The sequence below is a fragment of the Psychrobacter sp. CCUG 69069 genome (assembly GCF_021023115.1).
In the GTDB taxonomy this organism is placed as follows: Bacteria; Pseudomonadota; Gammaproteobacteria; order Pseudomonadales; family Moraxellaceae; genus Psychrobacter; species Psychrobacter namhaensis.
In genome coordinates, this window is the sequence record NZ_QQAI01000017.1 from 1 (window position 1) to 51,125 (window position 51,125).

The window sequence follows — 51,125 nt, forward strand, 5'->3', positions numbered from 1 at the left end:
ATAGTCGCCCAACGCTTCTATCAGCATGCGAACGGCGCGTTCTTTAATCTCAGGAGTGTAGGTTTGTTTTTTCATTGTCGTATTCTCTCAGAATGTTGAGTCTCCGACAATCCCGGGGCGGTTCAGTCATTTCTGAAGACACTTTCCTAACTAAAGATAAGCAAGAGTTAAGTAGCGATTATGATGCAGAATCGGTTGGCTCATCGACATACGATAATGAAGATGTGCCAGCTGAGACTATTACACCCAAACAAGAAGTTAATACATTACAGCCATTTTATCCTGAAGGAAGCAATGGAAAACAAGCTAAGGAAACAGCCGATACTAATACAGAAAATTACGCTAAGTTATGACTTAATACAGGGATATATTTTTCTGGTTTTCTGAGCCTAAGCCGATAAATTCTATATGCAGCTCAACTGATTGTAATGCAAAGTTTATTGAGTCTAGTAAAGTTCATATTGATAGACGGCTTTAATAGCTTCTCGTAATAGTTAAATACATCAGTTATTCTCAATGTAGACTTGCAGCTCATCAGCTGTGATACCTTGCTCTAATAGCGCTTTGAGCAGATCTTGTTTATCAGCGTTTTGTAATGTGTTTGGTTGCTTACTTGCCAGTGACTGCTCAATTTGCTGCCTTGCTGTCTGAAAGTCCACGACCTCGCCTGTGTCTCTCAATAGGTCTAAAAAGTCTGCCCAGACCTGCATGATTTTACGACGCTCCTCTAAATGCTGCGCGTGGTTATAAACCGCGCGAATGCTGCTCTTTTTATCATGAGCCATCTGCTTTTCAATCGCGTCGCCCATATAGCCAAGCTCGTTTAGATTGGTAGAGGCTATGTGACGAAAGCCGTGACCTGTTTGTTTGCCAGCATAACCTAAGATATCAAGCGCATTATTAATGAACTCTTCACTATATGGCTGATGCATGCCTGTATGATAAAATACGTACTCATATTGCCCCGTGATGGCTTTCATTTCCTCTAGCACTTTGAGCATTTGATCTGACAGTGGTACGACATGCTTACGTGCAATTTTAAGGTTATCAATATCAACACGCCATAACCGATTGGCAAAGTCTATATGCGCCCATTTCATCATACGCAGCTCGATAGTACGACAAAATGAGTAGGCTAAAAACTTCATACCTAATCGGGTTTGGTCGTGACCATGATAGCCCTCGATAGCTTGGAGTAGGGCAGGTAGCTCATGGATATCCACATGCTTCATGTGCTGGCTTTTGGCTTTTGGGTAGAGCTCCTTTAGATCATCGATTGGGTTTTGCTCAATGATGCGTTCACGTTTGGCACGTTTTAAAACATTAGCAACCAGATCAATAGTGCGTCTGGTTACCTCGCGTGGCGGCTCACCGTCTTTGTTCACACGCTTTTCGATCTCATCTGCCATCGATCGACAATCCTCAAAGCTTACATCTTTTAGTGCAATACCTTCAAAGTGTGGCAACACATCTTTATGCATACGGTTATAGTCTTGCTGATAGGTGCGCGGTTTGACATTACGCTTACGCTCAACCAGCCAGTCTAAGGCGTAGTCATTAAATTTTTGCGCGTGAATATTGGCAAGCTTATCTTGACGCTTTTTATTTTTTGGATCGATACCATCAGCAAGTAGCGCTTTAATCTCAGTATTGGCTTGTCTGGCTTCAGCAAGCGACATGATGGGGTAAGTACCAAGTGTGAGCCGTGTCTGCTTACCATCGAAGCGATAGGCGCTTATCCATGTCTTTGTGCCAGTATTGCGTACTAATAGCTGTAAGCCTTGCTGATCACTGTATTTGTCAGGACGTGAAGGTGTGCATTTCTCACTAGGTTTAAGCTTGCGTATCTTACTATCGCTTAACATGTTGGTCTATTCCCTATGGCTACAAGCTATATGAATCAAGAAATACAACAAGTACGTTGGTCTAATGCTGAATCATAAAGCCTAAATGTTGGTCTTTTTGAGGTCTAATGAAATAATAGACCAACGAATAGACCAACACAAGCCATGGGATAGGTGGGTTATGTTCGGATAGATTAGGAAAACGTTAGACATAAAAAAAACGCTAGAAGCGTTATTTATAAAGGGTTTAAGATGTATATAGGATAGTTTAGGACAAGCTAGGAAAACTAGTATTTAATAAGATTGGCGGTGAAGGAGGGATTCGAACCCTCGATACGCTATGAACGTATACACACTTTCCAGGCGTGCGGTTTCAGCCACTCACCCACTTCACCGTTTTTTGAACGCCTAAGTATAGCGGATACCATTTAAAATGTCACGACCTAAGCCTTATCTTTCTTTATTTGTAGGCGCCTGCTAGGATAGCGTATACGTAATTACAAGTATAAATGGTTGAAAGTTGCATGATAAGTCTTGGCAGGCTCAAACACAATTTGAAAAAAAGCATAATAATGGCCGTAATGACGGTTGTAGTAAGCATAAACTCAGCGCATGCTGATGACTTTACCCAGTGTAGCCAATCTTTTTATGGTGGTATTTATCCTGAATTCATCAATACCAAGTTAAGTAACAAAACACAGTCGCTATGCATGGATGGTTTTGCAGTGATGTATTCAGGTGTGGCCCGTACACCGCTGTGGTCGGCTGAGTATCTGGATCGTACACGTCTGCAACAAGCCAAGCAAATAGACCGTGAAGACAGCTTTCATGAAGAAAGTCGTCTGCCAAAATCAGTGCGCGCCTCGTTGTCTGACTATTCAGGATCTGGTTATGATCGCGGGCATTTAGCGCCCAATGCTGATATGGCAACGCGCAGTCAACAGTATGATAGCTTTAGTCTGGCCAATATAGCCCCGCAATCACCACGTAATAACCGCTATATTTGGCGCAATATTGAATCGGCGACCCGTTACTTGACGCAGCAATATGGTGAGGTTTACACGGTAACAGGCGTGGCCTTTACGGACAAAAAAACCAAGCAGCTTGCTGGTCGGGTGCTCGTACCCAGTCATTTTTTCAAAGCAGTCTATATTCCAGCGATCAATCAAGCAGGGGTTTATTATGCGCCCAATGATGAATCAGAACGCATAGAGATCCTCAGTGTGGATGAATTAGCGACCAAGATTGGCATCGATGTCTTACCCGTCTTGGACAGTAAAACCAAAGCGCATGCATTTGATCTGCCGTTAAAAGCAGGTGAGGGCTCAGATATTCCCGAGACGTCAACAGAAGCGCCTGATTGGCTGCTGTTTGTTTGGGCAATTTTTGAGTGGCTATTGGCACAATTACAGGCATAAAGCCTTTTATGTGAGTAAAACCGCCCAATTTAGGAAAGCGAACAAGCTGCTGTTAATAAAAAGGATAATCAGATGATTGAGCCATTTGCTAATAACCACCAAAGCATGCAGATTGGTGAGCTCGTAATCGAAAATCAAGTAGATAAAATCATTATATATGGTGATATTGAACTGACTTTAGACGCCACTGGCTATCAGCAAGCCCAGCAGTTACATGAGCTGACCGCTAAAATTGTGCAGGCTTTTGAGACCCCTGACATTTATAGTAATAATGCGGAAAAGTCAAAAGAAAATGATGACCAGTCGGGTATAAATATCGACAACCCTTTCCTGTAACTCTTTGATATGGTTTTGTTTTTATGGCAAGAATAAAGCATAAAAAAATTACTAGGCAAACCATAAAAATTGCTTATAATGAGTCAAGACATCGCTTATGTCGCGCAAGTCTTTGAAAAAACGTATAAGTAAGGGCGGTTAATGAGCTGTTCAACAGGGTAAAGCCGCGATACTTGTAGTAAAGATTCTAGCAAAGGATAAGCATAGAACACCAGAAACATAACGTTTCGCATAATCATTGTACGAAGGGAGTCAATCTATGAAGTTATTTACAAAAACCACGTTAGCAGTTGCAGGTATCAGTTTAGCCAGCATGGCATTCGCCGCTGACCCATTAGCCAATACCACTTGGCAGACATATGATGAAGGCAAGCCAAAAGGTACCGTAAAGATTACTGAGTCAAACGGTGTACTAACAGGTACTCTTATTGCTACTAACTCAGCCAAAGGTAAAAAGCACATTGGCACAACTATTATTAGAGGTCTAAAAGCTGATGGTGGTGGGAAGTACAGTGGTGGTACGATTACTGATCCTGAGAAGGGCAAAGACTATCGTATGACAGCAAATTTAAGCGGAAATACCTTAAAGCTAAGAGGTTACATTGGTCCATTCTCACGCAGTCAAGAGTGGAAAAAGAAATAAGCTAATTTTTCATTTTTAAAGTCTAGTATAAATCTGATCAAAAAATCCCGCATTACCGAAAGGTATTGCGGGATTTTTAGTGCGTGTCGGTTAATCGACCTTCAACACCTTTATCTTACAAACTCTGGATAAGCTTCCATACCACATTCAGCTATATCTGCCCCTTCATACTCATCTTCTTCAGAGATACGTAGACCGATGACAGCCTTGATGATGGCCCAAACGATTAAGCTGGCAACGAATACCCAAACAAAAATAGTAGCGGCCCCAGCAATCTGACCCAAGAGCGTCGCTGCTGGATTGGTAATCGGTACGATAAGTAGACCAAATAGGCCAACCACACCATGAACGGAGATCGCCCCCACAGGGTCGTCTATCTTTATTTTATCTAGTGCTAGAATAGAGAGCACAACAATCACACCAGCGATGAGACCAAAAAGGGTCGCTTGCAACGCAGATGGGGTGGAAGGCTCTGCAGTGATTGCGACCAACCCTGCAAGTGCACCATTTAAGAGCATCGTCAAATCAGCTTTACCAAAGATGAGGCGTGCTACTAATAAAGCACCAACGGCACCACCAGCAGCTGCTGCATTGGTATTCAAAAAGACCATCGCAACTGAGTTGGCGCTAGCAATGTCGCCAAGCTTTAGCACAGAACCACCGTTAAAGCCAAACCAGCCCATCCACAATATAAGAGTACCAAGCGCTGCTAATGGTAGGTTAGCACCTTGAATTGCGCGTATCTCACCATTAGGCCCATACTTACCTTTACGTGCACCTAATAGTAAGACGCCTGCCAAGGCCGCGGCTGCCCCTGCCATATGGACGATACCCGAACCTGCAAAATCAGAAAAACCCATGTCGCCGAGGTTAAATAGACCAAAGACGTCTTTGCCACCCCACGTCCAGCTGCCTTCTAATGGATAAATCACGCCAGTCATCACCACGGCGAATAATAAAAACGACCACAGCTTCATGCGTTCAGCCACAGCCCCTGATACGATAGACATACAGGTCGCGACAAACACCACTTGGAAGAAAAAATCAGACGCAGCAGAGTAAACAGAATCACCGCCAAAACCATTTTCAGCTGATGCGGTTAGCGCATCTTCTACTAATGTCGCATTGCCTGCAATGCCACTCAAAAATAGCTCACCACCATACATAATGGCGTAGCCGCATATCATGTACATGATAGAAGCGGTCGCAAAGAGCGCGATGTTTTTGGTTAGAATCTCAACCGTATTTTTTGAACGAACAAGACCGGCTTCTAACATGGTGAAGCCCGCTGCCATCCACATGACTAGCGCCCCACATATCAAAAAGTAAAAGGTGTCAAGTGCGTACTGGAGCTCAAAGATTTGATTTTGCATATTAATTCCCCCTTGAATTGATGCAATACAGCTATCGGTGTGTGCTATAAGTCTGTGTCTATAGGTTGGCCTTAGGCTTTAGATCGCGTCAGGGCCTGTCTCGCCGGTACGTATACGAATGACTTGCTCAAGCGCAGTAACGAAAATTTTACCGTCACCAATTTTGCCTGTGCTAGCGATACGAGTAATGGCTTCAATAGCAGGTTCAACCATCTCGTCGATGACCGCCACTTCGACTTTTACTTTAGGCAAGAAGTCCACCACGTACTCTGCGCCGCGATAGAGTTCTGTGTGACCTTTTTGGCGACCGAAACCTTTGACTTCAGTAACTGTGACACCTTTAACACCGATGTCAGAAAGCGCTTCACGTACATCATCGAGCTTAAACGGTTTTAAGATCGCAGTGATTAGCTTCATAAAAAATTCCTTATTTGTGTGATGCCGCAGGTTGATAGAGGCACTGTATGCATCGTATCGCTGCCATGCTTACCATAAGTCATTCAAGAACTGTGCCAATTTACTCAAGGGGGAGAGGTAGGATTGGATTTATTTGCTCAAAAATAACCACAGCAGTGGCAAGTGATACCGTCTATGTGGTCATGACATCAGTTGCCATAATAAGCACAGACAATGTCAATCAACCGTTGGCGTTGAATCAACGAAAACTTTATTATAACCAACTTTTTAGGTACTTGGGGAGGCGATCCATCTATTTCATGTGACGATTTGCTAACTTGGTTTGAGGAGTTGATAGGATGGATAGAGGTAAACGTACTGCTGAGAGGGAAAGGGTGAAACAAAGACAAGCCGCAGAGCACGATATTGACGTTCATGCTCTGCGTGCAAATAAGCAAATAAAAAGGCGTGAAGGTATAAGTAGCTTAACGCTAAGCTTTAGGGAACAGGAGGTAGGGGGTTTTGGTGCTGCCCAGCAGTTTTTTAGTGTCACTGCCTTTTACAAGTTCGCGCAGACGAGAGTGACCAAAGGCGCCCGTCATCAATAAGCCTATATTATTCTCGTTTTGATAGTAAGTTAAGGCAGCTGTGACGTCACGGCTGTCTAGTAGTGCTTTTTTAGACTTAATGCCCGCTTGCTTGAGCCGCGCATAGGCTTCACGCAGCGCATCGCAGTTTTCAGAGTTCTCTTTACCCACCATGACCACGTGCACGGTCAACGCTCGCACGAGTGACGTTTTGCACAGCCAGTTGAGTAGCTTATGGCAAGTTGGGCTGTTATCAAAAGCAAATAAGGCAGTGGTAGGGGGCAAAAATGGTGCATGCGTCACCAAAATGGGGCAGTGGCTCACTCTGATGAGTTGGCTTAAGGGAGACTTGCAGGTGACATTGTGGCCTATGACGATCAATTGTGCTTTGTCATCGACATAGTCAATACTTTCGTTAAGTTTCTCGTGCCGATGCAACGTATAAGTCTTAAGTTTGTGATGTTGCTGTTCACAGTAGGACGTGGCTTGATGTAGCAACAGCTTACCTTGGGCTTTTAGCTCGCAGTTACTTAAATGCTCTTTGGTCGTGAACTGCTCGAGCAGCGTGTGCTCATCATCGATATTAAGACAGCCTGAATAGTTCACCGCTGCTTTTTGCTGCAAGCTTGGCACAGAGTGCAACAGGCCAACAGGGGATTGCAGGCGCGTAGAGGCCCACATGCTCGCCTCTAACACGGCTTGCACATGATCAGGACAGTCTAAGCACGCAATCACACTATCTGGTTTCAAGTTACTCATAAGACGACCACAACGTTAATAATAATAAAAATCAGCCAATCAGTAGAGGACTAGGACGTAACGAACCAACCCAGCCTTTTTAATCAACGTGATCCTCTATTAAACTTTAGTTTTATAAAACACTGACGAATGTCAGCATGATAAAGCGGACGCAGACTGGCTTAATCCAATAAGCCAATATCGCGGCGATCGTGGATAGAGAAGCGATCAATCAATGTTCGGCTTGCATTGTTGAGTCCCACCACTTTGACATCAATGCCTTCACGTTGCAAGCGCATGACCAGCTTGTCCAAAGTGTCAACGGCGCTGACGTCCCAAAAATGCGCTTGGCTGACATCAATTTGAATGCTGTCCAAGGCTTCTTTGGTATCAAAGCTACTTAAGAACTGCGTCGTAGACGCAAAGAAAACCTGTCCCTGAACGTAATAATAGCGTGTGTTACTGCTGTCATCATACTCGCTAAACACGGTTAAAAACTGACCAATCTTATTGGCAAATGCCAGCGCAGAGAGCAATACGCCGACACCGACGCCATAGGCTAAGTTGTGTGTAAAGACCGTGGTCAAAACGGTGGCTAGCATAACAATGTTAAATGACACGGGGTGCGTTTTAAACTCGCGAATAGATTGCCAATTAAAGGTGCCGATCGATACCATAATCATCACAGCGACCAGCGCGGCCATTGGAATTTGGCTGACCCACTCACTTAAAAACACCACCATAATGAGGAGTACCACCCCTGCTATCAAAGTAGACAGACGCGTACGTCCGCCAGACTTGACGTTGATCATTGATTGACCAATCATTGCACAACCCGCCATACCGCCAAAAAATCCTGACACTACGTTCGCCATACCCTGACCACGACACTCGCGGTTTTTATCACTTGGCGTATCGGTCAATTCATCAACGATCGTGGCTGTCATCATAGATTCTAACAAGCCAACGATGGCAAGCGCGATAGAATAAGGCGCGATGATCAGCAATGTAGTTACATTCAATGGAATGTCAGGCAACAAAAACATGGGTAAAGAATCGGGCAAATCCCCCATACTGCCAACGTTACGAATATCAAGATTCATATACATCGCGACCGCCGTCAATCCAACAATACAGATAAGCGGTGACGGAATCACGCGACCGATTTTAGGAATAAGCGGGAACAAGTAGATAATCGCCAAACCCGCTGCCGTCATGATATAAACGGTCATACCAACGCGTTCGGTCATTGGGTTCAGCTCGGGTAGCTGGGCTGCAAATATCAATATTGCCAGCGCATTGACGAAGCCAATGACCACTGAGCGGGAAACAAAGCGCATCAAGTTACCGAGCTTTAGAATTCCCATGACGATCTGGATTGCACCGCATAATAAAGTAGCGGCTAGCAGATACTGTAAGCCATGCTCGGCGACCAAATCCACCATCACCAGCGCCATCGCCCCAGTCGCAGCCGAAATCATCGCTGGACGGCCACCGACAAAACTAATCACCACGGCGATACAAAATGAGGCATACAAGCCGACCTTTGGGTCAACGCCTGCGATGATAGAAAAAGCAATGGCTTCTGGAATCAGGGCCAATGCGACGACCAAACCTGATAAAACATCACCGCGAACATTGGAAAACCACTCGTCACGCAAGGTATCAATAAAAGATGTCATAAGTAAACTGTATAGGGTTAGAGGCAAAAAAAGTAATCATTGCGCAGTAATAAAATGATCGCGTCGCTATCAAAATAGCTATTCATCTTGGCTTGCGGCAACACGCACGGCGTCATGTTGGGGCATTGAATTATTAACGGTCAGTCATAAATATATCTACTGATTTATTTACTGGTATCACTAATACGTTCACCCATAATAAATCTAGGAGATTATCTAAAAAAAATAGTGTTTACAACAGGTTGCTTAAAGTAAGGTATTCGAAAATAGCACCGACAACAACGGATAGCGTCAGCAATAATTTGCTGCGGTAGAGGGTGATAAGTAATCTGCGAAATGAAAGCGGCAGTCTGACACAGCACGACCACAACATCTATCGTCGCTAAAGAGATGTGACAATAGCGCGTTAAATGTGGCAACATGCTAAACTGAAACGCTTGGGGTGATACTCACTCATATACAGATTAGGGCAGCTATTATAACACTAGCCGCCTCATATAAAAACAGGCGCATAATAGCACAAAGTCATAAAAAACCAGTACCGAAATTTGAATGATACCGTTATGATACTTTTTATCTTAAGGGTATCATTCAGCTTCTTAATAGTAGGTTTGTTTGACGCCACTTTGCTCGACCAATAGAAGGAATAGATATGACCACCAATACTGCAACTGACGGCTTACTTCATAAAGGCAGTGGTCTACAAGTCGTGGTCGGTTTGGGACAATCTGGGCTATCAGTAGCGCGCTATTTGGCTCATCAAGGCTATCAGGTAGCAGTTACTGATGCTCAGGCGACGCCCAGATTAGCTGATCAATTGCCAGCCGAGATTGATATTTGCCAATTTGGCGCAATCGACGCCGAGCTGTTGCAGCAAGCGGCACGTATTATTATCAGCCCTGGTATCTCCCTTGATACCGAAGCCGTAGCTGCCGCCCGTCAAGCGAATATTCCAGTAGTCAGCGATATTCAGCTGTTTTGTGACGCTTGTACGGTACCGATAGTAGCGATTACGGGGTCTAATGCCAAAAGCACTGTTACCACGTTAGTGGGACAAATGGCGGCGGATGCTGGTGTCAATGTCGGCGTTGGTGGCAATATTGGCGTACCAGCACTCACTTTATTGGATAATACCGATATGGAATTGGCCGTGCTTGAGCTGTCTAGCTTTCAGTTAGAAACAGTGACTAACTTGGGGGCACAGGTTGCGACGGTTCTGAATATGTCGCCCGATCATTTAGATCGCCATGGTGACATGCTCGGTTATCATCAAGCCAAACACCGTATCTTTCAAGGGGCCAAGTCGGTGGTCATTAATCGTGAAGATGCACTGACAAGGCCGTTGGTTGCCGACAATTTACCCAGAATCAGTACGGGTATTCATGCGCCGGATAAAGGTCAATATGGTCTTATCACCGATCCTGAAGGCCAGATTTATCTTGCTCACGGTACAGAAAGGCTACTATCGGCAGACAAACTGTTGATTAAAGGTCGTCATAATCTGCTCAATGCGCAAGCAGCACTAGCGCTTGGTGAGCTTGCAGGCTTACCACTTGATAGTATGCTAGATACTTTACAGCAGTTCACAGGTCTTGCGCACCGCTGCCAGTATGTGGCAACTGCTGCTGACATTGATTACTTTAATGACTCAAAAGGCACCAACATCGGCTCGACCATGGCTGCCATCGAAGGGCTGGGCGCGGTCTATGCACCAAAAGATGGGAAGCTGTTGTTGATTTTGGGTGGACAGGGTAAAGGCCAGCAATTTGGCGAGCTGACCCCTTTTATCAACCAATATGTGAGTCAAGTGCTGTTTATCGGTGAGGACGCCCAGCAGATTGAGCAGCATCTACGGGCAGCCAACATAAGCGATGACGTTGCCTTACATCAGTGTCAGACGTTAGAAAACGCTTTTGCGACTATTCAACAAGTGACAGCAAGCAGCCTATCACAAGTGCAGGCTGTGCTCCTGTCACCCGCTTGTGCCAGCTTTGACCAATACAGTGGCTATGCTGATCGCGGTGACCATTTCAGTCAGCTGGTTGATCAATTGAGTCTGCCCAGTCAAGCAGTCTAATGATCGATTAAATGCGTTGGTGTGGCAGGCAGGTCAGTAGTCCTTGGGTGAGAGGAATATAGGCGGGCATTTTATTTATAAATGATTGTTTTGCTTATAAATTACTGCTACTGTCCATAATAACTGGTCAAACAAGCCGGCTGCTATGCTCTTTACTTGATTGTCTGTTCAGTCGTCATATGTATATGGGTAGCTGAGCATTTGATAATACTTACTTTATATTTTTTAAACGGTGGCGTTTAATAGACGCCGTGTTTTTCGTTCGTTAGTGTATATAAAATTATGGCGCTCTCTTCTTTTTTTCGTTCCTCGTCGCAGCCCAAGCAAGCCTCTGGTTCAGACGGTATACTGTCTATGCCGTCAGCTCGCGCAATTTTACTATCGAGTGTCGGCTGTATGCTGGTACTCAGTTTATTGATGGTGGCTTCTGCGTCTATTCCTTTTGCCCTCAGCCGCGGTATGACAGAGCTATACTTTTTCAATAACCAGCTGCTGTACATGATGATTGGTCTTATTATCGCCGCCATCCCTTATTATGGTGTGTCGTTGCGAACGTTATATAAGACCGAAACCCAGTTTATTTTATTGGGTATTACCGGCATATTGCTCGTAGCAACGCTGTTTAGTACGCCTATTAATGGTTCTAAGCGTTGGTTGAACTTAGGACTGTTTAATTTTCAGGTAGCAGAACTGGCCAAATTAGTCATGATTGTCTTCGTGTCTGATTTTGTGGTGCGCCGCTCTTTTGAGGTGCGTAATGGCTTAGATGGTTTCTTACGAATTATGCTGGTGGTGGCGCTAATAACCATCCTACTGTTATCGCAACCAGATTTTGGCTCTTTTGTCGTTATTTTGGGTACCATTTTTGCGATTTTTTACATCGCTGGTGCCCCTTACAAGCATTTCTTAGCCTTAGGTGCAGCCGCTATTGGTGGGGCTGTCTTAATGGTGACGACGGCGCAGTACCGATTGGTGCGTGTGATGTCATTTATGGATCCGTTTGACGATGTGCAAGATACGGATTATCAACTAGCCCGCAGCTTGATCGCCTTTGGTCGCGGACAGTTTACGGGTGTGGGCTACGGTGAGAGCGTGCAAAAACTGTCGCATCTACCAGAAGCTCATACCGACTTTTTATTGGCGATTACGGGTGAAGAGCTGGGTTTTGTTGGCGTGACGATGGTGTTGGTGCTCGAAGCGCTGATTATCGGTAGTGCGATGCGTATCAGTTACAATGCGCTAAAGCGTCGGCAGATGCGTATGAGCTACACCGCCTTTGGTATTGGTGTGGTGTTTATCGCGCAGACGATTATTAACGCCGCGATGAATATGGGCGCGATTCCAACGAAAGGTTTGACCATGCCGTTCTTTAGCTACGGCGGTTCTTCAATGTTGATCAGTCTAGTCATGGTAGCGCTATTGCTAAAAATCTACAAAGAAAGTCCTGAGATCGAAAAAAGCCAGTGCCGATATTATTAATAGATTTTAGGTTCTTAACAGATTTATTGATAACGTCTGCCCTCATTTAAACAAAAAGCGTCGCTACTGGTGGCGCTTTTTGCTTTTTGATGAGATTCAATGAGGCGCGTTCAGTTGTTGCTTACCTTGTAGTGGTGTGTTGTCCCATTGAGCAATCGCTTGCTTGAGCATATTGGTGGGGGTATCTTGATCGACGGCGGGTTGTTGTAAGAGTTGTAAAGCAGTAGCGATGAGCTGGCTTGGATCCCGCGTGTCAATCGGCTGAGCGAGATTCTGTTTAGAAAGCTTTTGTCCATCAGGATGACATATTAATGGCAAGTGATACCAATGATCGATAGGTGGCAGATGAACCGCCCGCATGATACTGATTTGCGCTGTGGTCATAGGTAGGATATCCAGACCGCGCATGACATGGGTGACTTGCTGCAGACCGTCATCGAGGCTGGCGGCCAAAATATAGTTGATCATACCATCTTGGCGGCGCGCCACCATATCACCTAACGTTTGCTGAGGGTTATCCCATTGTATCCCTTGGATACCGTCGTTAAAGCCAATTCTATAGTCTGGCAGCTGTATGCGTAGTTTATGCTCTTGTCTATTAAGGCCAGCTTTGATACAGCAGCGCGGATAACGCTTCCTATTAGGTGAGCCTTGGCTGGTATCATTGACAAGCCCGTTTTGTTCTTCTTGCGCCCAATACTGCTCCAAATCTTTGCGTGAGCACTGGCAACCATAAGTCAGTGGGCGTAGGGCTGACGACAAGTAGTCATTGTAGATATCAATACGCTCAGATTGATAAATGATATCACCGTCCCAGTGTAAGCCCAGTGTCTCTAAATCGATCAGAATCTGCTCAGTAAACTGTCGATCACAGCGTTCTGTATCGGTATCTTCGATACGTAGCAGCCACTGTCCATTTAGTGACTTTATGTGGCAAAAACTGGCAAGGGCAGTGGTTAGTGAACCAAGGTGCAACTCTCCAGTGGGTGAGGGTGCAAAGCGGCCAATAGGCTGTGGTGCGAGGGCTTGATTGTGCATAAGGATCTGGCTAGTTTTTAAAGTAGCGGATTATCAGTAAAAGTGATGGATAGAATAATAAAGATACATGTAAAAAGATATTGCTTAAATAAGCTTGTTTTGTGAGTCGGCGCAGTCTCAAAAGGTATGATTGGTTGGGTCAGCTTTACTTGCTGTACTGTGAGTTTGTGACATGGAATGGGTCATTAGCCAAAAAACGCCTCAAACAAAACGCGACGAGCGACCAATCGTGTGGCCGCTCGTGCTGGTACTTATATTTTGGTAATTACGTCAATGACAGATCGTTTACGCCCCTTGGTTTTGACGCTCTTTAATCTCAGACAATGTTTTACAGTCAATACATTGAGTGGCTGTGGGACGCGCTTCTAAACGGCGCAGACCAATCTCCACACCGCAGGTTTCACAAAAACCATAGTCATCGTTTTCGATTTCCACCATAGATTTATCGATTTTGCGAATGAGTTTACGTTCACGGTCACGTGTACGCAAAGCCAACGCAAATTCTTCTTCTTGAGTGGCACGATCGTTGATGTCCGGCATAGCGCTTGACTCATCTTGGATGTAGTTCTTAGTACGATCCGCTTCGCCAATCAACTGGCTTTTCCAGTCTAATAAAATAGCCTTAAAATGCTCTAGCTGGGCATCAGACATATACTCTTCGTCTGGGGCTGGCACATAAGGCGTAAACTTAACTTCACTTGGATTTGGGGTCAGGGTGCTCATATGGGTATCCTACTTTTTCAAATTAATTCAATAAAACGACGTATCAAAAGATAAGACGTTATTAATGTACAAACGCTATCATTTATTCCTTTATCAAACGTTTTACTACGTGGTGATACAAGTAACACAGCTGATCTAATAGTACGTTATTTTGGTATGCTCACATCGACATGCAATAGTCAGGTATATTGTTATAGATATTTTTAATGAAATGGCATTGTCTAAAGACTACGACCAATCACTGACTATGAAGATTTAGCTTGGGGTCGACGTAGCCATCCTAGCTATTATCATTCGGCCTATATCAAATATTAGACAGTCCTCGTTGCATTTTACAAGTTGTATCATTGTTTCTAATAATAATGAAGTTATTTTTTACGTTGAAGTCAGATTTTCTATTAACAGCCCTTGTATATCCGGTTAAGTAATAGCCCTTAAAAGCATAAGCTATAAGGGCTGGCACTATTATTGATGCCATTAAATCTGGCCATCAAGTATCCAGTCTTTCAACCCAGCTTGCAACCTTTCCATTGTTGGCTAATTGCAACCAGCGGTAACCAGGTCGTCCGCCTTTATCATGGGCAAAATCATCCTCATAGGGCATGAACTGATAGCAGGTAGACGGTGTGCTATAAACGGTGACACCTTGACGCTGGCGGACCTGCTCTTGGTGAGTATGTCCACTGATAATCACTTGTAGATGCTCAAACGGGGCCATATGCTGCCAAAAACTTTCGGTGTTTTTTGCCATATGGGTGTCAATCCAATTCGAATCTACGGGAATGAGGTGATGGTGTAAAGCAATTAGCGCAGGTTTATGACAGGTACTAAGCCTATTACATAACCAGTCAATATCAGCGGAGGTGACTTCGCCCGCCACTTCACCAGTGACGGAGGAGTCCAGTAATAGCAGCTGCCAGTGCTCCGCCTCAATGACATGCCGGCTAAGCAGACGTGAATCCGCAGGTCGGGCAACCAGCTCACGTTGAAAGAAAGGCAGATCTTTCCCGTTCTCATCAGTCACGTCGTGATTGCCAGCAATACAAGCAAAAGGAATGTGGGTCGCCTGCAAGACTTGAAAGATATAATCATAAATAGTGGACTCTACCTGATTGACTAAATCACCAGTCACGATGATCAAATCGCAGCGCATATCTTCACTCAGTGCTTGCTGTAGTACTTTCTCAAAGCTACGCTGACAACTGGCCGCCTCGTCACAATGGCTGTGACTATCAGTACTGGCAGCGACAGGCGTGGATAAATGTAAATCACTGAGCTGTAAAACATTTATTTGATCATCTGGCGTGCTGATTTTATTGACAGGATAGCTTAGCATTGGGTCAGTCCCTCATCGAAACAAAACAATTGATGTTGCTAGAATGAATAGGCATAAACGGGCTATTAGCAGTTTTTTCATCGCTCACTACTGCTATGAGTGTGAAGATTAACTCACACCATGATGATAATAGCTAATCAGCACCAACCGTATTAAGGCAAGTTTACCTCATTAAGCAAATGAAAGCTTTAGTAATATTAATGAAATAAAGTTGGATAAGACAGTTAAGGAAAACAGTTGAGCAGCATGGGCCATGACACGATTAATGGCGAGTTGACCAAAATTTTGCTGCGATAATTTTTGAAAAAATCAGCGCCATAAAAAATAAAATTGCTAAAATCAATACGATAGACAGCCCAGTCTGGATATCCAGCCAGATGCTGCCCCACACCCCCAAGGTCACGCCAAGTTGGGCGATAAGTAACGACACAATGACCATTTGTTTTGGCGATTTTGACCATAAACGTGCTGTTAGCGCTGGCAACACCAATAAACCACTGATTAATAAACTCCCAACAGCTTGCAGGGCAATCGCACAAAATCCTGCCAACAGTCCCATAAAAAACAGGCGCTGGCGTGTGGGGTTAACACCCTGTATGCGTGCCAATGCTTCATGAGTGGCAAGTTTGATTTGCGCAGGCCATATATAAATGAGTAGACACAAGCCAACCAGTACGCTACCAGCGATTAAGGGCAAGTCGGCCCAGTCAAGCTCCAGTAAGTTACCAAATAAAAACCCCAAAACATTGGCTTGCTGGTCGGTCAGCTGAGTTAAGGTTAATAACCCTAAACACAACAATGACACGGCAACGACTGCCAATACTGCATCAGCTGGCAGGCGCTCATCATCAATGAACACCAGTCCCAACACGACCACCGCGCTGACTAACGCAATACCAATACCCATCGGCAATTGCCACAGTACAGCCAATGCAACACCCAGTAAGGTGCCGTGTGCTAATGCATCGGCAAAAAATGCCATGCGCCGCCACAGAACCAAACATCCTAAGGGAGCAGACAATAGCGCTAAAATGCTGCCAGCGATCCAAGCGGGGGCAATGATGGCTAACCAAGCAGTCATAATAAATATCCGTAAAGTTGCTGATAAAGGCTAAAAGCGATATTTGTATTTAATACATTTAGCGTTAGAGGTTTGAGGTACATTATTACCCTTAAAGCTCGCTTGGGGCATGATGCTCGCACGCATGAGGCTGATGCACATATGGCTGCTCATAATGGTGACCAAATAGCTTCTGGAACTCCGTGCTAATCGCAAGCTCACTTGGCCGCCCTTCACAACAAATATGCTTATTAAGGCAGATCACGCGGCGACTGCCGCGCATTACCCAATGTAAGTCATGCGACACCACCAGCATGGCACAGCGCAAAAAGTCTGGCAGCTCATCAATGAATTGATACAACCAAACTTCAGTATCAGGATCAAGACCTTGCATTGGCTCATCTAAAATTAATAAATTGGGCTTATCTAATAACGCACGTGCCAGCAATACCCGCTGGGTCTCACCACCGGATAGATGTAGCATTTGCCGCGACAACAAGTGGGTCAAGGACAGATTATCAAAGATAAACTGCCGCTGTTTGGCTGTTAAACGTTTCTTATTTGCCTGGCCCAATAAATCGCTTACGCGTAACGGCAGTATCGGTGGTATGGCAAAGCGCTGCGGTACATAGCCAAGTTGTAACGGCTCATGCGCTTTGATACTACCTTTAGTTGGTTCAACCAGACCTAAAATGAGTTTGACCAATGTCGATTTACCAGCGCCATTGGGCCCAATAAGACTGACAGTCTCATTCACAGCAATATCGATATCAATATGTGAGAGTAAGCGCTGCTGTCCAATGTGATAGCTTACATTATGTAAACTTAACAGTGGCCTCTTAATATCGGTACTGGCGGCTGATGGTTGGTTTGAGGGTGATTTAGAAGCATTCATAAGGTCACAGCGACTTAAAGGAATAATAAGAAATAGAGAGCATCAATCGTCATACCGTTTGGTCTGACTGACATGCCTGACACAAACCGCTCAGTTCAATGACACTACGCGCCACCACAAAACCAACATCTTGCTCTGCAAAGCTCATCATCTCTTGCACGGGCACACTGCTACATTCTTGTACTTGCTGACACTGCTCACAGATTAAAAAAGCTGCCGTATGCTGTGCTCGTGGATGACAGCAGGGCACGTACGCGTTGATAGATGTCAGCTGATGAATCAAACCTTCTGCCAGCAAAAACTCCAAACTGCGATACACCGTTGGCGGTGCGACGTTTTTTGCATCATTTTTTGACGCTTTTATGTCCTCATCTTTAGCGGACAAGCGGGCTTGTTGCAACTGAGTGATCAAATCATACGCGCCCACAGGCTTAGTCGCTTGCAGTACAAGCGCATATATTTGTTGGCGTAGTGGGGTAAAACGGACGCCGCGCGCCCGACACTGCTCCTTTGCCGCTGCGACTCGATCCGTCACCTCTTGCGTTGAAAAGTGCTGAACATTATGCAGATGCTCACAGGTAGATGAAGTGACAGACATGGCGCAAGCTCCTAGTATTGACATAATAACGCCAGACAGTATAAGCGAAGGGCAAAAAAATAAGCGATAAAATAACACAGTGCGCTATTAATGTTATAGTATAACATATTAACAATAAAAATAATCTCACTGTTGTTTTCTCAATCCATGCTCAATCGTCTTTGCGCCCGTGCGTCACACTGACTTGTATTGTCATACCTGTTTAATAGGAATATCATCACATGACTGCTTATCATACTCTCAATAGGCCAGCTGTCTCGCCGCATTCATACCCTGAAAAACCCAGTCAACCGACGTTTTTTGATCATGTGCGAACCTGTCTTAAGCGTTCAAAATGCTTGATGACAGGTTTAGTGCTAACGCTTAGCGCTTTTGGCTCTCTACAGGTACAGGCCGCAACGGTCAGTGTGAGCAACCATCCGATGTTTTTACTCAGTCAGGCGGTGACTGAGGGCACGCCTTCTGCCAATCAAATTTTACAAGCTGGCAACGTGGGCCATCATGGTAGTATCAGTCCCAGTGACATGAAAGCCATTAAAGACAGCAAATTTGTGGTCTGGTTTGGTCCGTCACTAGAAAGCAGCTTGACTGGCAGCTTGGAGAATGCGCCCAACGCCATTGCTTTATTTGACTTTAATGCTTTTAATCGCCACCCGCTGCGGGATGTGACAGGCGCGCCAATTAAAGGTACCCTCGATCCGCACATTTGGCTGGATCCTGAAAACGCCAAAGCCATCACTCGGGCATTGGCGGTCATTCATAGTCACGCCAATCCAGAATACAAAGCGACTTATCAGGCCAATGCCAAAAAGTTTGCTCAGCGTATGGACCAAGCGGTAGCAAAGGTACAGAAGACCACCCAGAAAAAACGCCCTTACTGGGCCTATCATGATGCGTACCAATATATTGAAAATGCAGCACAAATACAGCTGGCAGGTAGTGTAAGTACAGACCACCACTTGTCTCCCAAAGCCAGCCAGTTACGCTGGCTGAATGAACATCGTCCCACCAAACAGATGTGTTTGGTCAGCCAAAGCCAACCTGCAAAAGGGCTACTGGCTAAACTCCAACCTGTAAAAACCACCATACAGGCTGAGGACATGAGCGCTAGCAAAGATTTTGTTAGTGGTTGGCAGACGATGGCGCAGCAAATCTCTCAATGTATATTGTAGATAAGCTGTTTAAAAGTCATTGGCTCAAAGGCTCTAGGCCACCGTGACACCGTTAGACTTTAGACCTTGTGTGATTGCCCAATAGGCAGGCTCATCATACATAGTTTAGCTAGATGACTGATAAAAGGCATATTTTGCTTGCTTAACCGTCTCATGCTCCCTATAATAAAGAGCGTTTTATTTTGGTTAACAGGTAATACCTATAGAAATGAGCCATTCACGGATAAAAGTGTCATAAGCATGCTAGATTATCCCAAAGTTGTAAGGCTGTAGGAATACCGATGACCAAGCCTGCCAAACGCACGCAAAAAGATAAAATTGGTGTCTATATTAAGCGCCAAGCGTGGATACTGTTCATCCTTATTATCCTTGTTTGGATCATAGATACGGTTTGGCTACGTAGTGAGCTTGTTGTAGCAAAGAGTGCCGCGATCGGTGCGCTACTCAGTTTTACTACCCAAGCAGTATTTGCTTTTTTTATCTTTTGGTATACCGGATATCGCGCGCGCCAACATATTGTTAGCCAGCTTTATCGGGGTCAGATGGCCAAATGGCTGTTGACTGTGTTTGGTTTTGCACTAATTTTTATTACCGTACAACCCCTATCTGCGCTTGCGCTGTTTATCGGTTTTATGGTAATGCAAATTAGTCACAGTTGGATGTTGTGGCATATACGCTAGCGCTAATAAATTATCGCTATATAGATCGTTTATTAATAGTACTGGCAAGCCACCCTGCCGTCCAGCTTCTCTATGACTAGTTCGATAAAGTCAAAGCGTAAAAAACTGTCTTGGGACAGTGCCAGTAATGGCAAAGACCGCAGTATGAGTGTCTTAAATAAGTGTGGCACGCAAGCATACGCTGCTAGGGTAGGGCGGGTTTGGCTATCCACACTGTTTATTATGATTAAGTTCTCATAATTTAATTGTAGACGCAAAGCCGCGTTATTCATTGTTACGATTGGCTAACTTATTCATACAGTGGATAAAAGAAACATAATTGACTTTACACGAATACAACGCTGCATTAATATAGGCAGCTAAATATTTTGCTTATAAGCGCTACAGCAAGCGCCGGTCGTAAAAACACGACCAGTAGGCAACACACATATAATAATTTTGCGTACATATGCAAGGGCTATTACTGAGTTATCATAAGCCCTTTTTTGATAGCTAAAATTTATCTTAAGCTGTTAGATGTAGCATTAGTAATAGAACTATGGGTTGGATGTTGTTGGTTACATGAGTGCTTTAGTATGGTTTATTTGACTGCTTGTTAGCAAGATAAATAGACACGGCTAAACCTCATCAGATGACAACCATATTTTTGGTAGTTGATTAAATCGTTGATTAATAAGAAGCTTACATTATGGCATCCGAGCAAACATCATCAGAATATATCTCTCACCACTTAACGAATTGGACGTATGGCTATCTACCTGGCGAAGGTTGGAAAGTTGCCTATACTGCTGAAGAAGCAGGGCTAATGGGCTTTAAAGCTATCCATCTTGATTCTATGCTATGGTCAATCGGACTGGGTATCTTATTTTGTGCCATCTTTTGGATGGTTGCCAAAAAAGTCACCTCAGGCGTGCCAAGCAAAACTCAGGCTGCGGTTGAGATGATCGTTGAGTTTGTTGATAACAACGTTCGTGATTCATACAGTGGTACATCAAAATTGATTGCGCCTTTGGCGTTGACCATTTTTGTTTGGATCTTCTTGATGAACTTGATGGATTTGATACCTGTCGATTTCATTCCAGGTATCGCTGGGCAAGTTGGCGCCGCTATGGGCCATGATCCACATCATGTTTTCTTTAAGATTGTTCCAACGACTGATCCTAACATCACGCTTGGCATGTCGTTCTCTGTCTTTGCACTGATTATCTTTTATAGCATTAAAGAAAAAGGGTTGGGCGGCTTTATCGGTGAGTTGACATTGCATCCATTTAGCGCCAAAAACCCAATCGTACAAGCGATTTTGATCCCCATCAACTTCATCCTAGAAGCAGTTACTTTGATAGCCAAACCTGTATCACTTGGTTTGCGTCTGTTCGGTAACATGTATGCTGGGGAATTGATTTTCATACTGATTGCTCTAATGCCGTTTTGGATTCAATGGGCGTTATCGGTACCGTGGGCTATCTTCCACATCTTAGTTATTACACTTCAAGCGTTCGTATTCATGATGCTGACGATAGTTTATATGTCGCTTGCATCATCAACTGAACATTAATTAGACATTCAATAGGTAAATGAGGATACATCAATGGATCCAGTATTAGGTGGTTACACAGTTATCGCAGTAGCACTACTTATCGGTCTTGGCGCACTTGGCACAGGTATTGGTTTTGCTATTCTAGGTGGCAAGTTCTTAGAAGGTGTTGCACGTCAGCCAGAACTTGGCTCACAATTGCAAACTCGTATGTTCATCGTAGCAGGTCTTCTTGATGCTATTCCGATGATCGGTGTTGGTATTGCTATGCTATTGTTGTTCGCTAACCCTCTAGCAGGTTAATCCGAAAGCTCAGTTGTAAATGTTTGGTATTCGGAGATATTTCTATCAAATATAGTCAGAATTCGACTGCCAAACATGATCAATGAAACTGATTTTTCATTAACAAAGAGGTGATCACGTGAATATCAATTTTACCCTCGTCGGTCAAGCCATTGCTTTTGCAATATTTGTGATTTTTTGCATGAAATTCGTGTGGCCACCACTTATCGGTGCCATCAATGAGCGTCAGCGTAAAATTGCTGAAGGCTTGAATGCCGCAGAAAAAGCAAAAGCAGATCTGGCAACCGCGGAGCAAGATGTCCAGCAGGAGCTTGATCTTGCAAAGACCAAAGCTGCTGCCCTAATCGAGCAAGCGAACAAGAGTGCCAACCAGCTTGTCGAAGATGCAAAATTGCAAGCCCAAGCGGAAAGCGAGCGCATTCGTCAACAAGCTCAAGCTTCTATCGACCAAGAAATCAATCAAGCTCGTGAGTCATTACGTGCTCAAGTTGCTGAACTGGCTGTCCTTGGTGCAGAGAAGATTTTGCAAGACAAAGTCGATGTGCAAAAACATGCCAGTATGTTAGATCAACTGGCGGCGAAGCTGTAATTGTGAGGATATAATGGCTGACTTATCAACCTTAGCACGACCGTACGCTAAAGCCGCGTTTGACTATGCCAACGAAAATGGGGTAGTAAATGAGTGGGAAAACTTCTTATTTATTGCCAGTACCGTTGTCAATGACAAGTCGTTCAGTACTTGGCTAGACAATCCAGCTGTTTCTGCTGAGCATAAGTCAGCTGCTTTGGTCGATCTTTATGATGCGCAAGTAGCTAGCGCTAATGACTCTGCTTTTAAGCAGTTATTAGATGAGGCTCGAGGGGTCCGCCCTGACAGTGACGCCAGCTATCCAAAAGTATCAGTAGCACTTAGTAACTTCGTTAAACAGTTATCAGAACAAGAGCGTCTGGCGCTGCTTCCTGAAGTTTATGAGCATTATCGCCGTCACAAGGCAGTAAGCTTAAAGCAGCTTGACGCATATGTGACCTCTGCTTATCCATTGACCGACGCCCAGCGTGAAACGCTGCAAACGCGTCTTGCCGCATCGCTAAATGCGAGTGTGGTGATTCACGAATCGGTCGATCCAAGTCTATTGGCAGGCGCTACGATCAAAGTCGGTGACAAAGTCATTGATGATTCGATGCGCGGCAAGTTACAACAGTTAAAAACACAGCTAACTGCCTAATGCCATTCATCAACGCAGCCGTGTAATGTCTGCGTGATAGTAAGAGCATTTAAGTCAGTGGGCGGGTTATCATAAATTAAAGGAAACAAGGCAATGCAACAATTGAATCCAGCGGAAATCAGTAACCTGATTAAGCAGCGTATTCAAGACCTTGATGCGGGTGCAACTGCAAAGAATGAAGGCACGATTGTCAAAGTATCTGACGGTATCGTGCAGATTCATGGTCTTGAAGATGCCATGTACGGCGAAATGATTGAGTTTGAAGGCGAAATCTACGGAATGGCGCTCAACTTAGAGCGTGATTCTGTCGGCGCGGTAGTACTTGGTGATTACCTAAAGCTGCAAGAAGGTCAAAAAGCCTATTGTACTGGTCGTATTCTTGAAGTACCAGTAGGTCCTGAGCTGCTAGGCCGTGTTGTTGACGCTTTGGGTAATCCTATTGATGGCAAAGGTCCTATCGATGCCAAAATGACTGATAAAGTCGAAAAAATTGCCCCAGGCGTAATCGACCGTCAGTCAGTAGATCAGCCAGTAATGACTGGTTATAAAGCCGTTGATACCATGATCCCAATCGGTCGTGGCCAGCGTGAGCTTATCATTGGTGACCGTCAAACGGGTAAGACCGCGATGGCTATCGATGCGATCATCGCGCAGAAGACATCTGGTATTAAGTGTGTGTACGTCGCAATTGGTCAAAAACGCTCTACGATCGCTAACGTGGTACGTAAGCTTGAACAAACTGGTGCGTTAGAATACACCACTGTTGTGGTTGCTTCAGCATCAGAGCCAGCAGCACTACAGTACATCGCACCGTATTCAGGTTGTACGATGGGCGAATACTTCCGTGATCGCGGTGAAGATGCACTGATTGTATTTGATGATTTATCAAAACAAGCAGTTGCGTATCGCCAAATTTCACTACTATTACGTCGTCCACCAGGTCGTGAAGCTTATCCTGGTGACGTATTCTATTTACACTCACGCTTACTTGAGCGTGCATCACGTGTGAACGCTGACTACGTAGAAAAATTCACCAATGGCGAAGTGAAGGGTAAAACAGGTTCTTTGACCGCTCTACCTATCATTGAAACGCAAGCGGGTGACGTATCTGCATTCGTACCAACCAACGTGATCTCAATTACCGATGGTCAGATTTTCTTAGAATCAAGCCTATTTAACTCAGGTATCCGTCCAGCAGTAAACGCTGGTATCTCGGTATCTCGTGTGGGCGGTGCAGCTCAGACTAAGATCATCAAAAAGCTATCTGGTGGTATCCGTACGGCTTTAGCTCAGTATCGTGAGTTGGCTGCGTTTGCTCAGTTCGCCTCAGATCTTGATGATGCCACTCGTGAACAGCTTGATCATGGTGAGCGTGTTACTGAACTCATGAAGCAAAAACAGTATCAGCCGATGTCAATCTCTGAACAAGCCGCGGTTATCTATGCGTCGAATGAAGGGTTTTTAGCGGACGTGCCTGTTGAAAAAATCGGTTCTTTCGAAGAAGCTTACTTACGTTATATGCATGATGAGCAAAGTGAATTGATGCGTGAGATTGATGACACTGCGAACTACAACGATGATATCGCAGGTCGTTTAAAGTCAGCTTTAGAGACCTTTAAACAAAATCACAGTTATTAATTTAACGGGTTAAGCCGAGTTGGTTATTACTGTCGTGTACAAAGTGGCGCGTTGTCTGTTTAGATACTTGCGCCACTGTTCTAACCATTACCGGTATTAGATCGCGTAATGCACAAGATATAAAATGTTACTCTGTAAGAGTGATGTTGTGTATCAAATGATTGTCGCATGCGCCAATGCTTTTTAACCCTCTTATATTGGAATCATTATGGCAAGCTTAAAAGAGATACGTGCCAAAGTCACCAGTATTAAAAGCACCCAAAAAATTACTCGTGCTATGCAAATGGTAGCGGCAAGTAAAATGCGCCGTGCCCAAGAGCGTATGGAAGTGGGTCGCCCGTATGCTGATAGTATGCGCCGGGTTATTTCACATTTGGTGCATGCTTCATCAGACTACAAACATCCGTATATGGTATCGCGTCCAGTCAATAAGGTTGGCTACATTGTCATTACCTCTGACCGCGGTCTGGCGGGTGGTTTGAATATTAACCTATTCAAAGCTTTATCTAAGAGTATCCAAGATTATCAAGATCAGTCTGTCCAAGCTGAATTTGCAGTCATTGGCGCTAAAGGTGTGAGTTTCTTTAAAAACTTTGGTGGCAAAGTCACCTCAGCGGTGACGGATTATGGCGACAAACCAACGTTTGAGCAATTAAACGCACCCGTCCAAGCCATGCTTGAGGATTATAGTAACGGTAATTTAGACCGTATCTATGTGGTGTATAATCAGTTTGTTAATGCCATGACCCAAAAGCCAATAGTCAATCAGTTAGTGCCTCTGCCAGAGGACTCATTTGATGATGAAGACAGCGGCTTACAGACAGAACTTAGCTGGGATTACATCTACGAGCCTGACATCAAGACATTGATTGATGAATTGCTTGGTCGCTATATTGAGTCGATTGTTTATCAAGCGGTAATGGAAAACATTGCCTCTGAGCAGTCTTCACGTATGGTTGCGATGAAAGCGGCAACAGATAATGCTGGTGACCTTATTAACGATTTACAGTTGGTTTATAACAAGCTGCGTCAAGCGGCGATTACCCGAGAAATCTCGGAAATCGTTGGCGGTGCTGCTGCTGTTTCATAATTGACTACACCTATATATAGAAGTTCAAGGAGAACGCAATGAGTAGCGGTCGTATTGTACAGATTATTGGCGCGGTTCTTGACGTTGAGTTTAACCGTAACGAAGTTCCTCAGATTTTTGATGCCTTGCAAGTAGATGGCACCGAAACCACCCTAGAAGTACAGCAACAGCTAGGTGATGGTATCGTGCGTACTATTGCGATGGGTTCAACCGAAGGCCTAAAGCGTAACTTAACGGTTACCAATACTGGTGCAGCTATTTCTGTACCTGTCGGTACGGGTACCCTTGGTCGTATTATGGATGTTCTTGGTCGTCCTATCGATGAAGAAGGTCCTGTTGTCGCTGACGAAAAGTGGTCTATCCACCGTGAAGCGCCAACCTACGCAGATCAGTCAAACAGTACTGAACTACTAGAGACGGGTATTAAAGTTATTGATCTACTTTGCCCGTTTGCTAAAGGTGGTAAAGTTGGTCTGTTCGGTGGTGCGGGTGTTGGTAAGACCGTCAACATGATGGAATTGATCAACAACATCGCGCTAAAGCATGAAGGTTTGTCAGTGTTTGCTGGTGTTGGTGAGCGTACGCGTGAAGGTAATGATTTCTATCACGAAATGCAAGAAGCTGGCGTTGTAAACACCGAAGACTTTAGTAAATCTAAAGTAGCAATGGTATATGGCCAGATGAATGAGCCACCAGGTAACCGTCTACGTGTTGCCCTGTCTGGTTTGACCATGGCTGAATACTTCCGTGATACCAAAGATCCTGCTACTGGCAAAGGTCGTGACGTATTGTTGTTCGTTGATAACATCTATCGTTATACGCTAGCAGGTACAGAAGTATCAGCATTGCTTGGCCGTATGCCATCAGCGGTTGGTTATCAGCCAACACTAGCTGAAGAGATGGGTATGCTACAAGAGCGTATTACGTCAACTCAGTCAGGTTCTATCACGTCAGTACAAGCGGTATATGTACCTGCCGATGATTTGACTGATCCATCACCAGCGACTACGTTTGCTCACTTGGATGCGACAGTGGTACTAAACCGTGATATCGCCTCACAAGGTATTTATCCTGCGGTTGATCCTCTAGACTCGACCTCTCGTCAGCTAGATCCACAAGTGATTGGCGAAGAGCACTATAATGTGGCTCGTGGGGTACAGGAAGTTCTACAGCGTTATAAAGAGCTTAAAGACATCATCGCCATCCTAGGTATGGATGAGTTATCAGAAGAAGATAAACTAGTCGTTTATCGTGCGCGTAAGATTCAGCGCTTCTTGTCTCAGCCATTCCACGTCGCTGAAGTCTTTACTGGTGCACCTGGTAAATACGTACCACTACGCGATACCATTGCTAGCTTTAAAGCAATCATTGCGGGTGAATACGATGACCTACCAGAGCAAGCTTTCTACATGGCTGGTAGCATCGATGAAGTAGTCGCCAAAGCAGAGAAAATGAAATCTACTGCAGCCTAAGTTGTGTTAGCATTTGCTAAAAGGCAAATAGGTCATAATAAATCTATTTGCCACTAAGTAACGCATCGCAGTTTTGATTGTGTTTTGATCGTAAGGAGTTAAGTATGGCAACGTTACAATGTCGCGTCGTAAGTGCTCGTGAAGAGTTGTATTCAGGCGAAATTAGCATGTTAATAGCTACTGGTACCGAAGGCGAGATTGGTGTATTGCCAGGTCATACACCGCTTATTACTTTGTTAAAGCCGGGTGCAATGCGAGTGCAGACACCAAATGGTGAAGAAGAAGTGATTTATGTATCAGGTGGTGTGTTAGAAGTACAACCGAAGATGGTAACAGTATTGGCTGATACAGCCGTGCGTGCCCATAACCTTGACGAAAGCAAAATCGTTGAAGCACGCAAAAAAGCAGAGCAAATGCTGGTTAACCAATCTGATACGTTACAAACCAATGCGGCTCTGGCATCGCTTGCAGAATCAGTAGGACAGTTACAGACGATTCGTAAGTACAAAAACCGCGCTTAATCTTATGGTTTAAAAGGCTAATGGTTTAATCTAGTCTGATAACCAATCATAAAAAAACAGTCCATGATGGGCTGTTTTTTTTGTGCCTATGATTAATCCCATGGATTTTACGACTTATTCAATCAAGCATTTTGCTGCCGTTTACCTAAAGAAGATAAATGTTCCCAAAATATCTGTGTGATGGCATAGGAGCCAACTATTATTAAGAAATTTCTAAAAATGATACTGGCGACAACGACAATATATAGTTATATTAGAGACGATAGATAGTAAGTACTAAGTGAGAGTTAACAACACTGTGGTTGTGTGACTCGCTACGCGTGGCTGCCTGCATGGGCTAAATACTAAAGCGTGAATAAAAACCGCCTTACTCAAGGGTACGTCCTTAGAATGGATGATTTTTGGACGTAAACTAAAGTTTTAATCGGTGTAGTTTATAGGTTTTGTTAACGACTATAAGCTATAGTACAGGAAGCCGTAGGTTTAATAGTATACTGTGCTACCAAGTTTGTAACAGCTATACGAACATCAATTGTGCCACTGTATGGTGCTATTAATTTTACCGCTCTTACTTTTACTGCTTTTAAATTAGATGTATTAGAGGATATAACAATGACAACGACTGAAGAAGACAACACCCCCCGAATTTTGATTGTTGAGGATGATGAGCGTCTGGCCATGTTGACTCAAGATTACTTGGTCAAAAACGGCTTAGAAGTAGCCATTGAAACTGATGGCAACCGTGCGATTCGCCGTATCGTGAATGAACAGCCAGATATGGTCGTGCTTGATGTCATGCTTCCTGGTAGCGATGGTCTGACGGTGTGCCGTGAAGTTCGCCCCCATTATCAAAACCCTATTTTGATGTTGACGGCTCGTACTGAAGACATGGATCAAGTACTAGGTCTTGAGATGGGTGCTGATGACTATGTTGCAAAGCCAGCTCAGCCACGCGTATTGCTTGCTCGTATTCGTGCTTTACTCCGTCGCTCAGAAAATGCGCCGTCAGAAGATGTCCCACAGCGCTTAGAGTTTGGTGAATTGGTCATCGATAATGGTGGTCGTTCAGTCAACCTAGGTGATGAGTTGGTTGATTTCACGAGTGCAGAGTATGACCTACTGTGGTTGCTCGCTTCTAATGCTGGCCGAATTTTGTCACGCGAAGATATTTTTGAGCGCCTACGTGGTATCGAGTATGATGGGCAGGATCGCTCAATTGATGTACGTATCTCACGCATTCGTCCAAAAATTGGTGATGATCCAGAAAACCCAAAGCGCATTAAAACCGTTCGTAGTAAGGGTTATTTGTTTGTGAAGGAAGGCAATTAAGTCTGTTTTTCTCAGACAGTATCTTGTTGATTATGACCGTAAAATAAAAAACCAGCTTACCTGCTGGTTTTTTTGTGGCTAAATTTTAATTTTTAAACTTAAATACAGCATTATGTGTTTTAATTAAGCAATTATTGTGGGTGCTGTACAAAAACAGATGTATCAATGCCGTTTTAGGCGATGATCATACATCCGTTAAAGTACAGCAGTCAGAATGGCTCTTTATTCAACAGTGCGCGATATCATTTATAATGCAGCCTTTAGTGGCTAAATGATATCAGCAGTTTTTATTTATTAAGTTGGTCACGGCACGTATGTCATTAGTTTCTTCTTTAAAACACAGTATCTTCGTTCGTATTTATGCTGGACTACTTATAGTCTGTTTATGTGTGGCGTTATTTGCTCAGCTGTTGATGGATACAATCAATAAAGAACGCGTGCAGTCCTACCGTGAAAACATGGCCATGGGCGCTTTTCATCTGGTCAGTGAAGGTATTTCACATCAAGACAATGAAGAGCAGCGTGAGTATTGGCTGTCCGATGCCAGTAGCTTATTTGGCTCACAATTTCGTGTTGTACCTATTAGTGAGATAGATTTTAACGCCAGTGAACTGCGACGTTTTGAAAATGACAAAACGGTCGTTCGTTATGTCACTCAACCTATGTATGCTGATGTCTATTATCGTCTGCCAGATGACCAAAGCGTTTTAACCGCAAGGATATCACAAGTAACTGAGCAGCAAGTACGGGCAATCGCTGTGTTCTTGTTGGATGATTTGTCTTATTACATGACGTTGTCTGACAAACGGGCACGCTTGGCTCAGCTCGAAAAAAAGTTCTCCTTTCCATTAGAATTTAAAGCCGTCAACGCGCTTGATTTGGATACCGATCAGCTGGCGCGCTTACGCCGTGATGAAGTCGTCATCTCGTTACAGGACACCAATAGCAGCAAAAGTAATTCAGCTATCAAGGTAATAGTGCCGTCTGAGATTAACGACATGGCAATTTTGATCGGTCCTGTGCCACTGTTTAATTGGTATCCCCTTAATTTGATTATTAGTATGATTCTTATCAGCATGTTTTTAATCAGCTTGGGTGTGTATGCGCTTATTTTCCCTCTCGAACGCAAACTACAATTGATACAAGTCGGGGTTAATGAGGTCAGTAAAGGCAACCTTGATATTCAAGTTCAGGTACTGGGACAGGATGAGATTGCTCGTCTGTCAGCGACCTTTAACGCCATGACCTCGCATATCAAGCGTTTGATTGAATCACAGCGAGAGTTGACGCGTGCCGTGTCCCATGAGTTGCGTACCCCTGTAGCGCGTATTCGCTTTGCCGTAGATATGCTGGCTGACACGGACGATGAGGACTCACGCTTTATGCAGCGTGACTATATCGATGAAGACATTGAGTCGCTTAACGGTTTGATTGATGAGATTTTGACCTATGCCAAACTTGAAGAGGGGTCACCAAAACTGGATTTAGAACCAGTGAATCTAAGAGAGCTACTTGAGCAGATTGAACGTGAAACCAATGCTCTAGGCAAACCTATCAAAATTGTGACTAAATTACCCAGTGCTAAAGTCACGGCAGTCGCAGATCGACGTTATTTACACCGTGTGATTCAGAACCTCGCAGGTAATGCGTTACGTTATGCAGAAACGACGATTATCATTAGTGCTGGCGTCAAAAAAGGCAATGCCTTTGTGAGTGTAGAAGATGATGGTCATGGTATTCCTGAAGCAGATCGCGAAAAGGTGTTTATTCCGTTTTCACGGTTAGACGACAGTCGTACACGCGCATCAGGTGGCTATGGTCTGGGCTTGTCTATTGTGTCGCGCATTGCCTTTTGGTTTAATGGCAGTATGAAGGTAAACGAAAGCCAAGAGCTTGGTGGTGCCCGATTTGTCATGACTTGGCCCATCAAACCACTGACACAAATTCTGGCGGCTGATGAATTGACGCAAGAAAAAAGCGAGCGTGATTTTGAAGTGAAATAATAAAGTGAAACAGTATCGTCGTATTGGCTCATTGATCTTCTTTAGTTAAAATAGGGACAAGGTAATCAGTGGGTTAGGGATTAACGTGTTAGGGAAAAATCTGACTACCTTATAGGTAAGCTGATTATCGGTAAACTGACTGTTGGTCGTGGTTTTGAAAAGTAGCTTGCAAGTATAGGAGAGCGAAGCGTGCCGTATTTATTTGGTGGTTTGATAGTTCTGAATGCGCTAACGTTGGGTTATTACCTATTCTTGCAGCAGCCATCGACTACACAAACGTTAAAAGCGGCAAAAGACGACATAACGCAGCCCTTAGCGTTTACCAATAGTGCCAAATATATTCCGCCTGTCATTGGAACGAAAGACTAGGCCGTACGGCTTCAAACCACCGTAAAAAAAATATGTAAAGACTTCTTTAGATGTCCACTCCTGCATTTTTAGGCATCTTTACCCGATGTCAGGTCATGAGAGACAGGGGTTTTCTCTGTATCAGCGGCCACCGTCTTATCCCCAGCAACCTTGGAGAGTAGGGGAATACGCACGCACACTTGTAAGCCACCATCAGGATGGTTGATGGCTTCCACGGTCCCGTGGTGCAGACGCGCGATACGCCCTACAATGGCAAGACCTAGCCCGCTACCTTGGGTGGTACGCGCTGTCTCTCCACGCTCAAAGGGCTGCATAATCCTCTCTAGTTGATCTTCTGCCACCCCATCACCGCAGTCACGCACACATATCACTAACTGTTCTTGTGCTTCTTTATTGACAGCACTCTCGCTGACCACATCGCTGTCTGCTTCTGGCGCGGTTTCTGTGAAGGTTGGCACGACCGTCGCTGACAGATAAATTGGTGGTTTACCGTAGCGCTTCGCATTGTTTACCAAATTGATAATGAGACGTTTGATAGACATGGGACGGACGGGGACCACTTTGTGACACTCGGATTGGTAAACAAATTCCATCGGCGAAAACTGCACCATAATTTCATTAAAAATGGTATCCAAATTGGTAAGGCTGACCGGTTCATCGGAGCCATCTTTCATAAATGAGATAAATTGCTCCAAAATAGCATCCATGTCTTCGATATCGTAAATCAAACCTTCTCGAAAAAAGTCATCTGGCAGCATCTCGGCGGTCAAGCGCATGCGCGTCAATGGGGTACGCAAATCATGTGAGATACCAGCCAGCATGATCGTTCGTTCTTTTTGCGCCTGATTTAAAGTGGTAAATAAACGGTTGAATGCCATGTTTACTTGACGTATCTCTGTAGGACCTTTTTGCGTGGGTAATGTGGTGGCGTGTCCAAGGCGAATATAGTTGGTTGCTGCGCGCTGTAAATATCGTAGCGGACGATTTAGTTGCCGTGCGAGTAAAATAATGGTTAACAGTGACAAAATCGGCAGACCAATAAGGAACAGTACCAGCAACCCTGGACTGTATTGAGAGTAATAAACCACCGGTTCGCGAATCCAAAAACTGTTATCGCGGCTGTCTTGTACCCAAAGTTGCGGCGTTGGTTTAAATTTAAAATACACCTCAACAGGTCGACCCAACTGCGCGCCGATTTCGCGTTGGAGCACATCGGTAAAGACGCCAACAAAGGCCTTATCAGAAACCTCTGGAAAGTCATTAGGATTGTTCACCACCACCACATGGGAATGCTGGTAAATCCATTGACGCACCTTAGGCTGATTTTGCCAGTCTTCATTGACGCTGTTCATTAACTGCAGCTCGCTTGTCAAATAGCGTGCATGGTTTTTTAGCTCAGGCAAATACAGGCTGCGCCAAAAAAACAGAATCGACAAACTGACACTGATAAGAACGATAAAAGCGACCATCAAGGTTGTCAACCAAGTGTTGGAGTAAGAGCGTGGCAGCCAACCTTTACGACGGGGTTTTGGGTTTGGGGTGGTCATATAAATCCAACATGTTGGGAGATATTTTATTAAACTCAAAGTAGAGATAGCGACTTATCTGCCTACTTTTAAAGCACAGTTTCATTCTTCTAAGGATGAGAGCGATCATTTTAATGATTGACAGTACTATGATGCTATAGAGTAGCACAATAAACCAACAACACGACTGGTTGAAATCTATCCCTATTATCAATAATGTTTTACATGGATGGGCATTTAAGCTATTGTTAATAAATAATTAAATAAGCGCAGTTTATGTTTTCAATGAATCAAGACTGTGATATAATTATGCCCTTTTTGGTATACCTGCGAAAGAGAGAATTCACATGGTTGTTATTCGTTTAGCACGGGGCGGTGCCAAGAAACGCCCATTTTATCAAGTAGTTGTTGCTGATCAACGCCGCGCGCGTGACGGTCGCTATATTGAAAACATCGGCTTTTTTAACCCACTCGCTAAAGAGTCTGAAGAAGCAGTACGCCTAAATATGGAAGCGTACAATGCGTGGATCGCAAAAGGTGCACAACCTTCAGATCGCGTTGCTTCATTGGTAAAATCTTACAACAAGTCTGCCGCTCAAACTGAAGCAACTGCTTAAGTTTTTTGCTGTCACTGAGATGCTGGTAACACGTTTATAAGCATGACTCAGAAGACTTTAGAATACATAGCGTAACTGGTCTGACCAGGGTGCGCCATTAACTGTTTATCGCTTTTGACTCAATTGTCTTTTACAGTTGGTGTTTTAATCATTTTAGGTTAGCCGTTATGTCATCTACTCCAAACGCTAGTTCCCTTATGAAGATCGGTCAGCTCAAGAAGCCTTATGGCATCAAAGGCTGGCTTTGGGTGTTTAGCGATACTGATGATCGTACGGCCATATTTGACATGCAGCCTTGGTGGATGAAAACCGCCACTGGCATGAAACCTTTGACTGTGAAAGCTTGGCGTGAACAAGGAGTAGGAATTGTCGCTCAATTTGAGCAAATTCCTGATCGTAATGTTGCTGAGACCATGAACGGGGTGACCGTTTGGGTTGAGCAAGACGTTTTGCCTGAGACAGCAGAAGACGAATATTATTGGTCGGATTTGGTCAGTCTGCGCGTGATAAACGAGCAGGATGAGTATCTAGGTAATATTACTGAAATGTTTGAAACTGGCGCCCATGACATCATGCGGGTAACGGCAAATTCAGACAGTTTAGATAGTGAAGAGCGCCTGATTCCATGGCACAAGCAAACTGTGATAGAGGTCGATATGACTGAAAAAACAGTGCTGGTGGCGTGGCCAAGTGACTATTGATATCGTTTCTGGTGATATCGTTTCTGGCTTTTTAGTCAGATGGCATTAGTTTTCACACCGATTGTTTTAGCCTTAAGGTAAGTAGACATCAGATGTATTTTGCCGTCATTAGTATTTTTCCTGAGATGTTTGCCACGATTCGTGAGTTTGGAATCACGGGACGGGCGGTGACTCAAGAGCAAATTACGATTGACTGCATCAATCCACGTGATTATACCACTGATAACTATCGCCGTATTGATGAGCGCCCGTATGGTGGCGGTCCTGGGATGGTGATGATGGCTGAGCCATTATCAAAAGCCATTGAGGATGCGCGCCTGCGAGCGAGTCAACATGGTTGCCGTGTCGGCAGTGAGCACTGTCCGGTGATTTATATGTCACCACAAGGGCAGACGCTCAGCGAGAGTAGCGTGGTCAGTATGGCTAAGTATGATGGCATGATTTTATTATGCGGTCGTTACGAAGGTATTGATGAGCGCTTACTCACGCAGTATGTCGACATGGAAGTATCACTTGGTGATTATGTGTTGACTGGTGGCGAGCTGCCAGCAATGGTGCTAATGGATAGTGTGATACGTCGTTTGCCCGATATCATGGGTGATGACAAGTCAGCTGAGCAAGACTCCTTCGTGGATGGATTGCTTGATTGTCCACACTATACTAAGCCGCATGAGTTTGCTGGTATAGCAGTACCTGAGGTCTTACTTTCAGGTCATCATGCCAATATCGCTAAGTGGCGCTTTAGTCAGCAAGTCAGTCGTACGCAAGCGCGTCGTCCAGATTTATGGCAAGCGTTTACCCCAACGCTTACGCAAGCGAAGTGGCTAGAAGCATTGGCAAAAGCAGATAAAAACGAGTTTTGATAAACAGTTAAGCAGTAGAATTTTGAGCAATAATAAAACGAGTCATAGCATAATGGCCGTTGGTTATAACCCATTTACGTTGTGTCTCACTATAAAGAGATGCGATTAATTATTACAAACAGGTGATATGCGTTAAGCCTCTATTATCTAATGTGAGGAGATAACTCTCATGAGCAACAAGCATCCATTGGTTCAGGTCATCGAAAACGCTCAATTGCTTGAGCGCCCAAGCTTTGCACCCGGCGATACCGTTGTGGTTCAAGTAAAAGTACGTGAAGGTGAGCGTGAGCGTCTACAGGCTTTTGAAGGCGTTGTAATCGCTAAGCGTAACCGCGGTGTAAACTCAGCGTTTACCGTACGTAAAATCTCAAGCGGCGTTGGTGTTGAGCGTGCATTCCAATTGCATTCACCAATCATTGATAGCATTGAAGTGAAACGCCGCGGTGCTGTTCGCCGTGCGAAACTGTACTACTTACGTGAGCGCTCTGGTAAATCAGCCCGTATCCGCGAAAAGCTTGGTGCTCGTCCAGTGGCTCAGAAAAAAACTGACGCTGGTGTACCGGATGCAGTTGAAACTGCCCCTGGTATCTAAGCACACGCTGGCTGTTCTTAGTTGATCGTATGATTGACTAAGCTCAGGCAATAGTAGATACAAGCCCTTATTCATAGGTTTATTTATAAATAAGCGGGCCATACCAAAAAAGACAAAACCCCAGTCTATGCGAAAGCTAGATTGGGGTTTTTGTATGTGGGGTTTTAAGTTTGAGCGTTGGCGTTAAACAGTCAACTTAGTGATCAAATTAGACATCAAAGTTATCGACGCGGCTACTTTGATGTTTGGACTTACTGTACTTGCGTAATCGAATGTATATCGTCTTAGTGACGGTAGCGACAGTTTTCTGCTGCTCATCGACGAGATCAACTGTATACGTGCGAAACACCGCCTCACCGTTTTTTGCCAGTTCTTGAATAGTGGTAATCTCGGTGCTGGGAATCTTCATTCGAGCGGTGACTTTGCTGTTGCCAGGGGCGACAAACTCGATATGTGAGCTTTTATCCCAAACCACGTAACTGCTACCCAGTTGGTGCATCAGCATTATCATATAAAATGGATCAACCATAGCGTACAAGCTGCCCCCAAACTGGGTACCCACGATGTTTTTGTTCAGGCTGTTTAACCCCATACTCACCACGCACAGTCCTTGATCAAGGTCGATGTGATCAATTTTAATGCCAGCACCAACGTATGGGGCATAAGTGTTGATACGCAACTTAAGTAAATGCGGTGTCAGCAGCGGCATGATATTTTTTTTAGCTTTACGTTTTAATGTCTCAAAGTTGATGGGTAATAAACTCATAAATCAATCCTATTATCTTGCTTTTTAATGTTACATGCTTGCTGATTGAGATACATTTACATGCTAAGTACTAAAGAGTGACTGACCAAAAAACCTTTATCATAATGAAAAACCACGAAGCTCGCTAGTCTTAGAGCGGGCTAAAGCATTGATCGAGTCATGCTAGTTTTATACTTACTTGATCTACTATAGCGTAACTTATTAAAGCGTTATTAGCGGTAAAAATAGGTATCCACCATAGCTATTGCTACTTTTTCTGAGGTCATATTAACCGATCAACCTCACTTCTCCTACTATTACTTTTTCGAAATAAAAGCCAATTAAGGTTCATAAAATAATAAATGCAAACTTTTAGTTATCATTAATAATGAGATGCATAGTATCTTTAAATAGTTATAGGCTCGCAATTCAAGGCCCCATGACATACAATAGCGTGCAATTTGTGATGGACGCTTTACTGGATATAGAGCTAAGTCAACTATTGTAATCAACCGAAGTCTCAGTCGACATAAGGAAATGTGATGAGTAATACTCAGATACCTTCTCCAGGGTCTAATCAGAAGCCTTCCAATCCATCCGACTACGACAGCGAGCTTGCAGGCAGTTATCGTGATTTGCATCAATCAAGCGCAAGCTTTGACAGTCGTGACGCGTATCTAAATCATGAACTACAGATCATGCAGCCAAAGCGCTGGCGTGCAAACTTGCCGTTTCGTGATTATCGCTTTGAATATGAAGATACCATTCCAGCAATGGCCGCAACCATTGGTAAGGTGGTCATGGTGGGTGCCATTGCCGCAACTTTTGCAGGGCCACTTGGTTTGGGCGACGCGTTTGTTTTAGAAAACGTGCGTTATGAGCTATTAATTGTCTCGTTTTTTGTCATTTTATTTTCAGGGTTTTTGCTACCGACAGCCAACCTTGCGGGTACTCACGGTCCATTAATTCCGCTGATTCCTATTGTGGTTGCCGCTGGCGGTCACCCGATGGCCTTTGGCCTGCTCATTGGTGCCTTCGGTTTGCTCCTAGCCATCAGTAAAGGGGGCAGTTTGCTGGCAAACTTGACCAGTAAAGGCGTGTGTGGTGGTTTGCTGCTTTATTTAGGTTTCATTGGTACGATTTCACAAGTTAAAAATCTGTTTGCTTGGGCGGAAGGCATTGGCATGGCGCACATTGCCTTTGTGGTGATTCTACTGACGATTGTACTGTATGCGGTGCTTGAGAATTTCCAAAAGCGTTGGTTAGCTGTGCCTTTAAGCTGCTTATTGGGCGGGGGCGTCGCTTTTGCCATGGGCGCACCGTTTGCGTTTGAAACGGCACCAGGTCTACCAAACATGAATCCAATGTACTGGTGGGGCGAAAACACCGGTTGGATGCTAGGACTGCCCACTGTTGAGAGCTTTATTGTGGTGCTGCCATTTGCAGTACTGGCTGTCGCCATGTGGTCACCAGACTTCTTGGGTCATCAAGTCTTTCAGAAAATCAGCTATCCAAAACGTACTGAGCGTGTGCTCATGGATATCGATGATACGATGACAAGCGCTTCTATTCGTCAGGTGGCAGGCTCGATACTGGGCGGCGCGAATTTTGCGTCGTCATGGGGTACTTATATTGTACCAGCGGCGATTGCTAAGCGTCCTATTCCGGCAGGGGCTGTGTTAACGGGGGTGTTTTGTCTGATTGCGGGTGTCTGGGGTTATCCCATGGATTTGGCCATTTGGGAGCCAGTGATGTGTGTGGCGCTGATTGTGGGGGTTTTTATTCCCTTGCTTGAAGCGGGTATGGAGATGACACGTGAAGGTAAAACGACGCAGTCCGCAGCGATTGTCGTATTTGCTTCCGCGCTAGTCAATCCAGCCTTTGGGTGGTCGATCACCTTGGTGCTTGATAATCTAGGACTTATTGGCTCTAAAGAGCGTAGTGCCAATCTCTCGAAAATGAGCCGCTGGATTATTCCTGTGATTACCTTTGTGGTCTTAACTGGGGTGATGGCTATCGTTGGTATGTTGCCTGGTATTCCAGCGCTGTTACCAAATTTCCGTCATTAGTAGCTTGCAAGTAGTACGCTTAAAAAACCAGCCTTGTGCTGGTTTTTTTTATGGCAGTTGCTAAACATGTCATCAGCTTGCAAAATCGGTGTGGTCGCCCCATAAATATTGATATTCATCACGTTTTAAGAGCAAAATATTCTATGGTCAATGTTTCAGCATCGAGCCCCGCCGACGATAAAACAGTCCGCCTTAAGCATTTAATTCAGCGCCTGCCAAATCTGCCAGGGGTCTATAAAATGCTGGGTAAAAACGGTGATATTCTGTACGTTGGTAAAGCCAAATCGCTAAAGAGTCGTGTAAATAGTTATTTTGCGAAAACGATTGACCACCCCAAGACACGGGCGCTGGTGGCTCGCATTCACAATATCGAGACCATTATTACTCGTAGTGAAACTGAAGCGTTGTTACTCGAGCAAAACCTGATTAAAGAACATCGTCCGCCTTATAACGTTCTGTTGCGTGATGACAAATCCTACCTTTACGTGTTCATTTCAGCGGATGATCCTTATCCCAGACTGGCGTATGGGCGCGGCAAAGGCAATCATCAAAAAGGACGGTTTTTTGGGCCTTTCCCCTCAGCCCATGCCGCTAAAGAAACACTGGTGCTGATGCAAAAAATGTTTCAAATGCGCCAATGTACCAATACTTTTTTTAAACAACGCAAGCGCCCTTGTCTTGAGTACCAGATTAAGCGTTGCCGTGCGCCTTGCGTGGGTTTGGTGTCGCCAGAAGAATATAGCGAAGATGTTAACAACACGATTCGCTTTTTAAAGGGCGATTCTAGCGACATTCATAGTGCCCTGATTGAAAAAATGGAGAGTGCTGCTGAAGCGTTGGATTTTGAAAAGGCCGTATTTTATCGCGATCAGCTGTCGATGCTGCGCGAAGTACAAGCGCGGCAAGCCGTTTATACGGTAGAAGGTGAGGCCGATGTGATTTCTATTGCCAGTCAGGCAGGTATGACTTGTGTCAACGTACTTACCGTGCGCGGTGGCCGTGTGTTGGGTGGTAAGAACTATTTTCCTGATGTCGATAGTAGTGAGCCGCTTGCAGATAACTTGTCGGCCTTTATTACGTCGTTCTATTTTCAGGTGACCGATGATTTACCAGCAGAGATTATTTTAAGCCATGAGTTGCCGGATCAAAATGCCGTTAGTGAGGCACTGGCAACGCATTTTGGTAGCAAAGTCGTTATTAAGAATAAAGTACGCGAGCACCGTTCAGAATGGCTAGACTTAGCAAAACTGAATACAAATAATGCGCTAAAAACCAAGCTGGGTGATTATTTAGAGCTGCATGCACGCTTTGGCGCCTTAAAAGACGTGCTAGCTGATGTCACAGATCGAACCATTGATCGGATTGAATGCTTTGATATTTCCCATACCATGGGCGAGGCGACCATTGGCAGCTGCGTGGTCTTTGATCAAGGTGGCTCGCGTCGTCGTGATTACCGTCAGTATGCGATTCATGATATTCAAGGCGGTGATGATTATGCGGCAATGAAGCAAGTGTTGACGCGTCGCTATAAGAAACAGCCACTGCCAGATTTGTTGCTCATCGATGGTGGTAAAGGTCAGCTTGGGATAGCCAAAGACGTGCTGACAGAATTGGGTATTCTTGGTGATACTTTGCTCATTAGTGTGGCAAAAGGCGAGGGGCGCAAGGCTGGACTTGAGGTACTACACTTTATTGACCATGAGCCGCTTGATTTGCCAATGGATAGCAAAGCGCTGCATTTATTGATGCACATTCGTGATGAGGCGCACCGTTTTGCGATCACAGCGCATCGTAAGAAGCGTGATAAGCGCCGTTCATCGTCCGTGCTTGAGGTGATACCAGGACTCGGTGAAAAGCGCCGCCGTGACTTACTCAATCACTTTGGCGGTATGCAGCAGCTGCTTGGGGCCTCTCAGCAAGAATTGGCAGGTGTGCAAGGCATTGGTCCGGTGCTGGCGAAGACGGTTTATAAAGTACTGCATGAGTAGCCTGACCAAATATTATACTAGATAGCTATGGCCTGAACTTGGTTTTGCCCGTGTCTTAATATGATGCGTTGGCCACACTATAATGGGGACATCATAGACAGTTTTACCCAACCATGAGATCCCCATTATTTTATTTTTAACAAGCGAGTCGCTATTATTGATTGGCTTTTCTTTGGTAAGTCACAAATCTAAACGCTAACTCGCTTTTTTCATCACGCATTTGCTCAGATTCTGCTGCGACTATAAAGTCATCGGGCAATTCTGGATAAAAAGCCTCCCCATCAGAAATGTCAGTGTCTACGTGGGTCAATTCGATACGATCCGTGTACATCATGGCGTCATTAAATACGCGCTCACCACCAATCACCCAAATCGTGTCAAGATGCGCGCCGTGGGCGAGACTAGCGGCTTGCGTTAACGCATCGTCTAAATTGTGTACGACATAGGCGTTATCGTTGCCGACTAGGCCTGCTTTTTCAGCGTAATCCAACTGGCTACTGATAATAAAGCTCACGCGCTTTGGTAACGGTTTGCTGCCCATCGACTCAAATGTCTTGCGGCCCATAATGACGATACCTTGCGTCGCGCCCTCATTTTCTTTGGTGGTCAGCTTTTTGAAATGCTGCAAGTCTGTTGAGATATGCCACGGCAGCTTATTATCCTTGCCGATACAGCGATTACTACTAATAGCAGCGATTTGGGCGACTTCAGTGCGGGCATAACTCATAATATATCCTTGTTATTCTCATTAAAAATGAAGTAAAAACAGCTGCTTATACCGCCACTTTTGCTTTAATAGCAGGATGTGACTCATAGCCATCCACGCTAATATCTTCATAGGTAAAAGCAAAAATATTATCAACATCCGCGTTGAGCGTCAATGTTGGCAGCTGATAAAGCGAGCGTGTCAGCTGTCGTTCGACTTGCTCGCGGTGGTTTTGATAAATATGACAGTCGCCGCCCGTCCAGATAAACTCGCCAACGTCGAGTCCACAAACCTGCGCAACCATGTGGGTCAATAGCGCGTAGCTTGCGATATTGAACGGCACACCTATGAATATTATAACCCCTAATTTATGCACAAGACGCCTAATAACATAGCCTTAACAGCTGTAATAGCATTGTGCACTTTTAATTCTGCACAATATGGATTATACATACAAGGTTATTATACCTGATTTTAAAATATCACTGCTAATAGAAGGTCTTGTTTATTTCTTTTAGTTGTACTAAGGCATATAAAACGTGATTGCTCCAACATTAAAACTCACTCTAAAGCCCGATCAACCAACGCATCAGTAAGCTGAACTTGCGTCTCTTGAGACTGCTGTAGCTTCTCTTTTAATTGGTCACAAATAGCCATTAACTCATCGACTTTAGCAACGATAAGATGTTGTTCACTTAGAGGTGGAATAGCTACAGGTAATGAGTAAGCTTCATTTCTATTCAAGCCAGGCTTGATACCTTTACCTAAACTATCAAGCCCGAGTGTTTTTAGGTGCATAAAAGCAAAATATAGGTCAATGCCTTTGATTGGAATACAGCTATAAGCTACATCTGTTACCCAGCAACCATCATCAAGGGATATATTTAGAGCTCCAGCTGAACCCTTTCTGCCTACCACAATACAAGAAGACTTTACACAGGCTGCATTATGAGAGCCTACAATACCATTTGAGCCATAAACGTTGTACTCTCCTGTATTAGAGCGCTTCGGCTTAGGGAGATTATTTCCATATTCTAACGGATATACATCTCCAAACCGTAACCATATCCAACTTTCCGGTGATTCAAAAGGCTTTTCATTTTCGGTAATTTCAAGCCATGAGCTAGGTTGTTTAATTTTACTTTCTCTAATCAACCGCTCTTTTTCTAACAATACCGAAGCAGGTTCATCATCCGGGTTTTGTGGAACTAACTGACCCATTACAGCTAGTTGTAGAACAGTTTGCTTTAACGCATCGATGCTTTGCTCAGTAGTAAATAGGCTATCAAAATGCTCAGAAATTCTCGCCCAGTTCTGCGCTAATTCATCGGCGTCCACACTATCTGTCAATGTGCCTAATAATACTTCTACAAGAGTAGCGTGAGCTTCGATACTGGCTTCGGTTTGCTGCTCTAGATGATCACACAGCAGCATCAGCTCATCGACTTTAGCGACGATACGTTGTTGTTCTGCAAGCGGTGGAAGTGCTACTGCTTGTTCTCTAAGTTTAGTTAGAGAGGCAAATTTCTGAACAGCACCTGATGCATTATTCTTTAAGTATTTGGAAGCTACAATTAATTGTATTCGAAGGAATTGCATGCTGTTTAGTAAACCATTAATAGGCTTAAATAATGCTACATTCTTAATGCTGAACTCGTCGTCAATATCCACAATCACGGGATTACCAATAGTCCCTATCATGGCGAATAAAATATCACCTTTAACTACTGCTGATCTCTCAGCTATTTTCTGATGATCTTTTGTAGATATATATTTAACATCATCTAAACTAAGTGTTCCAGATGCCAAATTTTTGCTAGTAACTAGTGGATATCCAGAGGCTTGATACTTTGGAGAATCATGAGTTCCATCACGAACATCATAGATGTTTGATAGCCTTATCCAACTCCAGTTTCTAGGTAGTTCAAAAGACTTTTCATCTTCATTAATTTTATCCCGTACTTTAACCTTCTTAATCCTACCTTTTTTAATTAACTGAGCCTTTTCAACAGCTATTTTCTCTAACAAAACAGATGCAGGTTCATCATTATCGTCTTGTGGGACAAGCTTGCCACGCACCGCTAACTCCAAGATCAGCTCACGTAATTTGCTAATACCGTATAGCTCATACTTTTTGCTACTACCACGCCCACTGCTAGATTTAGCCAGTATAGCGCTGGTCCAGATATCGATATGTGCAGTGATCAACTGCTCTGGTTTGCTTGCATCTTTACCCACCTCTAAGCTCGTTTTTACATTCATAGCTACTTGTCCTCTGTCGTGTTAGCAGACAGCGCAGCACCCAGTACATCTTTCAACTGGCTGCGTAACATATCGATGCTCTGTTGTTGCTTTGCATGGTCAGCTAGTAGCTTATTAGGGTCATAATCAATGACTTCACCTTGGTAGGGGTTTGAGATATCGAGGTTATAGTTACGCTCGATGACCTCATCAATGCTGACCTTCCAAGCGTGATCGTTTTCGACACGACTGGCAAAACCATCAGACTCATCACCCCACCAGTCAATCTCGGTTTGAAACTCTTCAAACTTCATTGGTTTGGTTTTGCTATAGTTTTTGACACCTTCAGGGTAAGGATGCTCATAAAACCAAATATCTTTGGTTGGCTGACCTTTGGTAAAGAAAAGAATATTGGTCTTAATACTGGTATAAGGATTAAACACACCGTTTGGTAAGCGCACGATGGTATGCAGATTACATTCTTCGGTCAGCATTTTCTTTAGCTTGGTTTTTACCCCTTCACCAAACAAGGTGCCATCAGGTAACACGACAGCAGCGCGACCTTTTTCTGCTAACACTTCGATGATTAATTGTAAAAACAAATCTGCCGTTTCGCGTGTTTGGAATTCAGCAGGGAAGTTTTTCTCTATACCATGCTCTTCAGTGCCGCCAAAAGGTGGGTTAGTTACGATGACATCAATATCACTGTCCCAGCTCGATAGCGGCTTATTTAGGGTGTTATCGTGGCGTATCTGTACAGGTACTTCAATACCATGCAGCATCATGTTGGTGGTACAGAGTAAATGTGGCAGTTGCTTCTTTTCAACACCTAAGATTTGTTTTTGTAGTATTTGATGATCTTCAGCAGTTTCGACATAGTTGTTTTTGACATGATCAAACGAACAGGCCAAAAACCCACCTGTACCACAGGCTGGATCCATGACGCGCTCACCCAGCTTTGGATCGACACGGTCAACGATAAAGCGTGTCACGGCACGAGGGGTATAAAACTCACCTGCATTACCTGCACTCTGTAAATCGCGTAGCAGTTGCTCATAAATATCACCAAACAGATGACGCTCATCTGAACGGTTAAAGTCTACTTCGTTGAGCTTATTAATCACTTGGCGTAGTAGCGTGCCGTTTTTCATGTAGTTGTAGGCATCGCTCAAACCTTGACGTACCACAAAACCACGCGGATTGGTGTCTACTGGCGCTGTTATATTTTTTAAATCATTAAAAATTTGATCATTTACAAATTCTAGTAGCTCCTCACCAGTGATACCTTCAGGATCAGCCGCCCAGTTACGCCAGAGATACTTCTCAGGAATGGGCGTTTTATAGTTTTCTTGTTCGAACTCAAGCGCTTCTTCTTGGGCATCAAATATCTTGAGAAACAATAACCATGACAATTGGCTTAGACGTTGGGCATCACCATCGACACCAGCATCTTGGCGCATGATATCTTGAATAGACTTGATAACGGAACTGATTGACATGTGGTTTCTCTTTTTAATAAACGATAGGAATAAAACAAGCCTCAATAAGAGGCTTAGATTTATAGTTTATAGTTAATCTTTTTTAAACACTTAAGCTTGCTTAGGTGGCGGTACCCAATAGATCTCATCTTCAAGATCACTAATGGCTTGTTGATAGTCTTTTTTGCTACCAAAGCCTTCTCTGACAATTTCCATCGGACTACCTAGCTGATCGAGTGGTTTTACTTTGAGCACATTAAGACTTTCGATTTCTTCTACACCAGCATCAGCATATTTATCAAGCAAGGCGTTCAGTACTTTTTGAGCAGTATCTGAGTACTTGGTAAAGTAATTGCGCTTTTTGACTTCATTCGCACGTTCACGTCGGGTCAAGGGCGGTTGGTCATAAACCACATGACAAATCAGATCGAAAGGATCCATATCCGAGCCGATCTCTTCTTGCAATGCTTCCCAAATAATACCAGCGTTTGCCAGCTCATCAATAATGGTTTGTTTGCGCTCAGTATCGTTCCAGCGCTTGGTAAACTCGTCCAAACTAGCGAACTGCTTGGTGAAAGTTTTGCGAGTATAGTCCTGAAAAGACTCGGTGACTAGCTTACCATCAGTATCATAATACTGGATACGCTGAGCCATTACTTTTACAGATACACCTTTCACATGATATTTTTTCGCAGGCTCACTAACACTCATATCATCACCCATACCAACCCCTAAATCAAAGCCACCATTATCACTTTGGGTTGTATAGGCCAAATCAGTACCATTAACAATATCTAACTCTGCGTCTGACTCTCCATCTACCACTTCGTCCAGCTCAACGCTTCCTTCATTAATCTGTGATGGCGTCACAGTCATGATACGTTCAGGAATACCATCGAAGCTCTCATCTGCAAATAGCTCAGTCGCTTTTTTGAAGTCGAGAATCGTAAACCATAGCTTGCCATATTTATCATTTATACGAGTACCACGGCCAATAACCTGCTTAAACTTGGTCATCGATTTGATGTTTTGATCTAGTACGATTAGCTTACAAGTTTGAGCATCAACACCAGTCGTCATCAGCTCCGACGTCGTCGCTATCACTGGATAAGCTTTCTTTGGATTGATGAAATTATCGAGCTGCGCTTTGCCTAACTCATCATCACCCGTGATTTTCATGACATACTTTTCGTTCTTTTTGACTTGCTCGGGATTGCAGTTAATCAGAGCACGGCGCATGCGCTCTGCATGATCAATATCATTACAGAACACAATGGTTTTGGCCATTGGGTCAGTACGCTCAAGGTAGCTTGTGATGGTCTGAGCCACCAATTCAGTACGCTCATCAATCACCAGACTACGATCAAAGTCTTTTTGATTATAGATACGATCTTCAATCAACTCACCATGCTTATCTGTTTGTCCTTTAGTTGGACGCCAACCTTGCATATCGACATCGATATCAATTCGAACCACTTTATAAGGTGCTAAAAACCCATCTTCAATACCTTGTTTTAAGGTATAAGTATAAACAGGATCCCCGAAGTAATGAGAATTAGATACCTCTTCAGTCTCTTTAGGGGTCGCTGTCAAACCGACCTGCGTAGCGCTATTAAAATACTCTAATATCTCACGCCAAGCACTGTCTTCAGCAGCACTGCCTCTGTGGCACTCGTCAATGACAATTAGGTCAAAGAAGTCAGGGGCAACTTGTTTAAATGCCTTCTGATGCTCTTCTGGACCTGTTAACGCTTGATATAAGCCAAGATGTATCTCAAAGGCTGGATCAACGGTACGGCCTTCTATTTTGGTCATCGCCGTGCCAAAAGGTTGAAAGTCATTAATTCGAGATTGATCGACCAAAATATTGCGGTCAGCTAAAAACAAAATGCGCTTTTTCTCTCTGGCTTTCCACAGTCGCCAAATGATTTGAAACGCAGTATAGGTTTTACCTGTTCCTGTCGCCATTACAAGCAAGATACGATCCTGTCCACGAGAGATGGCTTCTATGGTCTTATTGATGGCTTGTAGCTGATAGTAGCGTGGTGACTTACCACTGCCATCATCATGATAGTCTTGAGTGATGATGGGTAGCTGAGCTTGCGTATAGCCTTTCCATTGACAATACTTATCCCATAGTTCAGCTGGCGTCGGAAAGTCTGCTAGCGAAATCTCTGTTTCGAGGGTAGTAGTACTGGTTTTATCATGAAAAATAAAGCCATCACCATTGGATGAAAACACGAACGGCACTTCGAGCAGCCCAGCATAATCAAGCGCTTGCTGCATACCTTTACCAATGGAGTGTTTGTTCGCTTTAGCTTCGATAACAGCAAGCGGCAGGTTAGGCTTGTGGTATAAAACAATGTCAGCTGACTTAACTGTCTTACGTACTGCCATTTGACCACGGACGATAACCTTGCCGTCACGAAGCTTCACCTCTTCGCGAATTTGGGTCATGTCATCCCAGCCTGAGCTAATAACGGCAGGTAGAATGAATTTACTGATAATATCAGCTTCGGATAATTCTAGTTTGTTGATACCAGCCATGGCAGTACGTTTCCTATCTAGCTAGCGTTAAGGATAACTTATATTTTAACATATGTTGTGTATTTATAATCTGCTAGACTTTAGCCATGTAGTATTTAACCACCTTTGAGATAATACTGTTTGTATATCATCGCCTATAGAAAATAATTTATAGAAGTAAATACGGGGCCTGAACTTAATATTTAAGTTATTAGCCTTAATAAGTTTATCTGCTACAGGTCTGTCTTTTTTATGTTTTATAGTGTTTTAGAGCTTAGTAAGGAGTGGTCATACTTTTCATAGAAGTATTAATAACCCCAGTTCGGGATAAGCCACATTGTAACTCATTGATACTATTTACAATGTTGCTACCTGTCCCTGCTGAGGCATGTTTTTGATGGTGGGCTTATAGGGAAACCAGCAATAAGCAATCAAACCCGACAGCAAGTTTGTGATAAACCCCGTGACACTACGATGGCGTGAGTGTTCGATTTGGCACAAGTTTTTCAGCTTCCCAAATACCGTTTCAACCAAAGAGCGATGATTGAGTAGCGCCTCATCTATCGGCTTGAGTACTTGCGGTTTCATATTACGCCGAAGTTTGGTTATCAACGTGGTATCACTATGTTTTGTGAGCCACGCGTTTAGTGTGTTACTGATATAGCCTCTATCACCAAATAGTTTTCCAAATAAAGACGTTGCCATATCCTTAACTGGCGCTCTATCATCCGTATTGCCCGCAGTGGCTTTAACAGATACAAGCTCGCCCTTATAATTGATAATGGCGTGCAGCTTAAAGCCGTAAAACCAGCCCATGCTGCTTTTGCCTCGGGTTGCAAGTCCTTCAAAGACTTTATGACGGTAGATACGTTTGTTATGACAAACTGCTATCTTGGTTGAATCAATATAGCTGATACCCGTACAGTCGCCCATCATGCTTTGCAAGTAGCTGCACAGTGGCATGATACTGCGCGGCACAAGCTCTATAAATCGCGAGTAGCTCGGCAGGTTTGGAGACTCCTGTTTCATCATGCCATGCATATGGTGGTAGTAAAAAGACTTAAACTGTCGATACCGCAATTGATGAAACAGTACCAAGATGGTCATAATCTCTGCTACACTTATCTGGCATGCTCTTAGCCGTTGACGGCCCGTTGCGATTAAATGAGCGTCAAACTCAGGTTTGAATTGCTAATAAAAGTCGTCAATATGGCAGTATAGTTCGGTTAGGTTGTCCATGTAAGAAGTCCTTTTTGCTTAAGTGGTCTTGGTAAACTTACTTTAGCAACTTCGGACTTCTTTTTTTATCTTTTTTTTGAGCCCTTATCCCGAACTGGGGTTAGGTGTTAATTCTGCAAATGGAATGTATCTTGTTAGAACTGCATTTATATTTATTTGTTCATGCACCTCGACACTTATTTCTAATATGCAGACTGCTTACCCCAATCATAAATACCGCGTTTGTAAGCATAAATCAGCATGATTAAGCCGGCGATAATCATCGGCGCGCTTAAGATTTGCCCTTTGGTCATCCAACCTAATAATATGAATCCTTGGTCAGCATCTGGCTGGCGGAAGAATTCAATGATAAAGCGGCTGATGCCATAGCCTAGTAAGAATACAGCGGAGGCGGCCATACGTGGACGTGGTTTTGATGAATACCACCATAAGAATATAAATAGCAGCAGACCTTCGGCAAAGGCTTCATATAGCTGTGATGGATGACGAGGCAATATGTATTGACCATTGACTTCAATCATCAATTCTTGCAATTGTGGATTGCTCTGTAATTGCTCCATATCAAACGCCGCGGCTTGCGGAAAGTAGGTCAGCCAGTTATAGCCACCGTCTGAGACGCGACCCCATAATTCGCCATTGATATAGTTGCCGATACGCCCAAACAGTAAGCCGGTTGGTACACAAGGAACGATAAAATCGAATACTTGAAAGGTAGTCTTTTTATATTTACGGGCAAAGAACCACATACCTAGCATGACGCCGATAAAGCCGCCGTGGAAAGACATACCGCCTTCCCAGACTTTTAATATATAGGCAGGGTTTTGGAGTAATTCACCGAACTGATAAAACAGCACATAGCCAATACGACCGCCTAAGATGACACCAAGCGCGCCATAAAAGACTAAGTCAGAGACCATGTCGGTGGTCCAATTGTCGCGTTTGGTACTGCGATACCAAGCCAAACCGTAAGCGGCAGCAAAGGCTAGCAAATACATTAGCCCATACCAGTGCACTTCCAATGGACCCAAGGAAAGCGCTACGGGATCATACTGAGGATGAATCATCATAAAGGCACCATAATTATTGGTAATAGAATGTATGAAATAGGCTTATATAAGAAATTTTTTGTCCAACAATTGAAAAGTACAACTATCGCAAGTCAGAATCTCATCTTATGGATAGAGAGACCTTCCAAGTAAACTCGCCTTCGATCTAATCTGAGCGGTTCATAGACAGTATGAAGGTATTTACTACCTGGCAATCAACAACTTTACAGCAACCTCAAAAAGACACTCATCTTTGATAGTAATACTAACTTTGCCATTATGAGCATTGGCGATAGCTTGCACAATAGATAAGCCTAAGCCTGTTCCTGAATGCATCGTATTCGTTTTATCATGACGATAGAATCGCTCAAACAGTTTATCGGCTTCAATCTGATTTAATGGTTTGTCTAGACGGTTGGTCATAGTTATTCTTAACCAGAGCTGCTCTGGGGATTGAATATCGTCTTTTGGCGCATTAAGCGAGGTGCTTGAAGTGAGGACAGTAGCGGATATCATAATAGTGCTATTACTAGCCGCATAATAAATCGCATTTGACATCAGGTTGGCAAACAGCCGTTGCAATAAGCCTTTATCACCTAGTACTGTTTTAAAATCACCCGATTTTTCAAAGATTATCTCACGATCCTCAGCAATCATCTCATAATAATCTATAAGCTTTGTGATCAAGCTCTCTATATCGACATGACTGATTTGCGAATCACTCAGCTCTTTTTGAGTTTTTGCCAGTAATAACATATCGTTAATCATGGCGGATAACTGCTTTAACGTATCATGCTGATGATGCAATTGCTCAATGTATTCGTCGCTTTCTCTTGGCTTAGTTAACATGACTTGCGTTTGCGTACTCAGCGTCGCTATTGGCGTACGTAGCTCATGGGCGATATTGTCTGAAAATCGCGACAACGACTCAAAATTGCTTTCAAGCTTAGCCATCATCGAGTTATAGGATTCTGCTAAAGGTCTTAGCTCTAATGGCATATCACTAACTATTACTCTTTCGCTCAATCTTTCAGGATGAATACCTTTCATCCTTTGCACGATAGTGGATAAAGGGGCAAAACCCCAATACACGCTTAAGGCTGCTATTGAAACCAACAGTAGTGTGATGGCAAATAGGATCAGACTAAGTTGACGGTTAAACTGTAATAAATACTGATGATGCACGTCAATGGGTAAGGCGATAAGGGCAAGCATGTCATCGTCTCCA

The 51,125-nt window shown here is 44.0% G+C and carries 45 protein-coding genes, 1 tRNA gene and 2 pseudogenes; 26 read left to right on the forward strand and 22 right to left on the reverse strand.

Annotated elements, in window-relative coordinates; translation table 11 throughout:
- The first annotated feature begins 74 nt into the window (after positions 1–74).
- Positions 75–353 (forward strand): hypothetical protein, encoded by a 279-nt coding sequence (locus tag DVY93_RS10310; protein WP_230710656.1) that lies wholly within the window; start codon positions 75–77, stop codon positions 351–353.
- A gap of 150 nt (positions 354–503) precedes the next feature.
- On the opposite strand, the gene DVY93_RS10315 is transcribed toward DVY93_RS10310, so the two are convergent.
- Both DVY93_RS10315 and DVY93_RS10320 read right to left on the reverse strand, forming a co-directional pair.
- Positions 504–1,865 carry a tyrosine-type recombinase/integrase gene (locus DVY93_RS10315; RefSeq protein WP_230710657.1) on the reverse strand — a complete coding sequence of 454 codons (1,362 nt, stop codon included), beginning with the start codon at positions 1,863–1,865 and terminating at the stop codon, positions 504–506.
- A 283-nt stretch (positions 1,866–2,148) separates the two neighbouring features.
- Positions 2,149–2,239, reverse strand: a tRNA-Ser gene (locus DVY93_RS10320).
- Positions 2,240–2,416: 177 nt separating this feature from the next.
- Between DVY93_RS10320 and DVY93_RS10325 the strand changes: the two genes are divergently transcribed.
- The 3 genes from DVY93_RS10325 (at position 2,417) to DVY93_RS10335 (ending at position 4,241) form a co-directional block, all read left to right on the forward strand.
- Complete coding sequence (locus DVY93_RS10325; protein WP_230710659.1) at positions 2,417–3,262, forward strand: DNA/RNA non-specific endonuclease; 846 nt, start codon at positions 2,417–2,419, stop codon at positions 3,260–3,262.
- Positions 3,263–3,334: 72 nt separating this feature from the next.
- Positions 3,335–3,598, forward strand: a complete 264-nt coding sequence (locus tag DVY93_RS10330) for a hypothetical protein (protein WP_193005583.1) — start codon at positions 3,335–3,337, stop codon at positions 3,596–3,598.
- A gap of 259 nt (positions 3,599–3,857) precedes the next feature.
- Complete coding sequence (locus DVY93_RS10335; protein WP_198334417.1) at positions 3,858–4,241, forward strand: DUF2147 domain-containing protein; 384 nt, start codon at positions 3,858–3,860, stop codon at positions 4,239–4,241.
- Between the two features lie 110 nt (positions 4,242–4,351).
- On the opposite strand, the gene DVY93_RS10340 is transcribed toward DVY93_RS10335, so the two are convergent.
- The 4 genes from DVY93_RS10340 to DVY93_RS10355 all read right to left on the reverse strand — a co-directional run bounded on the left by DVY93_RS10340 (position 4,352) and on the right by DVY93_RS10355 (position 9,017).
- Positions 4,352–5,614: an ammonium transporter gene (locus tag DVY93_RS10340; RefSeq protein WP_193005581.1), complete on the reverse strand. Its 1,263-nt coding sequence runs from the start codon at positions 5,612–5,614 to the stop codon at positions 4,352–4,354.
- 78 nt (positions 5,615–5,692) lie between these two features.
- Positions 5,693–6,031, reverse strand: coding sequence for a P-II family nitrogen regulator (locus DVY93_RS10345; RefSeq protein ID WP_010197981.1), 339 nt, complete (start codon positions 6,029–6,031; stop codon positions 5,693–5,695).
- 470 nt (positions 6,032–6,501) lie between these two features.
- The gene (locus DVY93_RS10350; protein ID WP_193005580.1) at positions 6,502–7,356 is read right to left on the reverse strand and encodes a universal stress protein; all 855 of its coding nucleotides are present in this window, start codon (positions 7,354–7,356) and stop codon (positions 6,502–6,504) included.
- A 161-nt stretch (positions 7,357–7,517) separates the two neighbouring features.
- Positions 7,518–9,017, reverse strand: a complete 1,500-nt coding sequence (locus tag DVY93_RS10355) for a SulP family inorganic anion transporter (RefSeq protein WP_230710661.1) — start codon at positions 9,015–9,017, stop codon at positions 7,518–7,520.
- 652 nt (positions 9,018–9,669) lie between these two features.
- On the opposite strand from DVY93_RS10355, the gene murD reads away from it, so the two are divergent.
- Both murD and DVY93_RS10365 read left to right on the forward strand, forming a co-directional pair.
- Positions 9,670–11,094 (forward strand): UDP-N-acetylmuramoyl-L-alanine--D-glutamate ligase, encoded by a 1,425-nt coding sequence (gene murD / locus DVY93_RS10360; protein ID WP_230710664.1) that lies wholly within the window; start codon positions 9,670–9,672, stop codon positions 11,092–11,094.
- A gap of 282 nt (positions 11,095–11,376) precedes the next feature.
- A complete protein-coding gene (locus DVY93_RS10365; RefSeq protein WP_230710665.1) occupies positions 11,377–12,573 on the forward strand; it encodes an FtsW/RodA/SpoVE family cell cycle protein in 1,197 nt (398 codons plus the stop codon).
- A gap of 96 nt (positions 12,574–12,669) precedes the next feature.
- Here DVY93_RS10365 and gluQRS read toward each other — a convergent pair whose 3' ends face one another.
- The 6 genes from gluQRS to DVY93_RS10395 all read right to left on the reverse strand — a co-directional run bounded on the left by gluQRS (position 12,670) and on the right by DVY93_RS10395 (position 18,223).
- Positions 12,670–13,611 carry a tRNA glutamyl-Q(34) synthetase GluQRS gene (gluQRS, locus tag DVY93_RS10370; protein ID WP_230710666.1) on the reverse strand — a complete coding sequence of 314 codons (942 nt, stop codon included), beginning with the start codon at positions 13,609–13,611 and terminating at the stop codon, positions 12,670–12,672.
- Between the two features lie 285 nt (positions 13,612–13,896).
- Entirely contained in the window at positions 13,897–14,334 is a 438-nt protein-coding gene (gene dksA, locus DVY93_RS10375) for an RNA polymerase-binding protein DksA (RefSeq protein ID WP_193005575.1), read from the reverse strand.
- A 490-nt stretch (positions 14,335–14,824) separates the two neighbouring features.
- Positions 14,825–15,670: a metallophosphoesterase gene (locus DVY93_RS10380; RefSeq protein WP_193005574.1), complete on the reverse strand. Its 846-nt coding sequence runs from the start codon at positions 15,668–15,670 to the stop codon at positions 14,825–14,827.
- Positions 15,671–15,932: 262 nt separating this feature from the next.
- Positions 15,933–16,751, reverse strand: coding sequence for a metal ABC transporter permease (locus DVY93_RS10385; protein WP_230710667.1), 819 nt, complete (start codon positions 16,749–16,751; stop codon positions 15,933–15,935).
- Between the two features lie 91 nt (positions 16,752–16,842).
- Positions 16,843–17,625 (reverse strand): metal ABC transporter ATP-binding protein, encoded by a 783-nt coding sequence (locus DVY93_RS10390; protein WP_230710668.1) that lies wholly within the window; start codon positions 17,623–17,625, stop codon positions 16,843–16,845.
- Between the two features lie 49 nt (positions 17,626–17,674).
- The gene (locus DVY93_RS10395; protein WP_230710670.1) at positions 17,675–18,223 is read right to left on the reverse strand and encodes a transcriptional repressor; all 549 of its coding nucleotides are present in this window, start codon (positions 18,221–18,223) and stop codon (positions 17,675–17,677) included.
- Between the two features lie 221 nt (positions 18,224–18,444).
- Here DVY93_RS10395 and DVY93_RS10400 point away from each other — a divergent pair, with 221 nt between their 5' ends.
- The 14 genes from DVY93_RS10400 (at position 18,445) to DVY93_RS10465 (ending at position 31,560) form a co-directional block, all read left to right on the forward strand.
- A complete protein-coding gene (locus DVY93_RS10400) occupies positions 18,445–19,395 on the forward strand; it encodes a metal ABC transporter solute-binding protein, Zn/Mn family (protein ID WP_230710671.1) in 951 nt (316 codons plus the stop codon).
- Positions 19,396–19,676: 281 nt separating this feature from the next.
- A complete protein-coding gene (locus DVY93_RS10405) occupies positions 19,677–20,075 on the forward strand; it encodes an ATP synthase subunit I (RefSeq protein ID WP_193005570.1) in 399 nt (132 codons plus the stop codon).
- Between the two features lie 72 nt (positions 20,076–20,147).
- A complete protein-coding gene (locus tag DVY93_RS10410; RefSeq protein WP_230710673.1) occupies positions 20,148–20,315 on the forward strand; it encodes a hypothetical protein in 168 nt (55 codons plus the stop codon).
- A 448-nt stretch (positions 20,316–20,763) separates the two neighbouring features.
- Positions 20,764–21,630, forward strand: a complete 867-nt coding sequence (gene atpB, locus DVY93_RS10415; protein ID WP_198334426.1) for a F0F1 ATP synthase subunit A — start codon at positions 20,764–20,766, stop codon at positions 21,628–21,630.
- Between the two features lie 33 nt (positions 21,631–21,663).
- Complete coding sequence (atpE, locus tag DVY93_RS10420) at positions 21,664–21,912, forward strand: F0F1 ATP synthase subunit C (RefSeq protein ID WP_010197960.1); 249 nt, start codon at positions 21,664–21,666, stop codon at positions 21,910–21,912.
- Positions 21,913–22,030: 118 nt separating this feature from the next.
- Entirely contained in the window at positions 22,031–22,501 is a 471-nt protein-coding gene (locus DVY93_RS10425) for a F0F1 ATP synthase subunit B (RefSeq protein WP_193005568.1), read from the forward strand.
- Between the two features lie 13 nt (positions 22,502–22,514).
- Positions 22,515–23,138: a F0F1 ATP synthase subunit delta gene (locus DVY93_RS10430; RefSeq protein ID WP_193005567.1), complete on the forward strand. Its 624-nt coding sequence runs from the start codon at positions 22,515–22,517 to the stop codon at positions 23,136–23,138.
- A gap of 93 nt (positions 23,139–23,231) precedes the next feature.
- Positions 23,232–24,776 (forward strand): F0F1 ATP synthase subunit alpha, encoded by a 1,545-nt coding sequence (gene atpA / locus DVY93_RS10435; protein WP_193005566.1) that lies wholly within the window; start codon positions 23,232–23,234, stop codon positions 24,774–24,776.
- A 208-nt stretch (positions 24,777–24,984) separates the two neighbouring features.
- The gene (gene atpG / locus DVY93_RS10440) at positions 24,985–25,866 is read left to right on the forward strand and encodes a F0F1 ATP synthase subunit gamma (RefSeq protein WP_193005565.1); all 882 of its coding nucleotides are present in this window, start codon (positions 24,985–24,987) and stop codon (positions 25,864–25,866) included.
- 38 nt (positions 25,867–25,904) lie between these two features.
- Positions 25,905–27,338, forward strand: a complete 1,434-nt coding sequence (atpD, locus tag DVY93_RS10445; protein ID WP_193005564.1) for a F0F1 ATP synthase subunit beta — start codon at positions 25,905–25,907, stop codon at positions 27,336–27,338.
- Positions 27,339–27,442: 104 nt separating this feature from the next.
- Positions 27,443–27,859 (forward strand): F0F1 ATP synthase subunit epsilon, encoded by a 417-nt coding sequence (locus DVY93_RS10450; RefSeq protein ID WP_193005563.1) that lies wholly within the window; start codon positions 27,443–27,445, stop codon positions 27,857–27,859.
- Positions 27,860–28,471: 612 nt separating this feature from the next.
- Positions 28,472–29,188, forward strand: a complete 717-nt coding sequence (locus DVY93_RS10455) for a response regulator (RefSeq protein ID WP_058023509.1) — start codon at positions 28,472–28,474, stop codon at positions 29,186–29,188.
- 314 nt (positions 29,189–29,502) lie between these two features.
- Entirely contained in the window at positions 29,503–31,191 is a 1,689-nt protein-coding gene (locus DVY93_RS10460) for an ATP-binding protein (protein WP_193005562.1), read from the forward strand.
- A 189-nt stretch (positions 31,192–31,380) separates the two neighbouring features.
- The gene (locus tag DVY93_RS10465; protein ID WP_198334427.1) at positions 31,381–31,560 is read left to right on the forward strand and encodes a hypothetical protein; all 180 of its coding nucleotides are present in this window, start codon (positions 31,381–31,383) and stop codon (positions 31,558–31,560) included.
- 68 nt (positions 31,561–31,628) lie between these two features.
- Here DVY93_RS10465 and DVY93_RS10470 read toward each other — a convergent pair whose 3' ends face one another.
- Positions 31,629–33,107: an ATP-binding protein gene (locus DVY93_RS10470; RefSeq protein ID WP_230710675.1), complete on the reverse strand. Its 1,479-nt coding sequence runs from the start codon at positions 33,105–33,107 to the stop codon at positions 31,629–31,631.
- A gap of 326 nt (positions 33,108–33,433) precedes the next feature.
- On the opposite strand from DVY93_RS10470, the gene rpsP reads away from it, so the two are divergent.
- The 4 genes from rpsP (at position 33,434) to rplS (ending at position 35,859) form a co-directional block, all read left to right on the forward strand.
- Entirely contained in the window at positions 33,434–33,703 is a 270-nt protein-coding gene (rpsP, locus tag DVY93_RS10475; protein ID WP_193005559.1) for a 30S ribosomal protein S16, read from the forward strand.
- A gap of 167 nt (positions 33,704–33,870) precedes the next feature.
- The gene (gene rimM / locus DVY93_RS10480) at positions 33,871–34,404 is read left to right on the forward strand and encodes a ribosome maturation factor RimM (protein ID WP_230710677.1); all 534 of its coding nucleotides are present in this window, start codon (positions 33,871–33,873) and stop codon (positions 34,402–34,404) included.
- Between the two features lie 92 nt (positions 34,405–34,496).
- A complete protein-coding gene (gene trmD, locus DVY93_RS10485) occupies positions 34,497–35,267 on the forward strand; it encodes a tRNA (guanosine(37)-N1)-methyltransferase TrmD (RefSeq protein ID WP_230710679.1) in 771 nt (256 codons plus the stop codon).
- Between the two features lie 169 nt (positions 35,268–35,436).
- The gene (gene rplS / locus DVY93_RS10490; RefSeq protein WP_193005556.1) at positions 35,437–35,859 is read left to right on the forward strand and encodes a 50S ribosomal protein L19; all 423 of its coding nucleotides are present in this window, start codon (positions 35,437–35,439) and stop codon (positions 35,857–35,859) included.
- 208 nt (positions 35,860–36,067) lie between these two features.
- On the opposite strand, the gene DVY93_RS10495 is transcribed toward rplS, so the two are convergent.
- Positions 36,068–36,625 (reverse strand): DUF4442 domain-containing protein, encoded by a 558-nt coding sequence (locus tag DVY93_RS10495; RefSeq protein ID WP_230710681.1) that lies wholly within the window; start codon positions 36,623–36,625, stop codon positions 36,068–36,070.
- A gap of 521 nt (positions 36,626–37,146) precedes the next feature.
- Between DVY93_RS10495 and DVY93_RS10500 the strand changes: the two genes are divergently transcribed.
- The gene (locus tag DVY93_RS10500) at positions 37,147–38,673 is read left to right on the forward strand and encodes a DUF3360 family protein (RefSeq protein ID WP_193005554.1); all 1,527 of its coding nucleotides are present in this window, start codon (positions 37,147–37,149) and stop codon (positions 38,671–38,673) included.
- A gap of 143 nt (positions 38,674–38,816) precedes the next feature.
- Complete coding sequence (uvrC, locus tag DVY93_RS10505) at positions 38,817–40,661, forward strand: excinuclease ABC subunit UvrC (protein ID WP_198334471.1); 1,845 nt, start codon at positions 38,817–38,819, stop codon at positions 40,659–40,661.
- A gap of 154 nt (positions 40,662–40,815) precedes the next feature.
- Here uvrC and DVY93_RS10510 read toward each other — a convergent pair whose 3' ends face one another.
- From DVY93_RS10510 to DVY93_RS10545, 8 genes and pseudogenes are all read right to left on the reverse strand, one after another.
- Positions 40,816–41,388 carry a dihydrofolate reductase gene (locus tag DVY93_RS10510; RefSeq protein ID WP_230710683.1) on the reverse strand — a complete coding sequence of 191 codons (573 nt, stop codon included), beginning with the start codon at positions 41,386–41,388 and terminating at the stop codon, positions 40,816–40,818.
- A gap of 46 nt (positions 41,389–41,434) precedes the next feature.
- Positions 41,435–41,722, reverse strand: a pseudogene (gene thyA, locus DVY93_RS10515) (thymidylate synthase); the annotation flags it as partial.
- A 206-nt stretch (positions 41,723–41,928) separates the two neighbouring features.
- The gene (locus DVY93_RS10520) at positions 41,929–43,629 is read right to left on the reverse strand and encodes a restriction endonuclease subunit S (RefSeq protein WP_230710685.1); all 1,701 of its coding nucleotides are present in this window, start codon (positions 43,627–43,629) and stop codon (positions 41,929–41,931) included.
- A gap of 2 nt (positions 43,630–43,631) precedes the next feature.
- Entirely contained in the window at positions 43,632–45,107 is a 1,476-nt protein-coding gene (locus DVY93_RS10525; RefSeq protein ID WP_230710686.1) for an N-6 DNA methylase, read from the reverse strand.
- Between the two features lie 90 nt (positions 45,108–45,197).
- Entirely contained in the window at positions 45,198–47,624 is a 2,427-nt protein-coding gene (gene hsdR / locus DVY93_RS10530; RefSeq protein ID WP_230710688.1) for an EcoAI/FtnUII family type I restriction enzme subunit R, read from the reverse strand.
- 345 nt (positions 47,625–47,969) lie between these two features.
- Positions 47,970–48,851, reverse strand: a pseudogene (locus DVY93_RS10535) (IS982 family transposase).
- Between the two features lie 182 nt (positions 48,852–49,033).
- Positions 49,034–49,918, reverse strand: coding sequence for a prolipoprotein diacylglyceryl transferase (gene lgt / locus DVY93_RS10540; protein ID WP_011959981.1), 885 nt, complete (start codon positions 49,916–49,918; stop codon positions 49,034–49,036).
- 183 nt (positions 49,919–50,101) lie between these two features.
- Positions 50,102–51,125, reverse strand: a 1,024-nt coding sequence (locus tag DVY93_RS10545; RefSeq protein ID WP_230710687.1) for an ATP-binding protein, incomplete at its 5' end; no start/stop codon positions are given.

Coding starts and splice junctions, on each gene's coding strand:
- DVY93_RS10315 (WP_230710657.1), bottom strand. CDS start 1,865: ATGTTAAGCGATAGTAAGATACGCAAGCTTAAACCTAGTGAGAAATGC.
- DVY93_RS10325 (WP_230710659.1), top strand. CDS start 2,417: ATGGCCGTAATGACGGTTGTAGTAAGCATAAACTCAGCGCATGCTGAT.
- DVY93_RS10330 (WP_193005583.1), top strand. CDS start 3,335: ATGATTGAGCCATTTGCTAATAACCACCAAAGCATGCAGATTGGTGAG.
- DVY93_RS10335 (WP_198334417.1), top strand. CDS start 3,858: ATGAAGTTATTTACAAAAACCACGTTAGCAGTTGCAGGTATCAGTTTA.
- DVY93_RS10340 (WP_193005581.1), bottom strand. CDS start 5,614: ATGCAAAATCAAATCTTTGAGCTCCAGTACGCACTTGACACCTTTTAC.
- DVY93_RS10345 (WP_010197981.1), bottom strand. CDS start 6,031: ATGAAGCTAATCACTGCGATCTTAAAACCGTTTAAGCTCGATGATGTA.
- DVY93_RS10350 (WP_193005580.1), bottom strand. CDS start 7,356: ATGAGTAACTTGAAACCAGATAGTGTGATTGCGTGCTTAGACTGTCCT.
- DVY93_RS10355 (WP_230710661.1), bottom strand. CDS start 9,017: ATGACATCTTTTATTGATACCTTGCGTGACGAGTGGTTTTCCAATGTT.
- murD (WP_230710664.1), top strand. CDS start 9,670: ATGACCACCAATACTGCAACTGACGGCTTACTTCATAAAGGCAGTGGT.
- DVY93_RS10365 (WP_230710665.1), top strand. CDS start 11,377: ATGGCGCTCTCTTCTTTTTTTCGTTCCTCGTCGCAGCCCAAGCAAGCC.
- gluQRS (WP_230710666.1), bottom strand. CDS start 13,611: ATGCACAATCAAGCCCTCGCACCACAGCCTATTGGCCGCTTTGCACCC.
- dksA (WP_193005575.1), bottom strand. CDS start 14,334: ATGAGCACCCTGACCCCAAATCCAAGTGAAGTTAAGTTTACGCCTTAT.
- DVY93_RS10380 (WP_193005574.1), bottom strand. CDS start 15,670: ATGCTAAGCTATCCTGTCAATAAAATCAGCACGCCAGATGATCAAATA.
- DVY93_RS10385 (WP_230710667.1), bottom strand. CDS start 16,751: ATGACTGCTTGGTTAGCCATCATTGCCCCCGCTTGGATCGCTGGCAGC.
- DVY93_RS10390 (WP_230710668.1), bottom strand. CDS start 17,625: ATGAATGCTTCTAAATCACCCTCAAACCAACCATCAGCCGCCAGTACC.
- DVY93_RS10395 (WP_230710670.1), bottom strand. CDS start 18,223: ATGTCTGTCACTTCATCTACCTGTGAGCATCTGCATAATGTTCAGCAC.
- DVY93_RS10400 (WP_230710671.1), top strand. CDS start 18,445: ATGACTGCTTATCATACTCTCAATAGGCCAGCTGTCTCGCCGCATTCA.
- DVY93_RS10405 (WP_193005570.1), top strand. CDS start 19,677: ATGACCAAGCCTGCCAAACGCACGCAAAAAGATAAAATTGGTGTCTAT.
- DVY93_RS10410 (WP_230710673.1), top strand. CDS start 20,148: ATGACTAGTTCGATAAAGTCAAAGCGTAAAAAACTGTCTTGGGACAGT.
- atpB (WP_198334426.1), top strand. CDS start 20,764: ATGGCATCCGAGCAAACATCATCAGAATATATCTCTCACCACTTAACG.
- atpE (WP_010197960.1), top strand. CDS start 21,664: ATGGATCCAGTATTAGGTGGTTACACAGTTATCGCAGTAGCACTACTT.
- DVY93_RS10430 (WP_193005567.1), top strand. CDS start 22,515: ATGGCTGACTTATCAACCTTAGCACGACCGTACGCTAAAGCCGCGTTT.
- atpA (WP_193005566.1), top strand. CDS start 23,232: ATGCAACAATTGAATCCAGCGGAAATCAGTAACCTGATTAAGCAGCGT.
- atpG (WP_193005565.1), top strand. CDS start 24,985: ATGGCAAGCTTAAAAGAGATACGTGCCAAAGTCACCAGTATTAAAAGC.
- atpD (WP_193005564.1), top strand. CDS start 25,905: ATGAGTAGCGGTCGTATTGTACAGATTATTGGCGCGGTTCTTGACGTT.
- DVY93_RS10450 (WP_193005563.1), top strand. CDS start 27,443: ATGGCAACGTTACAATGTCGCGTCGTAAGTGCTCGTGAAGAGTTGTAT.
- DVY93_RS10455 (WP_058023509.1), top strand. CDS start 28,472: ATGACAACGACTGAAGAAGACAACACCCCCCGAATTTTGATTGTTGAG.
- DVY93_RS10460 (WP_193005562.1), top strand. CDS start 29,503: ATGTCATTAGTTTCTTCTTTAAAACACAGTATCTTCGTTCGTATTTAT.
- DVY93_RS10470 (WP_230710675.1), bottom strand. CDS start 33,107: ATGACCACCCCAAACCCAAAACCCCGTCGTAAAGGTTGGCTGCCACGC.
- rpsP (WP_193005559.1), top strand. CDS start 33,434: ATGGTTGTTATTCGTTTAGCACGGGGCGGTGCCAAGAAACGCCCATTT.
- rimM (WP_230710677.1), top strand. CDS start 33,871: ATGTCATCTACTCCAAACGCTAGTTCCCTTATGAAGATCGGTCAGCTC.
- trmD (WP_230710679.1), top strand. CDS start 34,497: ATGTATTTTGCCGTCATTAGTATTTTTCCTGAGATGTTTGCCACGATT.
- rplS (WP_193005556.1), top strand. CDS start 35,437: ATGAGCAACAAGCATCCATTGGTTCAGGTCATCGAAAACGCTCAATTG.
- DVY93_RS10495 (WP_230710681.1), bottom strand. CDS start 36,625: ATGAGTTTATTACCCATCAACTTTGAGACATTAAAACGTAAAGCTAAA.
- DVY93_RS10500 (WP_193005554.1), top strand. CDS start 37,147: ATGAGTAATACTCAGATACCTTCTCCAGGGTCTAATCAGAAGCCTTCC.
- uvrC (WP_198334471.1), top strand. CDS start 38,817: ATGGTCAATGTTTCAGCATCGAGCCCCGCCGACGATAAAACAGTCCGC.
- DVY93_RS10510 (WP_230710683.1), bottom strand. CDS start 41,388: ATGAGTTATGCCCGCACTGAAGTCGCCCAAATCGCTGCTATTAGTAGT.
- DVY93_RS10520 (WP_230710685.1), bottom strand. CDS start 43,629: ATGAATGTAAAAACGAGCTTAGAGGTGGGTAAAGATGCAAGCAAACCA.
- DVY93_RS10525 (WP_230710686.1), bottom strand. CDS start 45,107: ATGTCAATCAGTTCCGTTATCAAGTCTATTCAAGATATCATGCGCCAA.
- lgt (WP_011959981.1), bottom strand. CDS start 49,918: ATGATGATTCATCCTCAGTATGATCCCGTAGCGCTTTCCTTGGGTCCA.